Raw genomic sequence first — 57671 nt, 5'->3', positions numbered from 1 at the left:
ATGAGGACCACCACGGTAGCCGCGAGAATAACCACGAACAGCAGCCATGCCATGGCGGACGCGTAGCCCATGCGCAGGTAATAGAACGAATTGCGATACAGGTACAGCGCGTAGAACATGGTGCTGTCCATGGGGCCGCCCTTGCCGCCGGTCATGACGTAGACCTGCGTGAAATACTGGAACGCGCCGATGAGGCCCATTACAAGGTTGAAAAGGATCGTCGGCGTCAACATGGGCAGCGTCACGTTGCGGAACTTCGCCCAACGCCCCGCGCCGTCAATTTCGGCCACCTCGTAAAGCGATTGCGGCGCCTCGGCGAGTCCGGCGAGAAAAATGACCATGGCCCCCCCCACTCCCCACAGGCTCATGAGAATCAGCGAGGGTTTCGACCACTGTTCGTCGGCAATCCAGCCGGGGCCGTCAACGCCGAAAAACTGGCGGAGCATGCCGTTGATCAACCCGCTTTCGGGATTCAACACCCATAGCCACAACACGGCCGACGCGACGATGGGTACGATGGTTGGCAGGAAGAAGACCGTCCGGTACACGGACATCGCCCGGACTTTTTGGTTGAGCAACATCGCAAGGCCGATGCTGAACGCCAAACCGAGCGGGACGGAAAACGCGGTAAAGTAGAGCGTGTTATAAAGCGATTTCCAGAAAAGCGGATCCTTGGTGAACAGCGTTGCGTAATTTTCAAGACCGATGTAGACCGGATCGCGAATCACGTTGTACTGGCAGAGGCTGTAATAGAGGCTCGCGGCCAGCGGATAAAGCGTAAACAGGAGAAATCCCATGATATAGGGCGCCGCGAACAAGAGGCCGTTGCGCAGGTTTCGCTTGTCGGTCTTCGTCATGTGGCATGCCGCTCCATCAGCCGTTCCGCGGCGATCAACTCGGCGTTGACATTGTCCTGGATGGCTCGCAACGCCTCTTCCGGCGTCGAACGGTAAAAGACGACGCGCTCGCGCTGGCGGTCCATTTCGTCGCCCAAAAATTGCGTGGCCGGCGTGACCGGCGACGCCGCCACTTCCCGCAGGGTCACGTTGTCAATGAAGACGCGAAACTTGGGATTGGACGTGAACCGTTCCTGGCGCGCCTCAACCGCATTCGCCGGAATGTTGTGAATCGCAAAACAATAGTCGCTCGCGGGCGACGTGCCGCCGTTTGGGCGCGGCGAGTAGAACCATTCGATGTACTGCCACGCCTCCTCCGGGTGGCGGCAGTTGCGCGGGATGCAGTCGGTCACGCAGGAACCACCGTAACCGCGCGGCGGCTCGCCTTCGGGCATCGGCAGCGGCGCCACGCCCCAATCGAGTTCGGGCGCATACTTGGGAATGAACGTCACCTGCCATTCCCCTTCCGCGATCATCGCAATCTTGCCGGTGTAAAACGGATTGTTCGCGCTCATATACGAACCGAATCCGGACTGGAACGACAGGATCTTCGACGGATCCATCGCATGCGGCGGATGCGTCCCCGCACCCGGTTCAATGGCGAAACTGCGCTGCCAGTAAAACATCCGGATCATGCGCGGATCCTCGGCGCAGCGCACCCGCCGCGTTTGCGGATCGTACCATTGCCCGCCGAAGAACAACCCCCACATCGTGGTCATATCCCACGGCTGCCACGGCAGAAAGCCGATTTGCTCGATGCCGGCCGGGCCTGTGATGGTCAATTTCGCGGCATATTCCTCGAGTTCCTTCAGGGTTTGCGGCGGACGTTCCGGATCGAGGCCGGCCTTGCGAAAGGCATTCTTGTTCCACAGCAGGCAATACGTGTCGGTCGTGGCCGGCATGCCCCACACGTGCCCGTCGAACGTGACCGCCTCGCGGCAATACGGCAGGATATCGTCCATGCGGATACCCTTCGCCTTCGCGATGCGATCCTCGAGCGGCATGAAGCAACCCTGCGCGACAAGTTGGATCAGCATAGTGCTGTCAAGCGCGCACAGATCCGGCGGCGAATTGCCCGCAATGGATGTCAGCAGTTTCTCCATGCACGCGTTATAGCCGATCGAAATCGGACGAACATACACCTTGTTCTGGCTACGGTTGAATTCGTCAATGAGCATGCGGCGCATCTCGTGCTCATGGCCTTGGTGGCGATCCCAGAACACAATCACGACGCGTCCTTCGGCCAGCGCCTCTTTTTCGGCGCGCGAGATCGCCTCGCGCGGCCACAGCGCCGCCACGGCCAGCACCACGCCCATCGCGCCGATTATCCAACCCGCGGCTGCTTTCACGCGACACACTCCCAAATCCCATGCAAACGGATTGACATGAGAGTACCTCGTTCTCGGAGTCGTGAACGCACCGGAATGTAACGCCAATTTCCAAATCGGCTTGATGAAATACGAAATGCCGATTTGGAAATCGGCGCTACAAGGTGGCCATTTTCAATTTTCCCACCGGATTCCGATGTCTGATCCAACATGAAATGGCCCGGAATGGCTATCTTCGTGGAACTTCTCATGCTTTTGCCTCAAGAACTCGGCACTCTCAAGGAATTGAGTATGCACCAAAAAGCAAAACCGTGTCGAGAAGAAGCGGTCCTAAAATCTTGGGCAAGGCGGTTGACAGGTTCGGAGAGGCTCGGCTACTATGCTCGGTGTCATGATATTGGCGGCTGGAATCATCCAGAAGGAGGGAAAATGAGCGTTGTCTTGGTAACGGGATCGGCAGGGTTGATCGGCGCGGAAACGGTACGGCGGTTTGCCCGCGAAGGGTTTACCGTCGTGGGCATTGACAACGACATGCGCGCATATTTCTTCGGGCCGGAAGGATCCACCAAATGGGCCGCCGAGTCCCTGCGGGAAACGATTCCCAGCTATCGCCATCATGATGCGGATATCCGCGACTACGCCGCGCTGGATCGAATCTTTGCCGAATACGGTTCGGATATCGCTCTCGTGGTCCATACGGCCGCGCAACCCAGCCACGACTGGGCCGCGCGGGAACCCTTGACGGATTTCGGCGTCAACGCGGTGGGTACGCTGAACTTGCTGGAATTGACACGCCTGCATTGCCCCGAAGCGCCCTTCATTTTCACCTCGACCAACAAAGTCTATGGCGACACGCCCAATTATTTGCCGCTGATCGAAATGGAAACACGTTGGGAAGTGGAAAAGTCCCATCCCTACGCCGAACACGGCATTGACGAAACCATGTCCATCGATCAGACCAAGCACTCCGTTTTCGGCGCTTCAAAAGTGGCGGCGGATGTCATGGTGCAGGAATACGGTCGTTATTTCGGGATGAAGACGGCCCTGTTCCGCGGCGGATGCCTGACGGGTCCGGGCCATTCGGGCGCGGAACTCCACGGATTCCTTTCGTACCTCATGAAATGCGCGATGACAGGGCGCGAATACCGCATCTTTGGCTACAAGGGCAAGCAAGTGCGCGACAACATCCATTCGGCGGATCTGGTGGACGCATTCTGGCGCTTCTTCAAGAAGCCGCGATCCGGCGAAGTCTACAACATGGGCGGCAGCCGCCACAGCAACTGTTCGATAATGGAGGCCATCGCCATTTGCGAGAGGTTGGCCGGCAAGAAAATGGTGTATACCTACGTCGAGGACAACCGGATCGGCGACCATATCTGGTGGATCAGCGATGTCCGCCGGTTCCAGTCGCACTATCCGGACTGGCAGTACGCCTACGACCTGCAGCGGATCATGGAGGAAATCTACCATGGCTTCGAAGGCCGCATCTGAGCGGAAGCCGGTTCCCAAAAACACGCTGCGCTATTCCATCGTCATTCCGGCCTACAACGAGGAAGAAAACATCCTGCCGACCATCGAAACACTGGCCGGCGAACTGCGATCGGAACAAATTCCCTTCGAACTCGTCATCGTCAACGACAACAGCAAGGACGGGACGCCGCGCGTCGTCGAGGAGGCCTTGCGCGAGTATCCTGAAATCAGGCTGGTCCACAATACCCCGCCCGGCGGATTGGGACGCGCGATCCGGTTCGGCCTCCAGCATTTTACGGGCGATGTCGTGGCGGTCGTCATGGCGGATCTTTCCGACGACCCGAAGGACGTGGTCCGCTGCTATCGCAAAATCGAGGAAGGATACGATTGTGTGTTCGGATCGCGGTTTATCCATGGAAGCCGGGTCTCGCATTATCCCCGCCTCAAACTGTTGTTCAATCGAATCGGCAATCTCGTCATCCGGATTATGTTCCGTACGCGGCACAACGACATGACCAACGCGTTCAAGGTGTACCGGCGCCGCGTCATCGAAGCGATCAGCCCGCTGCACGCCTGCCACTTCAACATCACCATCGAGATGTCGCTGTCGGCGCTGATTCGCGGATTTTCGATTGCCACCATCCCGATTGGCTGGTCCGGGCGCACGTGGGGCCAGTCGAACCTACGCATCCGGCAGATGGGCCGACGCTACTTAGCCACGCTCCTCATGATATGGTTCGAGCGTATTCTCATTCTCGACGACGTGCTGGCGGACATGCCGGACGCCGAACGGCAATAACCGTAAACGTCGCGTTGCTTCGCGGCGGATACCGGAAGGACGTGCAATGAAAATACGTCGCGTGTTTATGTTGGCATTGATTGCCGTGACGGCATGGTGCGCGAATGCGCCGGCCCTCGGCCCGTTCACATTCGTGCAGTTGTGCGATCCGCAGTTGGGCAAGGCGGGCTACGAACACGACAAAACGATGCTCCGGCTGGCGGTCCGGTATATCAATCATCTGAATCCGGCGTTCGTGGTATGCTGCGGCGATTTGATTGACTCGGCGAAATACGCCCAAGCCTATGAGGATTTCAATGAAATCGTCGCGGGACTCCGCATGCCGGCCCATTACGCCATCGGCAACAACGATCAGGCCGACTTGTTTGCGTTGTATATTGGGGCCGACTACCACTCGTTCACACACGAGGGTTACACGTTCATCGTGGTGAACACGATGCTTTGGGTGAATTACGTTCCGGGCACCACCGAAACGATGGATGCGTGGCTCCTGTCCGAACTGCAGGCGGCCTCGCAACAGGGAAGCCCCGTTTTCGTGGCCGGCCACCATCCGCTTCCCCTCAAGTCCGGGGAACCGGGAGACGATTCGCCCCGCATTCCGCGGGAAAAAAGCACGGATGTGCTGGCCCTCTTCGAGCAATACGGCGTGGTGGCGTACCTCGCCGGACACCTGCACATGAACTTTGAGAGCGATTACAACGGCATCCAGTTGGTCACGTCGGGGGCAACCTGCTACACCATCGGCGATCAACCGGGTTTTCGTCTCTGGCGCGTCGAGGGGGAGCGTCCGTTCGCGCACGAGTTTCTGCATGTCGCCGACGTCTACAATGGACGGGACACGGACCGCGACGGCCTGCCGGATGCCGTCGAGGACGCCAATTTCAACGGACTCAGGGACGCGGACGAAACCGATCCGTACAACGCCGACACCGATGGTGATGGGATATCCGACGGCCAGGAACGCGCCTTCGGCCTCGATCCCCTCACGCCGGATTTCGGCGTTAGCATCCCCGCAATGGATTACGCGGGAATGGCCTTATTATGCGCCCTGATAATGGCATGCGCCTTTTCCAAACGGTTGAATGGACTCTCATCGGGTGCTATACTTCTTTCACTAAACAACCGGCGCGACGCGACGCGTGTATGCGTGTTCCGCCGCAGCGGGGATTAGGCGCCGCACAAGTGGAGTATGCTGGTGTGCGGTGAGTCAGTTCACCCTTCGGAAGTAGGTGCTCGGCAATGCTGGAATCGTTGCTCTATCCCAAAACCGTGGCCGTGATTGGCGCTTCACGGACTCCGGGAAAGGTCGGTCACGAAATTGTGGCGAACCTTGTTCGCGCCGGTTTCAAAGGCGAAATAGTCCCCATCAACCCATCGGGCGAAGACGTGCTCGGCCTGAAGTGTTATCCGGATCTCAAGACCTACGGACGCACTATCGATCTGGGTATTGTTTCCGTGCCGACCAAACTGGTGCGCGCGGCGGTCGAAAGTTCGATCAATGCGAATGCCAAAGCCATTACCGTCATCACGGCCGGATTCAAGGAAATCGGCCCGGAAGGCGCGGCCCTCGAACGCGAAATCGCGGCGTTGTGCCGTTCAAACGGCGTGCGCATGCTGGGTCCGAACTGTCTCGGCCTCATCAACACCGAAAACGCGATGAATGCTTCCTTCGCCAAGCAGATGCCCAAGCCGGGCGGCATTTCGGTCGTGTCTCAGTCGGGTGCGCTGTGCACGGCGATTCTTGACTGGGCCGCGGCGGAAGACGTGGGGTTGGCAAAGTTGATCAGCATGGGCAACAAGGCCGATCTAAACGAGACGGACTTTCTCGCGGAACTGGCCCGCGATCCACAAACCAAGGTCATCGCCTGTTATCTGGAAAACATCACGCAGGGCGATGAATTTCTCAAGGCCGCGGAAGCCGCCGCGAACCTCAAGCCGATCGTGGCGCTTAAGGTCGGCACCTCCAACGCCGGCGTCAAGGCGGCCTCGTCGCACACGGGCAGTCTGGCCGGGGCGGACATCGCCTACGGCGCGGCCTTCAAGCGCGCGGGCGTCATGCGCGCCTACAATTTTGAGGCTTTGTTTGATTTGGCCATGGCGTTCGCAATGCAGCCCATGCCAAAGGGCGATCGCGTGGCCATCATCACCAATGCCGGCGGACCAGGCATCATTGCCGCCGACGCCGCCGAGCATTCGGGGCTCAAGGTCGAGGCGCCCTCGCCGGCCATCGCAACGATGCTCAAGGCAAAATTGCCGCCCGCCGCCAGCGTGGGCAATCCGATAGACGTCTTGGGCGATGCGTCGCCGGAACGTTACGCCGAGGCGGTTCGGGCGGTCATGGAGGACGATTCCTTCGATGCCCTTTGCGTCATTCTCACACCACAGGCCATGACCGACGCCGTCGGCACGGCGCACGCCATCGCGGAGGCCGCCGGCGAAAAGAAGCCAATGGTTACTTCGTTCATGGGCGGACACGACGTCATGGAAGCGCGCCGGACGTTGAAACAACTCGGGATTCCGGATTATCCCGCGCCTCATCGCGCCGTCTATGCGCTGCGCGCCCTGTGCGATTATGCCTTGTGGCAAAATCGGCCGCCCCGTATTGTGACGCGCTTTCCCGTGAACCGTAGGCGCGTCGAGCGCGTGATTGCGAGGCACATGAAGACCGGCCGCCCGGAAATCGGCGAGGTCGAGGCCAAGGAAATTCTGCAAGCCTACGATTTCGATGTCCCACCGGGCCGACTTGCCGCGTCGGCGGACGAGGCCGTGGCCGTAGCCGAGCACGTGGGCTATCCCGTGGCTATGAAAATTTCATCGCCGGACATTCTGCACAAGTCCGATATGGGCGGCGTCAAGTTGTCGCTGTCGAACGCCGATCAGGTCCGCGACGCCTACGATCTCATGATGCTGCGCATCGGACGCCGCATGCCGGAGGCACGCCTCGACGGCGTCTACATCGAGCAGATGGCCCCGCGCGGCCGCGAGGTCATCATCGGGATGACCCGCGATCCGGAATTCGGCCCGATGCTGATGTTCGGACTCGGCGGAATCTTTGTCGAAGTAATGAAAGACGTCACATTCTATCTGGCGCCGATTACGGCGGAAGAGGCCATGCAGATGCTCGTGGGCACACGATCGTATGCGTTGCTCAAAGGTGCGCGCGGCGAAGCCGGCGTTGACATCACAGCCATCGCGAACGGATTGCAGCGCATCAGCCAACTGGTCACCGATTTCCCGCAAATCAAGGAACTTGATATCAATCCATTCCTCGTGGGCCCGGCCGGCACGGCCGCCGTCGTAGCCGACGCGCGAATGATTTTGTCCGGAGTACAGAAACGCAATGAGTGACAAGCCCATCAGTTACGACCCCTTATGGACCCAAAAATACGACGACATGATCGCCACGGCCGACGAAGCCGTGCGGCACATCAAACCGGGCAATCGGGTATTCGTGGGAACCGGTTGCGCCCATCCCCAGGCACTCACCACGGCCCTTGTGGCGCGGGCGAGTTCACTGGCGGACGTCCAAATCATCCAGATGCTGACCCTCGGCGACGCGCCCTATGCCGCCAAGAACCTTTCCGAGCATTTCATCGTCAATAGTTTCTTCATCAGCGAAAATGTGCGCAACATCATTCAGGAAGGCGTCGGCGACTACACGCCGATCTTTTTATCCGAAATTCCGCGCCTGTTCAGTTCCGGTCAACTGCCGCTGGACGCGGCATTGATCCATGTGACGCCGCCCGACGAACACGGGCTTTGTAGTCTCGGGGTTTCGGTGGACATTGTCAAGAGCGCCGCGGCCAACGCGAAACTCGTGATCGCGCAGGTCAATCCGCGCATGCCGCGAACGCTGGGCGACAGTTTCATCCACGTAAACGACATAGACTTTCTCGTGCCGGTGGACACCCCCCTGGTCGAGGTCAATTGGGCCAAGCCCGACGAAACGACATCCAAAATAGGCGAGTTCGTCGTGGCGCTCATTGAGGACGGCTCAACGGTCGAACTGGGCATCGGGCGCGTTCCCCACGCCGTGTTGCAGTCTCTCAAGGATAAAAAGCACCTCGGCATCCACACGGAAATGTTTACCGACGCCCTCATTGACATGATTGAGGCGGGCGTCATTGACGGTTCGCTCAAGACGAGCGACAAGGGCAAGGTCGTGGCCAGTTTCTGCATGGGGTCGCAGCGGCTCTACGATTACATAGACAACAACCCAATCTTCGCGTTTTATCCGACCGAATATGTGAACGACCCCTTTGTCATCAGCCGCCAACGCCGAATGGTCGCGGTCAATGTCGCCCTCGAAGTGGATCTGACTGGACAAGTCTGCGCCGATTCGCTCGGCACGAAATTTTATTCCGGCATCGGCGGCCAAGTGGACTTCAACCGCGGCGCCGCCCGATCCGACGGCGGCAAGGCGATCATCGCGCTACCGTCCACGGCGCGAAACGGAGAAGTCTCCCGCATCGTCCCGTTCCTCACGCCCGGCGCGGGCGTCGTAACGACCCGCGGCGATGTCCATTATGTCGTCACCGAATTCGGCGTGGCCTATCTTCACGGGAAAAACGTCCAGGAACGCGCGCTGGCGCTGATCAGCATCGCACATCCCAAGTATCGCGAACACCTTCTCAAGGAAGCCGTGAAAGCGAAATACGTCCGGCCCGAAATGGCCGATGTGGACACTTTCGCCGTCGGACCGCAAGAGGTCAAGACAACCTATCTTTGTTCGGATGGCACTCTAATCAATTTCCGCGCGATTCATCCGACCGACGAGCCCCTGATCCGTGATCTGTTCTACGGTGTTTCCGCCGAAACCCTCTACCGCCGCTTCATGAGCCGCATGAAATGGCTTTCGCGTGAACAGGTTCAGGACTTCGTCTACATCGATCACCGCACCGAAGTCGCGGTGGTGGGTACCCTTTCCGAAGCCTTCGGCGAAGACATCATTTGTATCGGGCGCTACTACCTCGATCCCCACACGAACCGCGCCGAGGTGGCCTTCATCGTGGATGACGCCTGGCAAAACCGCGGCATTGGATCGTTCCTGCTCAAGCATCTGATCACGATTGCCAAGCGAAACGGCATCGCCGGATTCACTGCGGAAGTGTTGCGCGAGAACAAGGCAATGCAAACGGTTTTCCACAAGTCCGGTTGCAAAGTCAAAAGCCAGCTCAAGGACGACATCTACTACTTCGAGCTCGATTTCTCCTAACGTGGGCAGCGCCCCCAACCCAGTTTCTCTTCGTGCTCGTGCTCGTAATCGTAATCACGCTCGAAACCCCGCGGTTTTCGCACTCGCTAAATCGTAGAACTTCAATTGGTTGCGCAAGTTGCCCAAGAATTTCTTGTTGTTTTTTGTAGAAGCCAGACTTTAAGGTACTGATAGATCCCCCCTCGGGGCATTGGAACCCGTTCAGGAAAACGCTTTGTGGCGTCGGATTCCCATTCGGCACAAACAACAACCCGGCCAAATCGGAATCCGGCGCCACACTTTCACTTGCGCACCATCAGTCCAAGATCTATGAATTGTCCACCGCGGGTTTGGCGGCAATGCACGGCGACAAGATTATTGGCCTTGAACAGGGCCGCTTGTTCGGGGGACAAAACAATACGCTCGTACTCGGCGACATGGCCGGGTTTCGCAAGCAGCGGGTTTCCATTGACAAAAATTTCGGCGTCTTCGTCATGATGCAGGTCGAGAACGATCTTTTTACCGCGTGAAGACTTGGGCATTGCAATGTTGGTGCGAAGCCAGATGTCGCTTGTCTTCCAGATTGTCCCGACCCGCGCGCCGGGCGTTTCGGGTGTTCCGAAACCGCTCTTGCCGGTTCTCCATGCCTTGTCGTCGAAACCGGGCTGGTTCCAGTTTGGACCGGGATCGTCGGTCGTGAACCGCCACAAGTGTCCTTTCGGTCCACGTTGAATAATCGTATCGAACGGCAGGCCTTTCGCCGCAAGAACCTTGGCCGGTTTTTCGGGTTTTTGGGCTTCGGGAACGAGTTGGAATACAAGCGCCGGATCAGACGGAAACGCGCCCATCTCGCCGCCGTAGAGCGCCAGGCCGCCGGCATTCGCGGCGTCCGGCTTGATCTCGAAACGCAATGTAACCGTGCGCGACGCCGAGCCGAGCGCCTTTTGAAGCACGGTGAACGCTTCTCCTTCAATGGGAATATCGAGGATTTCACCGTGCGAACCGTGATCGCGATGCGCCGCGTGGGACAAGACCCCTCGCGCATCGGCGTAATCGCTGCCGAGGGTCATGTGCTTGATCGGAACGCCGTTGAGCGACAACGTCAGATCCGTCGGCCACGTCTTGCCGTCGGTCTGCGGGCAATCTTGTGGATGGCGGCGGGCCGGCCAGTCGAGACGTTCGGCGTCTGCCTTCGAGCCGGCTTCCACAACCAACCGGCATCCCTTGACTTCGCCGGCCTTGAGGCCGCGGGGCAGGCGCAGTTGGTATTCAAAGAAACCGGTCTTGTAGCCGCTGATCTTACCGGGACAGTCATCGGCCATGGCGGGCATGTCGTCAAATCCGCATTGCGAGAAGGCGTTGACGGGAAACGTGGCGGCGTATTCGTCCGGTCGGAACCAATCGCCGCCGCCGCGCGCGTCAATGACGCAGTAGTTGGCCGCGCACCGCTGCCCGTTGAGGAGGACTTCCGCGACGACATTGAGGATGCCGTTCGCCCCGGGTAGATCGAATTCGTACACGTTTACCGGCGTTACCGCAAAGGGTTTGGCGTCAACGTCCCATTCGACGGGGCGGATGGCGTTGCTCCAAGGCAGACCGTTGACCGTCGTGCCGTCCACGGACATGCGCACCTTCAATCCCTTGCGTTCGGACCAATGGCTGAGCAGGACGGGAATACGCACGCGGCTGTGCGCCTCGACGCGCTGGTACGGCGGACAATCGAGCACGGGGAATTCGTCGTGCTGGAGTTGCGCGAGCGTGATGCCCGCCGGATAACCGTATTCCTTCGGCGAACGGTCGTAGTTCATGAATCCGTTATGTTCCCATTCGATGTCTTCGAGTTCGGTGTAGACGTAGCCGCCGATCTTGTCGTACTTGCGCAGGAGATTCGTCAGAAACAAGAAAACCCACGAGATGTCGCGGTCGCCGGATCCCGCGCCGACGCCGCCGTATTCGGAATTGATGAGCGGCGCCGTCCCCTGCTTCCATCCCTTGGCGTAGTTGAATTCGGAGCCGGGAAACGTCTTTTCGACCACCTCGGCGATGTGCTTGGCGGCGGCCTCGTACCGGTCAATGTAGAAGTGCCACGAATTGATGTCCGTTTCCGTGTGATCGTACAGGCAAGGCGAGTTGTCTTCCGCGAGCCGCGTCGGATCCAGTTCCTTCGTCAGCCGGTACATGTCGCGGACCCATTGCTGGGTTTCGGACGAATAGCCGCCGTCCCCTATCCCCCATGTTTCGTTGAAATCACACCACGCGAAGATGGACGGGTGATTGAAATCACGATCAATGGCCGCGCGCAGCATATCTTCCCAGCGCTTGCGAGCGAGGGACGTGTTCTTCGCAAAGTTGGGCATGTCGCACATCAGGAGAATGCCCAGGCGGTCGGCCCAGTACAAGGCGCGCGGTTCATCTATCTTGATGTGGATGCGGATGAAGTTGAGTCCGAATTCCTTGGCCTTCGCGTAATCGTTGCGGATGTAGTCGTCGTCGGGATGCGTATAGATGCCCTTTGGATTGAAGGACTGGTGCAGCGCGCCGCGCAGATAGATCGGCTTGTTGTTGAGCAGAATGTATTCGTGCCCGGATCCGCCGTACACGCCGCGCCCGATCTTGCGCATGCCGAAATAGGTTTCCACCGCGTCAACCGCCGTTTCACCGCGGAGAAGCGTGAGCCGCGTCTCGTAAAGGGATGGCGAATCGGGCGACCACAGCGACGGATTCCGCACGGGAAGGATTACCTGGACCTTGTTCAATCCCCGCTGGCACGCGACGGTCTTTTTTGTCCGCAGATGGATCGAACCGAGAACGGCATGCACCGCGACGGTATATGAACCGGCCTGCCGCGCTTCAATCTCGCAATCGAACGCGGCTTGCTCCTTGTCAATGTCGGGCGTAATGTGCGCTTTTCGGATATAGGACAATCCGCGATACTCGATGTATGGGGTTTGCCAGATTCCGCCGGTGCGCGTGTACCAGCCGGTCTGCTTGCCGGTCGGCGTTTCAGGATCGGTGATATCGTGGGCGCGCACGGTGACTTTTGCGGACTCGCCCGGCTTCACGAGATCCGTTATTTCGGCCTCGAACGGGGTATAGCCGCCCTCGTGTTCGGCGACGAGCGCATCGCCGACCCAGACCTTCGCGTGATAATCCACCGCGCCAAACACCAGAAACACGCGGCGATTCACGATGTCCTTCGGTACAGTAATGTCGCACTGATACCATGCCACGCCTTGGTACTCGACATCGCCGATGCCGGATAGTTCGCTTTGCCACGGATACGGCACGACAATCGTCCTGGTAAACGCGTGCGATTGCGGCCAGTTTTCCTTTTCGCCGAGATCGCCCGGATCGAAATCGAACCGCCATGGCCCGTTCAATACCGTACAGGGACGCGACCAGTCCGGGCGGGGCGGCGCATCAAGTTCTTGGGACATCACATCCGATCCCGCCATTTGAAAAAGAAGTATTGCCACCGCCGTTGGGGAAAACATGCCACCTTGGACTCCTTTCGCGTGTTTTGCCATACATCCGGTAAATCGCCAAATCGGGATACCCGGCAATCGCTTCAAATCGGCGCAAGTGTAGCAAAGCGATTGAGAGGGAGTCTACCGGATGTTTCGCGATGCCGCACTGGAACATGATGCGCTAGGTTATCTCTGTCCAAATTGCGGCTTGCAGAAAGCCTTGTTGAGCAACCAGACAACGTTTTTGGGGGGATAGGGTTCTTGTGATATTTCGTCTTCGCAACGAAGAAGAAATTTCCCGCTCAAACTTCTTTTGGACAGTTCTAACACGAGGATGGAGTTTGGAATCGCATGGTCCGAACATCCGTGCCCTGTTTTCCATCTGCGTGTACCTGCGTCATCTGTGGCTTGTGTGGTTTTCCGCAGAGGCCCCAGATACACGCAGATATCGAAAAAAAGGAACGGGATACTAGGAAAATTGTTTGATCTACCGAACATTCACCAGCGCATGGCGGAATGGTCCGAGATATTGGCCTCGCCATGTAATGCGGAACGGGATAACGAAGCGTCCGGGCGTTTCGCTCGCAGGGGCGGTAATCCAGAGTCGGGCGAATGTGTCGGAATGCGGATTGCCCGGCGATACGATGCCATTCGTTCCGGGCGGAACTTGGATCGTGGCGTTGCTGCGCGTCCGCTCGAAAGCCCAGCCATCGGGTAGTACAGGCTCCGCTTGCGCCTGGGCTTCCGAATCAACATGATTGGTGAATTGGACATCAATCGCGAAGGTCGCGCCAGGAACGATATCCTGTTCGTAGGGATAGGCGCGCACCCAATGCTCGTCGGTGGCAAAGTTGGCATTGTCCCACGGCGTAAGATCCTCGATGAGTTTCTCGCGATCCGCAAGCAGGGCATTCATGTAGTCGAGTTGTCGTTCCGTAAATCGGAACGACTTGTTCTGATGCTGGTTCAGGATGAAATCCGGCCGCGCCTCGCGAAGGATTTCCAGGCAGCGCCGCGATCCCCGGCCTTCCCCAAGAAAGACGCGGTTGCCGGCCGTATAATCGTCCAGTCCGGTCGGCGAGCCGGAATCACCGACAAACAGGAATTTGACACCGTGACCCTCGACGAGCAGCGCCCCGTCGTGAAGCGTTTGACCGGGAAAATCGAGCGCGGTTAGCATGAACTCGTGCCAGACCCACGATTCGCCGTGATGCGTCGCGCGCGCGACGGACACCGGGCACGGCGCGATGCACGGAAGACAGTATCGCGTTGGATGCTCGAGAATGGGCGCGGTGCGTTCGCTTGCGATAATAGGGCATTTGAATTCTTTCGCGAGGCGCTGAAGCGAATCCACATGATCGTCGTGATAATGAGTAACCCAACAGCCCTCGACGGCGGAAATCGCGTTTTCCTTTTTCCACTCGTCTAGCTTTGCCAACACCGAGTCGTGTCCACAATCAATAAGCAACGCCGCGCCGGAATCGGAAACGACGGCGTAGCTGGTGAACGCGACACGCCGCACCCACGACGGCAATTCAAGGGTATCGGCGGGCTTCATGCGAAGCGGATCGTCCTCCAGATCTTTGAACAGCGTCGGAAAATAAAAGTTCAGGGCGGATATCGCGGCGTAATTGCGACGAAGCGCATCAAAACGCTTTTCGAGGAGTTCCATCGCAAATTCGGATCGCGCGAACGGCTTTCCATGCGAAGGCACAAACATTTCCGCGGTGCATGCCGCGAGTTTGCGGGCGCTTTCGAGGACCATCCCGCTCGCACCAAGGAATCCGTGGTAGTCCCGCACGCCGCCGAATCCCTTCTGCAATGAATGCAGATCCCAGACCTTGCCGGGCGCACATACGACGTCTCCGCAAAAGCAGACGCCACGTCCCCCGACTTCGACAAGATACGAAACGCTGCCGTCGGTTGCGCCGGGTGTATCGAGCGTACGGATGGCCACGCCCCGCCATTCGATTGTATCCCCCTCCCCCACGCCGCGCGTTACTTTGACCGATCGCGCCGGCACGAGCGGGCCGGGCCGGGCACGGTAGAGATGCCAGCGGTTCGACCAGTCGTTCCAATGCGCCTCCGCCGATTCAAACAACGATTGCTCCGTCTTTGGAACAATGATCTTTGCGCCCCGGACGGCAAAAGGATACATGCCTGCGTTGTGCGTCCGGCGGAACTGGGTGCAGAGAATACGCTCGACATCAGACACGCCGATGGCCGCGAGTCGTTCGGGCGTAACCGTATCGCAACAATCGATCAGCAACGCATGGCCATCGCGAACAATTACGCCGGTATTGACGGCGCCATCCAGCACATGCACGCCCGGCGCAATCATTTCATCGGCAGCCACTGCCATTGCCAGCACCCAGCACGCAAGCATGGCATCAAATGACCACGCATCCCGCGCCAAGCACTTGCCGCGGCGGTGTCGCGAATTCCAACTTGAGTACCGTTACACCCGCGATTTTATCGGGTGAATTCTTCGGTAATCCCCTCAGGATCACGCGATCCTTTTCCTGCGTAAAGGCGACAGGGCGTCCGTCCGCGAGTAGCGACGCAGCGCGTAGTTTGCCCTTGATGCCGCCGAGGGTCAATTCGGTTCCCGGCCATCGGGTACACCAGTAGTAGGCCGTCTTGCCCTTGAGCGTGAATTGTCCCGTTGGCATCCATTCAAAACGCCCGGCCAGCCGCTCCACCTTGCCGTACAGCGCCTCGCCGTTTTTCGCGGTCCATTTCCCGACGGCTGTCAATCGCTCCACCGCCTCTTTCGGCACACTGCCGTCGGGATGCGGACCGATGTTCAACAGCAGGTTGCCGCCTTCGGCCGTGACTTGCCGAAGCATGCCGAGGACGCTCCGCACCGAATGCCAGTCTTCCGGCGGCGCGGGCTGCCAGCCCCACGATCCGTTGAACGTCATGCAGGCTTCCCATGCGCGCCCGGCCTGCTCCGGATTGATATGTTCTTCCGGTGTGCCGAAATCCTCTTCGAGCAGCGATCGGTTGTTGATGATGATGTCCGGCTGAATCCGCCGCACCATCGCGTTCATTTTGGCGCTTTCCCACAGTTCCGGCGACGACAGCGGCCATGCCACGTCGTACCAGAGGATGTCAATCTTGCCGTAGTTTGTGACCAGTTCGCGGACAAGCCCTTGCGTGTAATCGAGGAAGCGGCGGCGCGCCTTCTCGTCCTTCGCGCACCGGGCGCCGTCCGGATGATGCCAGTCCATCAGCGAATAATAGAATCCGATCCGCAAGCCGAATTCGCGGCACGCTTCGACATATTCGGCGACAAGGTCACGGCCCGGCCCGCATTTGGCCGCGTTGTAATCGGTCATTTTCGTATCCCACAGGCAGAAGCCCTCGTGATGCTTTGTGGTCATGACCATGTACTTCATGCCGGCCTGCTTCGCGAGGCGCGCCCATTCGCGCGCCGGCCGCGGTTTCGGCTTCCACGTCGCCGCAAGCCGCTCGTATTCCGCGACGGGAATCCGCTCGCGGTTCATCGCCCATTCATGGCGGCCCAACTGGGCATAAAGCCCCCAGTGGACGAACATGCCGAACCGCGCTTCGTGCCACCACTTCATCCGCCTTGCCCGATCCTTTGCTGCGTCGGTGATCTTCTCCATGCCGTTCAATTCCTTTCGTTTGGGTGGACTTACCGCCAATCACGCAAAAGTACAGAATCCGCCTGCGGCTTCCCTCAGGTCCGATAGGCGCCTATCTCCATGCGCGCGGCAAGCCATCGCTGAAACGATTCCTCGCTCTCACAAGAAGGAGGCCTTCCAAGACGCCCTCAACCGCGCCAATCAAGCGCCAGTGCGCGCATTCGTCGGACGTAGCGTGCACAACGCGGATACCATGCGTGGGACACGGCAATCGAACGCCCATCCGCCAGATCCAATGTTAGGGAGGCGCCCGTAATGGACACGCTTAACGCAACCGCTTGACGCCGTTCAATGGTGAAAATACTCATCTGCAAGTTATCTCATTAGTCGTCATTCTACGCACAACTCATGGGACAGTCAACGGGACGCAACTTGATGACAGGCGCCCGAGGTTGTAGGCTGTAGTCGTTGCAGAGAGGAGGCGCGTGTGCCATGAACAGACTTATTTGCACTGCGATTGCCGCATGGATGATTTTGGGCGTATGGTGCGCCTATGCACAGGAGGGCACGGGAGACATGGCCAAAACGAAATTTACGGCGGGTTTTGCGCGGGTAGATATCACGCCGGCGGCCGGCTGCGAGATCCCGGGCGGTTTTGCCAAGAACATAGCAAAGGGCGTGCACGATCCGCTGTTCGTCGAGGCGGCCGTGTTCACAAACGGCACGACAAGCATGGCCGTTGTCGGCGCGGACATTATCATGGCGCCGGACGATGTCGTCGCCGAGGCGCGTAAACTGGCCGAAAGCCGGACGGGCATCCCCAGCCGGAACATCCTCATCGCGGCCAGCCACACGCATAACGGCGGCCCCGTGGTGGACTGTCTGGGTTCCGAACGCGATCCGGCCTATTGCACCCTGGTCGCTCAACGCATCGCCGAGGCGATTGCCCTGGCGCGGGCGAACGCCGTCGAAGCGCGCGTCGGCGTGGGCGTGGGACACGAGGATACCGTCGGGTTCAACCGGCGCTTCAAGATGAAGGACGGTTCCGAGCGGACGCATCCCGGCAAGATGAACCCCGATATCCTCGAACCCGCCGGGCCTATCGATCCGGACGTGGGCGTCATTTCGGTTGTGGACACCCAAGGCGGACTGCTGGGCTGCATCGTAAACTACACCCTGCACGGAACGGTCATCGGCGGCTCGGAACTCTCGGCCGACTGGATTTGTTACCTGCGCAAGACGATTCGCGGCGCGCTCGGCAACGAGCAGATGGGCGTTGTGTTCCTGAACGGCGCGTGCGGCGACGTCACGCAGGTGGACAATCGCAGCCCGCGGCCGTCCGAGTTCGGTGAAGCATGGGCGAAACGCGTCGGCATGACCGTCGGCGCGGAAGCGTTGAAGGTCATCGCGCGGCTGGATTATGCGGACGATATCCCGCTCGCCGCCGCCACGGAAATCCTGAATCTGCCCATCCGCGACTTGGCCGAATCCGACGAGGAATTGGTGGCGCGCGAAACGCCCGCCACAGGTCTCGGCTCGTCGCACAACGACGTGTACCTGAAGGAGGCGCGGCTCGTTCGCGAAATGAAGGCGAAATCGCCGACGGTCCCGGTCGAAGTGCAGGCGCTGCGGATTGGCCCCGCGGCCCTTGTGACGAATCCGACGGAGTATTTTTGCGCGCTCGGACTCGCCATCAAAAAAGGATCGCCTGTGAAGCCCGTCTTCGTCGTCGAGCTGGCCAACGGCTATGCCGGTTACTCTCCCACCGCCGAAGCCTTCCAAGGCGGCGGTTATGAAATCCGGACCGCCCGGAGCAGCTATCTCGCGCCCGGCACGGGCGAACGGATTGCCGAAACTTCAATAAGGCTCTTGGGAAAATTGTAAAGCCCCGAAGGACCAGGCATCGTTTCAGTCAAAAATCGGCGCCAAGCCGTTGCAATTATTTTGGACTGCAATGCGTTCCCGTAAACACAGCGGCGATCGTCGCCTTGTCCACCGCGCGGTTTGTTTGAACGATGAGACAGGTATGCAACGTGTCCGGTTTGCCCTCCGAAACGGTGTTGATGGTGTTGTCGGGCATCTTCATCTGCGTGACGACAATGGGAACCGACGCGTTGATTGTCCCCGCGGCATCCGGCCATACAACCCGAAAGGCCCCGTCTTTTTCTTCGATGGAAACCTTCTCATTCGTACCCAAATGCCAGCGAAACATAACGATGTTCGCCTGTCCGGCGCCGAGTTCGACCTTGTCCTCGACTTCCATGCGGTCGGCATCCCACGCCACCGACCGGCGCCATGAACGCAGCCCCGCATAGCCGCTCTTCACTTCCAGCGCGACTTCCCCGCCCTGTTTGTCGAGTCGCCGCACATCAAGCGGCACAACGACGCCGCGTTCCTGCCACCCGGACGGCGCATAGGTGTCGCCCGCATCGCGAGGTTTCGGTTCCTCGGTTCCCAGTTGCAGCACGTTGTGTCCCGCGCCGGAGGCAAAATGCGATCCCATCAGCGGATGTGAATAGTATGGAGTACCCGCTTCGATGAGAATACATTTCCCCCTGTAAATAAAGTTCACGTGGCCGCGATCGTAATGGTCATGCTGATCGGCGGGATGGCCTCCGCGCACCCATGCGCCGCTGGCGTCGTCGCTCCAACTGCCGCGCCAATTCACACGGGTTGCGCGCTCGTATGCCGCGAAAAGCGGCGGCGCCGCCTCGTCGCCAACGGGCGGCATCGCATACACGGCCAATCCCGCCAGATCGTTCGACGGACCGCTTGTCTGACGGGCAAGCGCCCAGCGCGCCACCGGACTCCCCGTGCAAACGGCCAGCATCGAAAGCAACGGACGCTGTCCTTCCGTGGCCGATCGGGCCGCGCCTGCATCGAAACAGTTGACCACCATGCCGCCCGGCTGGAAATGTTCCACCAGCCATGTGGGAAAATTTTTCAGGAAACGATGGTCCACCGCGCGGCGGTCGCCCTGGACGGCCATGGCGCGTGCCGTGTGCAGCATGGACGACACCGTAAACGAGGCATAGCCCATCCCTTCCTCGAATTCGCCCGCAGGACCATGTGCATCGAGCGCCTTCATGAAATTCCCAACGCCCAATTCGTACGCATCGTGGTGCGAATCGGTTCCAAGCAACAAACACGCGCGGACAAGACCCTCCGTCGGCAGCATCCATTGGTTGGTAATCGGATCGTCGCTGCGCACGAACCACGGACGCTTCGTCTGCCAATCGTCCACGACGCCGGCGATTTCGCCTTCAAGCAAGGCGCGCAATCGCTCGAGAAGATCCGCTGGCACGGAGTCGCTCGACAGGATGTCAAGCGCGTCGCATAGGGCCCGGACGCCCATGCCCGTCGCCAGCCAGTTGCCGTCCTTGCCGCCGGCCGGCAATCGCGCGCCCGGATGGTACAACGTCCATCCCGGACGCTGAAGCGGCGACCAACCCGCCATTTCTTCCAGTTGCGCAAGCACGCGGTCGCGAAATGCCATTTCGCCGGTGATGAGATACGCCGCCGCCAGCACCGGCAATTCCTTCGCGGCAAGGCTGCACGCGGCAAAATCCGACATGGCCAGTGCGAAATCCTGCTTGATTTCATCTTCAAGCGCGTTGGCGCGGCCATCGAGCCATGTCCGGTTCTTGCCGACCTCCGCCAGTGTCTTGGCCCGGCGAACGATCGGCAGGGCGGCCATCTCGCGCGCGCTTTTCACCAGTTTGGCGCGCGCGGGCGCCAGGGATTCTTCCTGCATCGTCTTTTCCAACTGGACGCGCCACGGTTCAATTTCAACCGCGAAAACGGCCGGACACGCAATCAAAGCAATCATCACAAGACCCATTGCCGTCGGCTGCACGGTAAATCCTCCTTGGCATTGTCTCCACGGATCGTTTCGGGCTTCCTGGATACTTCCTGTACAATACGCCTTTTCGCATGACACAGGAAATCGCTTTTTCCCATGAATCATTCGCATCGTTTTGCCGCCGCGGTCAATTTGGCCGTTGCCACGGCGGGCTGGGCGTTGGCGCCGATTTTCATCCGGGATCTCAGCACGGTCTACGAGCCCCACACGCAGAATTTCCTGCGGTACCTGAGCGCGACCGGACCGTTGCTGTTGATCAGTCTCGTCTGGTTCCGTCCGGGGCTTTATGCGGCGCTGCGCAACCGGCGCGGCATGATCGGCATCGCGGCGCTGAACGTGGCGCAGCAATACACATGGACCGTGGGCTGCGCCGGCTCGACCGCAACCACTGCGCAATTGGTGTCGAAACTGAGCATCGTTTTCGTCGTTATCCTTGGATTCATTCTCTACCACGAGGAACGCGCCGTTATTCGAAGTCCCGGATATATCGGCGGCACGATGTTGAGTTTCGGCGGATTGGCCGCGCTGATTGCAACCGATCCGGCATCGCTGATCCCGGTGATGAACTGGCCCATGGCCATGTTGTTGGCCACGGCCGCCTTCTGGGGAGGCTATACCATCTGGGCGAAGCACCTTGTGGGCAGCCTTCATCCGATTCCCATGTTCACGGTGCTGTCGATCTACACGACCGCCGGTTGCGGATTCCTTGCCCTGACGCTGGGACATCCGTCCGCCTTGGCGGCAGCGGGCATGAAACCGGCCGTCACCGCGGTAATATCGGGCCTGATTCCGATTGCCCTCGCCCACCCCGCGTTTTTCCACGCGCAAAAACACCTCGGTTCCGCTTTCTGCACAAGCGTCGCCCTGCTCAACCCATTGATCACCTACGCCATTGCGATGTGGATCTGGCCCGACGAACATATGGCATTGCATCAATGGGCCGGCGCGGCGGCGCTGTTGGCGGGAACGTTCATGATCGTCCGGGCTGGTCGCCGTTCATGATGCCGGAATGATTCCCCGCGCCGCGAGTTTCGGTTTCAGATAGTCCTTCACGTGGCGGAAAATAATGTCCGCCTTGCGCGCGATGGCTTCCTGATGGAGATGGCAGTTGTCGGTAAATAGATCCGTGCCGCCCACCAATTCCTCGGCAACGGGCACGTAAAACACCCCCAGCCGCCCGCATAATTCGCGAAGCAACTCATTGGCGGCGGCGATGGCGCGTGCATAGTCGTCCATTCGCGGATAAATTTGCAGCTTCGGGTTGAATGGCTGCATGAAACTGTAACGCTCCATGCGCTCCAAATGGATCAGGTCGGGACAGGCGAAACTGCACAGGACTATATCAACACCCGCCTTCTGCATTTCACACGCGAGCATTTCGACATTGTTCATCAGAAAGCGCGGTATTACCGCCCTAAACGACGAACGCGAGGGCGCAATCCAATCCGGAAATCGGGTAGGTCAGATCGTTTCGCACCCTCTCGAACGTCGTCGAACCGCCGATGCACAGGATGCGGTAAATTCCCGGCGGTTTGGGAAGCACGATTTCGTCGTCGCGAAATCCGGCGCTATTCGTCCACAGAGTCCATGGCCCAAACGTGTCATCGCGATAGACGTAGGGGCGCATCTTGCGCCATAACTCCTCGTACAAGGATTCGCGGCAACCAGCAACCACAACAACAGGCCCGCGGTATAAAAGATCGTCTTTCGCATCATGTCATGTAGGGAACCGGATCGACGACGCCCGTTGCCGCGAAGGCATTCAGGCGCTCGACGCACGTTGGACACGTTCCACAAGCGCATTCCCCGCCACGATAACAACTCCACGTATGCGCAAAATCCACGCCCAAATCGAGTCCAAGCCGAATGATTTCCGATTTCCTCATTTCGGCAAAGGGGGCGTGAATCCAAACGCGGTTTCGGCGGTTCAATGCAAGCACGCGATTGAGGCGCCGGACGAAATCGGGCGTGCAATCCCAGTAGCCATACTCGTCCTGCGCCTGAGCGCCGTAGTATACATCGCAAATTCCCCGCGCCTCGGCATAGGCCGCCGCCATCGCCAGAAGCATCATGTTGCGGTTGGGCACATAGGTCGGGGGCTGCTCCAAATCCTCTGCGGCCAGATCGGCAAGGCTCGGCACCGCAGCGCCACCCGCGACGAGCGCCGATCCCTCACGCAGCAACGCGCCCATGAACGAAATATCCAGCACGGTGTGTAGCGCGCCCGCCCGTTCAGCCTGATGCGCCGCGCACGCCAATTCCCGGGCATGCCGCTGGCCGTACCGGAAACTGATCGCATGAAGCGGCGCATGGCCCAAATGGCGTCCCGCATGGCACAACAGCACCGTGGAATCGGCGCCGCCGCTCAGCAGCACAACCGCGGGCCGTCCATGCGTCTTCATGCGTCCACGCCTTCCTGCTGCTTGAGGAACGCGATTGCTTCGACAATGTCCGCGACCGGATCGTCTCCACACTCGCGCTCGATGGTCAGATAACCCGAATAGCCGATGGCCCGCAATGCGGCAAGGTATTCCGGAAAACCGACATCGCCCTTGCCCAGCGCCACTTCCTTGGGCTGGTTGCGGAGTCCGTCCTTGGCGTGCGTGTGCACGATGAATTCACCCAGCACGGCGACATCACCAATGGGATCGAAGCCGGCCATGCACAGATTGGCCGGATCGTAATTCACCTTTGCGCCCGCGCTGTTCACCGACCGCAAGAACGCCGCCAGGCTTTCCCCGGATTCCGGACCCGTCTCCGTCGCAAGGCAGCAATCCCGCGCTGCGGCATATTCGGCCACCTCGCGGACCGCCCCGGCAAGAACGGCATAGGCGCGACCGCTTGGATCTTCAGGCACGACGCCGATGTGTGTTGTCAGGATGGGCGTGCCGAGATCCACGCACAGGTCGAACATCTCTTTCGTGTGCGCGATGCGGGCATCCACCGTCGCCGGATCCGCAAAGCCCCCGATATCGCCGCACAGCGCCGAACGTTCCAAGCCAAGCGCCGCCATGTAATGGACCAGTTCCCGCCTGCCGCTTTGCGACAGGTTGCGCGGATCCAGTTCATTGTTGGCCACCCAAAGTTGAACCCCGTGAGCCCCAATCTCCTTCGCCTTGCGCAACGCCGCCTTCATTTCCATCGGCAACGACGCCGTGATAATTCCAACCTTCATGCGCCAATCCTTTCCCTCTCCATCCCACTTTTTTCATGTCCAATCATCTCGCAGCCGCACCCAAATCGCCCGTTCATTTTGTCAACCGATTTCGACAACAACCGGCTGGCCCCGGTCGAATTGGAAAAACTCGCGCGCGCTGCCGCCATTGACGGCAACTTCCAGAAAACCCGCGCCTCCAATCAGCGCCAACGGCTCTCCAGGCGGCGCATCGGCGTAGGTGCGGCGGAGGTTCCCAAGGCGCATCGCGCCCGCTTGGACGATACAGGCGGCTTCTTTCGGGATATCGTCCCGCGCAATGTTCGTAATCAGATTGCCGAAACGGTCAATGTGAACCACCTCGCCCTCGATGCCCCCCGGCGTCATGATCGGAACGGGAACCGGCAACTCGACCAGGTCTGCGATTCGCGAACCGAATTCGGACAGGGGCACACCGCGCGCAAGGTGGGCCGCAACGGGCGCAAAGACATCGCGCCCGTGAAACGTCGGGCTGATTTCACCGCGCATAAAACGCGGGTTTTCGATGATTCGCGCATCCTGTATGGGATAACGCCTGACGAAAAAAGTGGCGATGCCGTTGTCGGGGCAGACGAGATACTGGCCTCCCGCCTGAATGACAAGGCCGTGGCGCGGCGTGCCGACTCCAGGGTCCACCACGGCGACATGAACGGTGCGATCTGGGAAAAACGGAAGCGCGCCCGCCAGAAACAACGCCCCTTCCATGATGTCGCGAGGCGGAATATCATGTGACAGATCGGTAATCGTTAAATGGGGCTGAATGGCGTATATCACGCCCTTCATGGCGGCCACATAGGGATCGCGCACGCCGAAGTCCGTGGTCAGCGTGACAAGGGGCGCGGCCATGGAATCTCACGGTGCGCACCGGACGCAATTGCGCCCGGCCGCTTTGGCCGCGTACAACGCGCCGTCCGCGGCATGAATAAGTTGTTCGATCGTTTCGCCATGGCGGGGCCACTCCGCCAGTCCTTGGCTGATGCTCACGCGAAACGTCGCCCCGTGAAAATCGAAGGTGCGTTGCTGAATGGTCGTGCGGAGGCCTTCCGCAACCGCTATCGCCTCGTCGAGCGGAGTCTCCGGAAAAAAGATAATCGCCTCGTCGCCCCCGTAAAGACCAGCCCTGTCCTGCTTGCGAATGCTGTGGCGGATCATCGCGCCCATTTCACGCACGACCATGCGCCCCGCCAAGTGCCCGTGCGTGTCGTTGACCTTTTTGAGGCCGTCCAGATCCGTCATGGCGAGCGAGAGCAACCGGCGTGCGCCATCGCGATGGATTTCCGCGTCGAGTTCCCGTTTGAACGCATCCATCTTCAGCAAACCGGTCAATTGATCGTAATGAATCAACTGGCGCAGATCGTCATAGAACCGGGCATCGGCCTCGTCTTGCAGCACGAACTTGAACAGCACATCCCCCATCCGGATTTTGTCGCCATGCCGCAGTCGTGACGTCGCCACCGGCTCGTCATTGACAAAGGTCCCGTTGCTGCTGCCGAGATCCGTGATTTCGAATTCATCGCCCTCTTCCGCCGAAACGCGAATGATCCGGGCATGTTCGCGCGAAACGGAGGGCGCGGCAATGCGTACACGCGCCTGCCGGCCGCGACCAAGGACATACGAGTCTTCGGCCAGTGTGATTTCGTGCCCGATTTCCCATCCCGACAACACCACCAGCGCCGCTTTGCGGAAAGTCCCCGCCCGGCGTATGTCCGCCCCGCCGATCAGCATCGTGTGATCGTCAAGATTCGTCTTTGCGGTATCGTCCATGCGCATGTTGTCTACTCCCGATGGCGCCGGTCGCTGAAAATCGTATGGTAACAAGGATACACGCCGCGCGCAAGGAACGAATACCTCATGCCGGACCGGACTCCGCCTTTGAAGGCTTCATGGGGCTGTCTTCCGGTGAATCCTTGGCGGCACGGGCCGGGCGCCGCTGACGGGGTTCGCGCTGCATGAGCGACAACAGCGCCGCCAGGCGTTCGTTCAATTCTTGTGCGCGTTTCGACAGGCGTTCACTATCCAACATTTCTCCCGCGGGTCGCTCGTCCGTGGATTCGGCGGCGAAAAGGAGATCCGTGAATTGGGCCTGCGAATCCTTACGGCGCGCCGTTTCACTGATAATTTGCATGATCTTCCCAATGTTATCCGCCATTTGTTCGAGCGTTTGCGCGGTTTCCTGAACGGCTTCCGCATGAAGGTCCGGCCCGGAAACGACGGGCGCCGCCGGTTCGGAAGCGACGTCCGCACGGCGCGTTTCGGGATGCAGCCGGGCGAAAACCTCCGCCCGAATCAAATCCACCACAAGCAAGTCGGGCGAGCATTGCTCCTCGGCCGCCAACCGGATCACGTCGTCCGCCAGCGTCCGCGGCAACTGGCCCAGAAGCGTCGAGGGGGGTGTCGGCGGAAGCGGGGCAACTCGGGGTTGATCGCCTGGGACCGGATAGGCCGACGCTCCGGCGCCCGGCACGCTCACCGGGAAAAAGTCCCCGCTGGGCGAGAGCGATACGACTTCATCGCCCGCCATACGCCGTTGCACCGCGGCCATGTAAAGCCGCAAGGCGCGCCGGATCAGTTCCGAAAAGGTATCCGCCGCGCCGGATTTGATCAGACGATGAATGCGCTCCTCATCCCCGTGGGCGACACGAATTTCTATCGAATTTTTCGCCCGCCCCCCTCCTTCCGAAACGCCGGCGCCGCCCGCCCGCTTGGGAATCCGCGGCGCAATGGCGTCGAGCGCGCCCAGCATGAAGCCCGTGGCCGGATTCCGAAACATGACGCGAAACCCACTGTTGCGACCCGCCCATGCCTGATCCAGAAAGACCAAAGCGGCCCGGATCACATCGCTCATGGAGGTATGGGATGTTTTTGCGAGCGCTTCTTCGATGCACCGTTCGTCTTCCGAAAAGATTCGGAAACGCAACCGCTTGGAAGGAATATTTGCCATGCCACACCTCACAGGCGCGTTGGACAGCCCAATATTGCCGATTGCCAAAATTCGTATGTGTATATTGCCATACAAGGAAACAAAGGTCAAGGGCTTCGATCGAATCGTAAACCAAACCAGACGATTGAAAACCACTTGGCAATCCCACATCAAGTACGCTACACTTCTTCCATCACGCATAGCGATCATCTGCCGCCCCCGGAGAGGATCGTTTTCACCATTTCTTTTTCATTCAAGACCACGGAGGACAAAAGGGATGAACATTCGTGAGTCGGCCGCAAAGCCCGCCCTATTGATGGTTTTATTGTGCCTCTGCGTCTTTTCGATGATGGCTGCGGGGAACCCGGCCTTCAAAAAGGCCGACGGATACCGCGGAATCTGGTACTGCAACCAGGAAACAAGGGATGAATACGTCTACAAGTACAGCGGGGGGCTTGGAACGTACTGCGCCGATCATATCCCGCTGGCGGTTTACGCGCCGGAGGTGAACAAGACGTTTTTCGTGTACGGCGGTATCGGCGACGATGGCACGACGCTCCTTGAAATGGCGGGCTGCTATGATCATAAGACAAAGAAAGTCTGTCGTCCCACGATTGTCATGGACAAGGGCACTTCCGACGCGCACGACAATCCCGTGATTGCGCTCGACGGCAAGGGGCATGTCTGGATCTTCGCCAGCGCGCACGGGACTTCCCGGCCCGCGTATGTCTTCAAAGGCACAGCGCCCTATTCCATAGACGATTTCGAGGAAGTCGCAAAGACGAATTACTCCTATCCGCAACCGTGGTGGATTCCGGAAAAAGGTTTTCTGTTTCTGCACACGCTTTACCAGGGCGGGCGCATGCTGTTTTCAAGCACAAGTCCGGACGGGATGCAATGGTCCGAACCGCGCTGTTATGCGCGCATTGAAGAAGGCCATTACCAAGCGACGTGGCCGTGCGGAAACCGGGTAGGCGCCGTGTTCAATTATCATCCGAAGAAACGGGGCCTGAATTTCCGAACAAACGTGTATTACATCGAGACGGCCGACATGGGCGCCACGTGGACCACCGTGAGCGGCGCGCCGGTCGAAACGCCGATGACGGCTGTCGAAAACCCAGCACGGGTATACGACTATGCCGCCGAAAAACTCAACGTCTACATCATGGACCTGAACTACGATGCCGAAGGCCGTCCGGTTATCCTTTATCTTACAAGCAAAGGCTGGGAACCGGGGCCGAAGAACGCGCCGTACACATGGTGGACCGCGCATTGGAACGGCCGCGAATGGGACATCCGGGCCGCGGGAACGAGCGACCACAACTATGACATGGGAAGCCTCTATGTCGAACCGGATGGCGCTTGGCGTGTCATCGGGCCGATGTTGCCCGGCCCGCAGCCTTACGGCACCGGCGGCGAGATAGTGATGAAGACCACGAAGGATCAAGGCGCGACGTGGTCCGCGGATATCCCGCTCACCGCCAACAGTCCGCGCAACCATTCCTATGTCCGCCGCCCGTTGAACGCCCATCCCGGCTTTTATGCGTTCTGGGCCGACGGCGACGCCCGGAAACGATCCGAATCCCGCCTCTATTTTTACGACAAGAAAGCCGGCCGCGTCATGCGCCTGCCGGACAGAATGGATGGTTCCATGGCTCGTCCCGAAGAGGTGTCGCGCCACGGATGTCAATCGGACCGATCCGACTGATCAGGCGAATCTGGCGCATTCATGGAGCCGTTCAAGGAACCGTTTTGCGCACACCCAGCCAATTCCGTTAGGCTATCACCCGTTTCAGACAAGGAGGAATTTCCGGATCATGACATCGCGCGAACGGGTCATTCGCACGCTGGAATTTGATTATCCCGACCGGGCGCCGCGTGATTTGTGGGCGCTGGCGGGCGTGGGCATGTTGCGGAAAGCGGAACTCGACGCGGTCTGCAAACGCTTTCCAAGCGACTTCACCGGCGTTGACGGGCGCTACGGTCCTTCGTCCGTGTCGCGTGGTACGCCGGGCGAAGTCGGCACCTATGTGGACGAATGGGGCTGCGAATGGACCGTAGGCGAGGTGGGCGTCTGCGGCGAGGTCAAGCACCCGCCGCTGGCCGATTGGAGCCGGTTGGAATCCTGGTCGCCGCCTTGGGAACTGATTGACAAGGCCGACCTGAGTCGCGTCGAGGCAAGCCATCGCGCCACGGACAAGTTCACGAAAGTCGGCACACATGTCCGGCCCTTCGAGCGAATGCAATTCCTGCGCGGCACGGAAAATCTGTTCATGGACATCCTGTGCGAGCCGGACGAGTTCAGGCATCTCTGCAAATTGATTCATGAATTCAATCTTCGCGACATCGAGATGTGGTCTAAGACCGCCGTGGACGCGGTCGGTTTCATGGACGATTGGGGCACGCAAAACGCGCTGCTGATTCCACCGGAGAAATGGCGCGCAATCTTCAAACCGATGTACAAGGATTACTGCGATATTCTCAAAGGCGCGGGCAAGTACATCTTTTTCCACAGTGACGGCCACATCGAGGCGATCTATCCCGATCTCATCGAGATTGGAATTCATGCCGTCAACAGCCAGTTGTTCTGCATGGACATTGAGGGGCTGGCGCAACGCTTCAAAGGCCGCGTCACGTTTTGGGGCGAGATTTCGCGGCAGGACATTCTGCCGTTCGGTACGGTCGAGGATGTCCGCGCGGCGGTCCGGCGCGTCCGGCGCGCGCTGGACGACGGCAAGGGCGGCGTCATCGCGCAGTGCGAATGGGGCGTCCGCGATCCGAGAGAAAACATCGAGGCCGTGTTCGAGGCATGGAGCGAGCCGATGGAAAGGAACAACCGATGAACAATCGCGAACGCACGCTGGCCGTGCTGAATTATCAACCCTATGATCGGATGCCGGTGGTCCATTTCGGGTATTGGGGCGACACGCTGAACAAGTGGGCCGCGGAAGGGCATATCACAAAACGCATGGCCAAGGCGTGGGGCGACGGCAATGCCACTGATCTCGCACTCGATAAAAAACTCGGCTTCGATTTCAATTACTACACCTGCTTCCACACCGACACGCACCTCCGGCCGGGTTTCGAGCGCAAGGTGCTCGAAGAATTGCCGGATGGATCGCGCAAGGTGGTTGACGGCGAAGGCGTCGTGATCCTTGAGAAGTCCGGCGCGGTCGGCATTCCGCCCGAAATCGATCATTTGCTGAAAGGCCGCAAGGAATGGGAGGACCATTACAAGCACCGCCTGCAATTCCACGAGGAGCGCGTGACGAAAGCCCGTGTGCGCGTGGGGCGGAAAATGGTTTCCTTCGACGAGGGGGGACTCGATTATCTCAAGCGCGACCGGCGGACTTTTCCGTATGGACTTCACTGCGGCAGTCTCTTCGGCCGCGTCCGCAATATACTGGGCGTGACGGGTGCGACCTATCTTTACGCGGAGGACGAGGCGCTGTTCGATGAAATCGTGAACACCTACGGCGACCTCTGTTTTCAATGCGCCAAGACGGCGCTCGAAAGCGGCGCAAAGTTCGATTTCATCCATTTCTGGGAAGATATCTGTTTCAAGAATGGACCGCTTATTTCACCGTACGTGTTCATGGAAAAAGTGGGGCCACACTATCGCCGCATCACCGATCTCGCACGGAGGCATGGAATCAATATCTGTTCGCTCGATTGCGACGGCATGATTGATGCCCTCATTCCGACGTGGATCGAAAATGGCGTCAACACGATGTTCCCGATTGAAGTGGGCACATGGAACGCCAGCATCGAACCGTGGCGCGCGCAATACGGCAGGGAATTGCGCGGCGTGGGCGGCATGAACAAAAACGTGCTGTCGCGCGATTTTAACGCGGTTGACGCTGAAATCGAGCGCCTGCGACGGCTTGTGGATTTGGGCGGCTTCATTCCGTGTCCCGATCACCGCCTCGCGCCGGATTCCAAATGGGACAATGTCCGCTACTACTGCGACCGCATGCACGAGGTGTTCGGTTGAACACGCTGACGGGTAACAAACGGCATCGCGCGTGAGTGCAAAACACTCCATGTACGGGTGAGGCATGGAACTTCAATTGGTTGCACAAATTGCCCAAGACGTTCTTGTTTTTTTTATAGAAACCGGATTTTAAGGCACTGACTCCTGAATTCCGACGGCCTCGTTTAGGTTCATCCCTCTATTCTTGCGGAAGGTGTAAAGGGTCCCATGCGTCCTTTTGGGCGCTTATGTCCATTTGTCCTTGCCCGATGCGCATGAACGGCATAGTAGGCATAGAGTCAGGCATTCCCGGCAAAATTGAAAGCGCGGGAATGGCTTTGTTAGTGTTTGGTGTTGTTGCGGCACAGGCGCATGACGCGCACATGAAAATGGCAAAGAAGGGAACGAGAGCAATGGCGGCGCGAGTTCAGATATTCGACACGACCCTGCGGGACGGCGAACAGTCGCCCGGAGCAAGCATGAACGTGCAGGAAAAGGTCCAACTGGCCCTGCAACTCGAACGCTTGGGCGTGGATATCATTGAAGCCGGTTTTCCCGTCGCCTCGGATCAGGAATTCGAAGCCGTGTCGAAAGCGGCGGAACTCGTCAAAACCAAAAGTGTGGCGGCATTGTCGCGCGCCGTCTCGGGCGATATCGAGCGCGCCGCCAAGGCCCTTGAAAAGGCGGCAAATCCGGTTTTGCACACGTTCATCGCCACGTCGGACATCCATATCGAACACAAACTGCGCATGACGCGCGATCTCGTACTTGAAAACGCGGACAAGGCCGTTCGGCTGGCCAAGAAACTCGTGGGACGCGTCGAATTTTCCGCGGAAGACGCCACGCGGTCCGATTGGGACTACCTGGTTCAGGCCGCCGGCGTGGCGATTGCGGCCGGCGCCGATGTGATCAATCTGCCCGATACCGTCGGGTTCACGACGCCCGACGAAATCCGTGAAATGTTCCAATACGTCATTGGAAAGACGCCCGGCGCGGACAAGGTCGTTTTTTCATCCCACAATCACAACGACCTGGGCCTTGCCGTCGCCAACGCGCTGGCCGCGGTTCAGGGAGGCGCGCGGCAGATTGAATGCACGATCAACGGCATCGGCGAGCGGGCCGGCAACACTTCGCTCGAGGAAGTGGTCATGGCCATGCGCGTCCGACACGACATGCACCCCTTCGAAACCGGCATCGTAGCCAGCGAACTCTACAACACAAGCCGGTTATTGAGTAATCTGACCGGCCTGTCTATTCCCTATAACAAACCGATCGTCGGCCGCAACGCCTTCGCGCACGAGTCGGGCATCCATCAGCACGGCATGATTGCCAACAAGGCCACCTATGAAATTATGACGCCCGAATCGGTCGGGCGTCCGCGCAGTGAACTGGTGCTTGGCAAACATTCCGGAAGGGCCGGTCTCGCCAAACGCTGCGAGGAACTCGGATACCATCTTTCCGACGAGGAAATCTCGCGCCTTTACCAGGATTTCATCGTCCTCGCGGACCGCAAAAAAGAGGTTTTCGAGGACGATTTGCGCGTGCTCATCGTCGCCATGCAAAACGAGTCGTTCGAGGTGTACCATCTGGGCCAAGTGAGGACCGCCGGGGGCGATCCCGCCATGGCTTTCGTCAAACTGCGCAAGGGCGACACGGTCTTTACGGACACGGCCACGGGCGACGGGCCGGTGGATGCCGCGTTCCAGGCCGTGGACCGCATCACCGGCTACAAGGGCAATCTCAAGGAGTTTTCCATCCGCGCCGCCACAGGCGGAACCGACGCCCTCGGCGAGGCGCATGTAACCGTGGGATTCGGCAAGCGGACCTTTATCGGCACCGGCGCCAGCACCGATATCATCGAAGCCGCCGTCAAGGCCTATCTCAGCGCCGTCAACAAATATGCGGCCCTTCAGGCCGGCTAGGAACCGCGCGAACATGAACGGGACGAGGTCGTTGGGATTGGGTTCTTTTACACGATTATTGGCTGCCGTGCTGTTGTGCGCGGGTGCAGGCGCTTTTGGAAGCGACTGGCCGGCCTATCTGCGCGACAATGCACGCAGCGGCGTGACGGATGAAACGATCGTTTTACCGCTGCAACCGGCATGGACCCATGTGCCCCGTCATGCGCCCAGACCCGCATGGCCGGCCCCCGCCAAACAGGATTTTTGGCATGAAATCCGGGAATTGCGTCCTGTTGTAACCTATGATCGCGCCTTTCAGCCCGTGATAGCGGGCGACGCCCTCTACTTCGGGTCATCGTCCGACGATCACATGTATTGTCTCGATGCCGCAACCGGCGCGGTGCGCTGGCGGTTTCGTACCGAGGGACCGGTGCGTCTGGCGCCCGTTATTGACGGTGGCCGTGTTTACTTTGGATCGGATGATGGCCGAGTATACGCGCTAGACGCATCGTCCGGAAAGCCGATATGGCATTTCCGTCCACCGGAACCCGATTGGCGTATTCCCGGCAACGGCCGCATCGTTTCATGGATGCCCACGCGAAGCGGGTTGGCCGTCGAAAACGGGATCGTCTATGCGTGTTCGGGACTGTTCGGCTCGCAAAGCGTGTATGTAAGCGCTTTGGATGCGGCCACCGGCGAACCCCGCTGGAGCGTGAAAACGCCCGGCATCGCCCCGCAAGGTTATCTCGTGCTTTCGCCCACGCGTCTCTTCATCCCCACCGGACGGACCAATCCCGTCGTCGTTGACCGGAAGACCGGCAAAGTGTTAGGCGAAACGGAGGGCGCCGGGGGCGCGTATGCCGTGCTGGTGGACGGACAGGTCGCGACGGGACCGGGCCGCACCAGTGGAAATGAACTCGAGTTGGCCGATGCCGAGTCCCGGGAAACGATTGCATCGTTTCCGGGGCTTCGCATGGTCGTTGCGGGCGACACCGCCTACCTGCAATCCCTCACTGAACTCTGGGCGCTGGATCGGCCGCGCTACGTCGAACTATCGCACCGTCAAATCCTGGCGCAGAAACGGATCAAGGATACAGAAAAAGCGCTTCGGCAGGCTAAGGACGAAACCGAAATCGCACGGCTCAAGCAGGCCATTTTCGAAGATGGCGCGACGGTCGCCGCACTGTCTCTTGAAATGGGCGCCTGTATCCGCTGGAAGAAGGCCATCGAGGCCCCCTATGCGCTGATTTTGGCGGGCGATGTGTTGTTCACCGGTGGCAACGGTTTTGTGGCTGCCCATGCCATTCAGGACGGCACGGAAAAGTGGCGCACCGATGTGGACGGGTGCGCGTATGGCCTCGCCGTAGCCAATGGAAGACTTTACATAAGCACCGACAAGGGACGGATTTATTGTTTTGGCGCGGACCCGGTTTCTGAAAAAACGTCCGCCGAAGTCTTGCCGTCTTCGCAGGCCTTTCCCGCCGATGAGGCAATGGCGGAGGCCATTCTGAAGCAGACGGGTATCGAAAAAGGATACTGCCTTGTCCTGGATTGCGGATCAGGCCATCTTGTCCGGGAACTGGCCAGGCGGAGCGACCTGCATGTCGTGGGCATCGAGCCGGACCCGTCAAAAGCGGAAGCTGCAAGCGCTATGTTGATGACGGAAGGACTGTATGGGGCGCGCGTAGCCGTTCATACCGTTTCCCCGCCGCTTCCCTATACGAGCATGATGGCGAACTTGGTTGTCTGCGAAACAACGCCGTCGGTTTCCTGCCGTGAAGTGTTGCGTGTTCTGCGGCCCTACGGTGGCACGTTCTGCATCGGCGATTCCGATGCATCGCGCCTTGAGGCATGGCTGACCGGGGCCGGCTTGGACGCATCGTGCATTCGCAAGGAGCATGGCGGTATCTGGGCCGTTCATGTCCGGGGTCCGCTCGAAGACGCCGGCGAATGGACGCAACTGTACGCCAATCCGAACCATACCGCATGCAGCCTCGATCCGTTGCGTGGCCCCATGGCGATACAGTGGTTCGGCGAACCCGGTCCGCGCGACATGATTGACCGGCATCACCGGCCCATGTCGTCGCTTTTTAAGGCGGGGCGTCTTTATATTCCCGGCAACGACCTAGTGATGGCCGTGGATCCCTACAACGGATTTCCGCTCTGGCGGTTGGACGCGCCGAACTCGCGCCGCGTCGGCGCGCTAAAAAACAGCGGCCACATGGTCATCGCCGACGATTGGCTTTATGTGGCCGTTCAGGGTGAATGCTGGAAGGTCAATCCGGCGACCGGCGAGAAAGCGGGTATCTTGAAGGCGCCCGGACAGGAGCAGAGACCGCACGATTGGGGATACCTCGATTGCGTGGGCGATGTGCTGGTGGGAACAGGCCAGAAGCCCGGCGCGTCGTTCAATGCGATGAGCAAGGCCACCGTCAACACCATCGAGGGCGATTTTCGCCCTGTGATTGTCAGCGACTGTCTCTTTTGCGTGGATCGCCAAACAGGCCAGACGCGCTGGCTGTATCGCAACGGCTGTATTCTCAACAACGGCATCATGATTGACGCAGAATCGGCGGAATCCGATCGGTGTATTTACCTGCTGGAAAGCCGCAACGAGAAGGCCATGGGCAACGATCGCGGGCGGATTCGACTCGACGAATTCTTCGCGGAGGGCGTACGGTTGCTGGCCCTGCGGCTGGCCGACGGCTCGGTGGTGTGGGAAAGGCCTGTCGCCTTGCCCTATCAGCACATCGCCTATCTCAACGGTTCGCGTGGCGTGTTATTGGCCACGGGAACCTACAACAAGGGCAACGAGGTCTGGTACGGCCTTTATGCCTTCGACATGAAAACCGGCGGGGACAAGTGGCAGACTCCCTACCGGGCCCTCGACAACCGCAGCACCGACAATTTCGCCGAGATTGACGGCAGCCACGGCGAGCAATGGCAGCACCCCGTCATAATCGGAAACACCGTCTACTCACGGCCCTTTGCGTTCGACCTCCAGACCGGCCAAAAGAAAGACTATATTGCCCGCCGGGGCGGCCATGGCTGCGGCGGATTGACCGCCTCGGCGTATTATCTCTATGGACGGGGAAACAATCCACGCATGTATCCGACGGAAACCGCCGCCACCGAAGGCATCCCCTTGACGAACGAGACGCGACCCGGCTGCTGGCTCAACATCATCCCCGCCGGCGGCCTTGTCATGATCCCCGAATCCAGTTCCGGCTGCACCTGCGGGTATCCCCTTCAGACCTCGCTGGCCCTGATCCCGGCATCCGCCCTAATCGCCGAAGCGAATGGACGCTAATGAAAACTGCGGACAAGGGATCCGATTAGAAGATACCAGCCGTCCGCAAGAACAAAAAGGATGATCTTGAAGGGCAGCGAAACGAAGATCGGCGGCAGCATCATCATTCCCATGGCCATCAGCGTACTGGCCACGACCATATCAATGATCAAGAAGGGGATGTAAATGATGAAGCCTATCTGAAACGCGATGCGCAATTCGCTGAGGATGAACGCGGGAATCAACACATGGGTCGGCACATCGTCGGGCGTGTTGGGCCGTCCGCGCTTGGAAATTTCAAGGAACAGCGCAAGGTCTTTTGCGCCGACCTGGCGAAACATGAAGGTGCGCAGCGGCTTGATGCCGGCGGCCAGCGCCTCGTCCTGCGAAACCATCTCGCCGCGCACATAGGGGCCGATGGATTTGTTGTACACCTCGTTGTACGTCGGGTACATGATGAAATAGGTAAGGAACAGCGCAAGGCCGATGAGCACCTGGTTCGGCGGCGACTGTTGCGTGGCCATGGCCTGCCGGAGAAATCCAAGCACGACGATGATCCGCGTGAACGACGTCGTCATGACAAGGATCGAGGGCGCGAGCGCAATGACGGTAACCAACACGACCACGCCCAGCGTTGTCGGCAACTGCCCCGGCGCCGTTGCGTTGTGTACCCCGCGCAGGAGGTTCATCCCCGTGCCGCTCTCGCCGGTCTGCGCACAGGCCGTATCGGCCGCCAGCGCAATGGCCAAAAGCGCCGCCCATCGCAGGGCGTTTTTCGCCACGGCCCCTCGCGAACGATCAATCCCGCGAGTCACGCATGCGTCCCTCCAGGTATTGCTGGAGCCGCTGAACATCCCTGCGCAACGCATCCAATTCGGCCTCTTCGGAAGGTCCGGGGGATGCCGGTTGTTCCTGTGCGCGCAGACTCGCCTGCAACTCGCCGAGAAACGATTCAGCGCGACGGGTCTCCGGCGAGACCGGTTGAACCGGAGCCGCCGCCGGCGCCGTTGGAAACGCCGCCTCGTCGAATTCCGCGATGAGCGACATGCCATTGGGTGTCACGCCGATAATCAACATTTTACCGCCCGTGCGAACATAGTGCAGGCACATCCGCGGCGACAGATGCACCTTGCCGGCCAACTGCCCCAATTCCACGCCCGCCAACATCGGCGTATTGCGGCCCAAGCGGCGCACGAGCCACAGCGCCGCCACGATCAACGCCAGCACCAAGCAAAGCGATGCGAGCGTGCGCAGGACATTCCGCGTCATGGAGGGTTCTTCGGGCATTCTTGCCGGGCGCGTCTCCGGCGGTTGCCCGGCCGCATCCATTTGCGCCTGCACCTGTCGGATTTTCTCCGCCTCGGCATCGCCCTCCCCCCTCAATTCGGACGGGGCATATTGGGGGAGATCGAGCGCCGGCGCCTCGGTCGTATCGTAATTCTCACCGGGAACCTGTTGAGCCGCCGCCATAAACGCCAACACGAGCAATCCCGCGGCAAGCCGGATACTACGCGTCATACTCCCCCTCCTCTTTTTCTTCCACGGGGGTTGCGCCGATAATTTCGGCGATGCGCACATGAATTCCGTCGGCGATGACCACAATTTCACCCTTGGCCAGCGGTATGCCATTGACGAAGATATCCGTCATTTCGCCAGCCAGTTTATTGAGCGGAACCACCGAACCTTGCTTGAGTTCAAGCACGTCGCGGACGGCGAGGGTGGTTTGCCCCAAGTCAATGGTCAGCACAAGCCGCACCTTTTTCAGGTCTTCGATACCCAAGTGCTCTCCGGAAACATCCGCCGAAGACTGTACTTCGTCAAATTCATGCGCTTGGGGTTCGGGTTGGCGGAAACGGTTCATAGCACGTACACCGTAAACTTGGTGTGAAGCACCTCGATAATCTTGATTTCCGGGTTAGGCTTGGTCTGAAAACGACGCAACAGGGCATCGGCCTCTTCGCGGGCTTGTTCGCGAATGCTTTTCTGAACGGCGGCATCGTCCAGTTCCTCGCGGGTTCGTCCCCGGTGCAAATCGGCCAACATCGCGACGAACCACTGCTTGTTCTTCTCCACCAGCGCCTTGGTTTCCTCGTTTTGGCACACCATCGAAACCGTGTAGATGAGCACCGATGTCGGCGCGTTGGGATCGCTGTTCGCCACGGCGGTCTGTGCCTCGGGAAAATCATACACGACGGATGTCGCCGGTATGGCGTTGGACGGCAATTCCTCCTCGTGGTTTTTTTCTGCCTCCGCGTTCAGCCGGGGCGCCAATAAAAATTTGTATGCGCCCATCCCGGCGCCCGCCGAAACCAGCGCCACCACAACTATGATGACAATCCAAACGACCGTGCCGCCCGACTTCTTGGGCGCCGCTTCCTTTTCATCCGCCATGGGTGTCCACCTCGCTAGTGTATTGAATCATAGCAAAACGCAATCCACGCTTCCCTTATTGTTCCGCCATTGCTTCGCGGCCCATTGTACTATGCTTACCCGCACCGCTTACAAGAATTTCTATCCGCCGGTTGGCTTCCCGGCCTTCTTCCGACGTATTGACGGCCCGGGGCCGGCCTGCCCCGCACGCCACAATTTCAAAGGCATCCATTGGCAGTTTTCCGGCGGCCTGCAAGCGCCGCGCCACGGCGTCGGCGCGCGCAAAACTCATATCCATCAAATCGCGATAGGCGGAACCTTCCCTCAGCGGGCGATCGTCCGTGTGCCCCTTGATCGTGGCCCGGCACGACGGATACATCGCCAGTCCATCGGCCAAGGCTTGCATCACATCGTTTGCCTCTTCACGCAACGTCGCGCTCTCGCCATCGAACAAAAACGAGGTCGGCAACGTGAAAACAACACCGCCCCCGGCATCGAACGTCACGCGCAGCGCGTGCGTCTTTCCCAGGATCTGCACGCGGCGCTGCACTTCCCGCGCCACCCTTCCCCAATCACCGCCGCCGCGATCATCCGCCGGCGTCACGCCCAGCACCCGTTGAAACGATTCGAGCGCCTCGCGCAACTTCTTCTCATTGACTGTGGAATACGCGGCCAACAGGATAAAAAACACCAGCAACAGGCTCATCAAGTCGCCATAGGTCACCATCCATCCCGGCGCGGCGGGGTGAACGGGATTTGTGAAACGCCGCCTATGCACGCGGAAGACTCCGATCGGTGCGTACCCGTTGCCTTACGGACGGGGCAACGAACGATTTCAATTTCTGCTCGACCATCCGGGGGTTGTCGCCCGACTGAATCGAAAGAATCCCCTCGATCATGATCGCCTTGTCCAGCGCCTCGTTGGCCGTCCGCACCCGCAATTTGCCCGCCGCGGGAAGAAAAACCAGATTCGCCAGAAGAACGCCGTACAGCGTGGTAAGAATCGCCACCGCCATGCCGTATCCGATGCGGGACGGATCGTTCATCGAGGACAGCATTTGGACAAGGCCTATCAACGTGCCGATCATCCCGAAGGCCGGCGCATAGGCGCCCATGGCCGTCAAGATGGATTGGGCCAGCGAGTGCCGGTCTTCCATAAACGTTATCTCGACGGCCAGCATATCCTTGATGAGTTCCGGGGGTGTTCCGTCAATCGCCAATTGCATTCCGCGCTCGAAAAAAGGGTCCGCCGACAGTTCTGTCCGGCCTTCCAGCGCCAGCACGCCATTCCGGCGCGCCACGCCCGCATACTCGACCAGTTTTTCAATCAATTCCTCAGGAGGTATGACCCTTTCGACAAACGCCTTCCGAACCGTGGAAAAAACAGCCAGCACATCGCGCAGCGGATAATTCAGCAGCGTGGCCGCCAATGTGCCGCCAACCACCAACAGCAATGCGGGAACGCTCCAGAACACCCCCGGATTGCCGCCCAGCAACACCGTAAAGCACACCAAGCCTATTCCCGAAACCAGTCCGATGATCGTGGCGGCATCCATATTCCGCGTTCCGCGCTCCTTGTCGAGGCGATTCTATCACCGCCATCGCCGCCGCTTCCAACGAAGGGACGCGCCGAAACGACGCCTTGCATTTGTAAACACAAAGCGCCAGGCGCAGCCGGTCAAGGACCGGCACACACCTGGCGCGCATGGAACAGGCCGCCCCATGCTAACGGATAAGATTGACGGCTTCCTGCAGAAGCGTGTCGGCGGCGGTTACCGTTCGCGCATTGGCCTGGTAACCGCGCTGCGTCACAATCATATTGCTGAATTCAGTGCCCAGATCCACGTTGGAGCCCTCAAGGACACCCCCCGACACGGACCCGAGGCCGCCCGTGCCGGGCGCGCCGATTTGCGCTATACCCGAGGCGGGCGTTTCCGCAAACAAGTTGTCGCCGGCGCGCGCCAGTCCACCGAGATTGCCGAAACTCGCAAGCGCCACCTGGCCGATAACCTGTGAAATCCCATTCGAGAACACGCCGTAAATCACGCCATCGCCGGCCACATTGAAACTTTCCAACACGCCGCGGGCATATCCATCCTGGGAGATCATTGTCAGGTCGCTCGCTCCTGAAAGACTCGTCACGCCCGAAAGATTGATGGCGAATTCGAATGGGGTCGTTGGCGTTGCGGAACCCGAAAAGGCGCTGGCCGGCACCGACACCTGATTCTGGGACGGCAGGCTTGCACGGGCGGTAAACACGCCGGATCCGTCAAGGCCCCCCTCCGCATAAAATCCGCCTGTGCTGTCGAACAGGACGCATCCCGTCTGGCCCGCGGGCACATTGGACACATCGGTTCCGTTGAATGTCGCGGCCCAAGTCCAGGCGTTGTACACGGTCCCACTGTCGGTGACCTGTGCGCGCTTGGTAAAAATAATCTGGATCTGGCGCTCGGCGCCGAGCGAGTCGTAAACACGCAAGGTGCGCGACACCTGCGTGCCCACGTCGGCGTCCGCGGCCAGATTGCCCGCCAGCGCGGTATTTTCCGTGGCGCGAACGACGGAGGTATTGCCGATGGGGATCGTGATGTCGCTCAAGGTGGCGGTGGCGGGAATCACCCCCGTCGCGTCGGCCATATAGCCCTGCACGCGCAAACCCGTCGCCGGATCGACAAGGATCCCATTTACATCCCGTGCAAAGGAACCGTCACGGGTGTACAGGAGGGTGCGCCCATTGCTCATGATGAAAAATCCGTTGCCCTGAATGGCCAGATCCGAATCCACGCCCGTGCTAAACAGCGATCCCTGGCCGAAATCAATGTCAATGCTGCCCACGACCACCCCAAGGCCGATCTGCTCCGGATTTGTACCGAGGATATCCCCCGTACGGGCGCCGCCGCCCTGCAGTGTCTGCGAAAACAGATCCTGAAAATTCATCCGGGATGCGCGGTAGCCGTAGGTATTGATATTCGATATGTTGTTGGCCACGACATCCATCCGGCGTTGATGCGCCAGCAGTCCCGTGACACCCGTGTAAATTGCCGTTCCCATGCTCGTAATCTCCTTTTTTTTGTTTTTCCGCGCCCTGCAGGACGCCTTTATTCGACCCGTTGTATCGAAGAAACCGAAATGGCCGCATCGTTCACCATGACGTAAAGGCCCGACCCGCTGGTCATGAGCACCCGCGTGACCTTGCCTTCCTGCGCGTTGCCGTTGACATCCGTCCCCGAAACCGTTCGCCCGATCAGTGAATTGGCCGCGAGAAAATTGGTCTGTTCGACGGCTCCGCTCAATGCCGCGAAGCGATCATTCAGGTTGTTCATTTGTTCCAGCGCCGAAAACTGCGCCAATTGCGACAGCATCTCGGCATTGTCCGTCGGATCCAGGGGATCCTGGTTCTGCATCTGAAACACCAGCAATTGAAGGAACGCCTCTTTGCCGAGTTCCGTTTCCATGCGGCGTGCGGTCGAAACCGTCGAATTGCCGGTCGTTTGGTTGCCGGCGGCCTTGGCGGTCTCAAGCGACTTTTCGATCACCGCGCGGGCCTGTTGCTGGACACCCCCGAATTCCGAGGCCACCTTGCGCGCGGTTTCCATGCGTTGCGCACGCGTCGGCTCCTGCATCCCCAGCCGTATGCCTACCAAAGCATTCATTGTTTTGTCTCCTTTTTTTCATATCAAAATGTTCAACGCGCCATCGTGTGAAAGGCGGCGCACCGCGGATGGCCGTAGTTCAATCGTCGCGCCGGAACGGGCCGCCACCGCGGGAGTCCACGAAACACCGGTGTCCGCCAAGCCCGCAAATTGCGATCCGGCAAAAGAATGGGAAGAGGCATGGCCGGCCATTCCTGAAGCCACGCTGATGTTCTTCACATCAAGATTATTTGCCGCGAACGCATCGCGTAAAGCCTGCAAATGGTTTTCAAGCGCATCGCGAACCGCCGGATTCGCCGAAAAGAACTTTATATGCAGCGCATCGGCGGCCATGCAGACTTCGATGCGCAACTCTCCCAGCGAGGGCGGGACAAGATGCACCGCAATCGTCTTTTCGTTTTTCGCAACCAGATAGCGCACCCCGCGAAGCGCCACTTCCTGCAACATCGCCGGTGAAACGCGTTGCAGCGCAACCGGTTCGAACTGTAGTTCCGTTGCCGGGAGGGCTTTGGAAACGGCCGGGGGCGAAAGCGAAACACGCAAGCCGACTGCATCCACCGAATCCGTATCGGACTCGGTTTGGGCGGAGACCGGAAAGGCCTCGGTATCGGGCAATTCCACGGTTATCTTTGCGGAAGCGCCGGCAACCGTCCGGGCCGTGCTCGACGCGGCGGCCAGGGTGTCCAGCGCGAGCGCGGGCACTGGTGAACCCGGTTCCGTGGGGTCCGCGGACGCCTTGAGAAGCGCCTGTACAAAACGGGAAAGATCCACGGGCTTTCCCGCGTCGCTTGCGGCGGAACCGCCCTGTGCGAACGAACCCGACACCGCCGAAACAGACTCGGCAAGGGGAGCATCCGGCGCAATGATGCGTCCTGAAAAGGCACTGAGGCATGAAGGTTGGGACAAGGATTCCACGGCGCCTGTTTCCCCGTCAATTGCGGCCGGCTCGGGCGGCCATTGCGCCAACAACGCAAAGAGCGCGGCCCAATCACCGGCACACAAGGGCATGGCGCATTCCGTTGGGTTTGAATCGTCCAAAACGGCTCCGGCATTTTCCGGCGGCGTTGGGGAATCCTCGGGAGACGGCATGGTTTCCCGCGCATGCGGGTCCGCTGCGCTGCCCAAAGGATCCGCGGCTTGTAATTCATGCGTTTTGCATTGTTCGGACAGCGCCTGCATGAAACCGTCTGGCGGCGCTTTTTGAATGCGCACTGCCGGCGCTTCAACCTGCGGCGGCAACACGGCGGCCACGGCCGATGGGTTCATAAAAAGAGTCCTCCTGTTTGAAAAACGACAGACCGGAACCGGTCTTGAGAGTACCGAGTTCTTGAGACAAAAAGATGAGAATTTCCACGAAGATTGGCATTCCCGGGCCATTTCATGTCGGATCAAGCAACAAGATCCGGTGTTGAAATTGAAAATGGCCGCTTTGTAGCGCCGATTTCCAAATCGGCATGTCACGTTTCAGCAAGCCGATTTGGAAATCGGCGTTACATTTTGAGACCTTCACGACTCCGAGTACACGGTACTCTCAAGAACCGGAAAGGAAAGCGGGAAAAAGTATCCGGTTCACCAATTGGGTTCCCGGTTCAACCTTCAATCCGTTGACGGAATCCAATCGTCAAATAGACAGGAAACACCCCCGTTTTCCGTTGAATTTTGGCAGCAGATCCCCGGACCCGATTGTTGCGCGGTCACAACTTTTTGTTTTGAAGTCCCAAGAGGATCGCCCCGGCCTGTTCAGGCGGCATGGCGTCAAGAATTTTCGCGCGTTCCTTTTCTTTGACAAATCGCAGAATGGCGATTGCGTCCTCCATCGGCCAATTTTTCATGGTCTCAGCCGCCTTTTCCGCTTTCATTTGCCCTAGGGAAAGCGCCACGTCTTCCATGCGCTTTTTCTGATCGGCATCCACGGTCTTGATGGACGCGGCAATCTGGGTCTGCACGGCCTGGATTTCCGTTCGAAGCGCGTCGAGATCGGCGCGGGCCTTTTGAAGCCGCGCTTCCTCCTCGCGGATGCGCGCTTCGCGCCGGTCCAGTTCCTCTTCGCGTTGTTTGAGCGCGAGCGCGAGCGCGCTGGTTTGATCGCCGTTTTCGCGGGGTGTTTCGGCGGCTGTCTTGGGCGGGGACTTCGGACGCAGAATCTTCTCGAAACCTTCTTTGGACAAATTTCCGCTGTATGCCAGCAAGCCCGCCAACGATCCCGCGAAGGCAATCGTGGCGATCAATAACACCGCCAGCAGTTTCAGGACCTTCATCGTCAGGCCCACTCCTCTTCGTACGCCACCGCCGCCATATCGCGCCGCCGCGCCATCGCCGCGTATTTCGAGGCGGTTTCGTCGGCAGCCTTTTGTTCGGCGCGTCGCGCATGTTCACGCGCCTGCCGATCCTTGCGTTCGATCAATTTTTCGATGATTCGACGACGCTTCATCGCGTCTTCCAATTCCAGGCGGCGTTTTTCGGCCACATCCGCCAGTTGCACGATATGCGCGTCCTTGTCGTCTATCAACCGCGTCAGGTGTCGTTCAAAACGATAGTATAGCCGCACGTCATCCGGATCGAAAACCGCCCGGGCGCGAATGCCCGCCTCGTCAAAAATTTCGAGCCGCCATGCGGAAAGTTGATCCCGTTCCTGGCGGGCCGCTTCCACATCGCGCCGCGCGCGGGCAAGCGACTGCGCGCGCAACTCTTCCTGGCGCTTCCGAATGCGGAGCAATGTGTCCATCTGGCTTGCCGCCATCGCCACTCCTTACGCGTTCAGTGCGCGTTGCATGCGCGATTCGATTTCCTCATAGGGCGATTTCTCGAAAAGGTCCTGCTGCAAAAAGGCCCGGATGCCGGGCATCAGGCGAATCGCCCGATCAATCTCTGGATTGCTGCCCTGCACGTAAGCCCCGATGTTGATGAGATCTTCCGCGTCGCGATAGGTCGCAAGAACCTGCCGAATCTGCACGGCCAGCGCCTGATGCGATGGCGGCGTCACATCAATCATCGTCCGGCTGACGCTCTGCAGGACATCTATGGACGGGTAATGGCCCCGCGAAGCCAGATCACGCGACAGCGCAATGTGGCCGTCGAGAATGCTGCGGGACGCGTCTCCCACCGGATCGTTCAAGTCGTCCGCTTCCACAAGAACCGTGTAAAGACCCGTAATGCTGCCCTCGGCGGATGTGCCCGCACGTTCAAGCAATTTGGGCAACAGGGCATACATGGAGGGCGGATACCCCTTGGTCGTGGGCGGTTCGCCGGATGCAAGCCCTATCTCGCGTTGCGCCATGGCGAATCGTGTCAGCGAATCCATCAGCAACATGACATCCGCGCCCTGATCGCGGAACCATTCCGCGATGGCCGTTGCGCAGTAGGCGCCTTTCAAACGCCGCAAGGCGGGTTCGTCGGACGTGGCGACGACCACCACGGATCGCGCCAAGCCCTCAGGGCCTAAATCCACGTCAATAAAATCCCGCACTTCACGTCCGCGCTCGCCTATCAAGGCAATCACGCTGATGTCGGCATTGGTATTGCGCGCGATCATCCCCAAGAGTTTGCTCTTTCCGATCCCGCTGCCCGACAGAATTCCGACACGCTGGCCCTTGCCGCAGGTAATGCAACCGTCAATCGCGCGAACGCCCGTCGCTATGGATTCGAGGATGCGCCTGCGTTCGAGCGGCTTGGGGGGGGCCGTCATCAGCGGAACACGAACCGATTCGGACAAGGGCGGACCGTCATCGATCGGCATGCCCATGCCGTCAATCACGCGGCCCAACAACCCAAGCCCCGCCGGAATCGTTTCCGGGGCAAATGTGGGTATAAGCAGACTGCCGGGACCAATCCCCTGGATCGGACCCAATGGCATCAGCACGACTCGGTCGCCGCGAAATCCGACCACCTCGACCGGCAACAACGCCGCATCGGCCCGCGATTGCACATAACAGCGATCCCCGATGCACATCGGCGGCGCCGTGGCCTCGATGGTCAAACCCACTACATCCACGATACGCCCCAAGATTCCGACCGGATCGGCTTCCCGGACCCGGCGGCCATAGATGCCCAGATCAATGGTCTTCACGCGCGTCTTCCACGCCGGCCGTTCGGGCCAGATCGCGCAACGCCTCGGCAATACGCGCAAACTGGCTTTCCATGCTCGCATCTACCCGAACCGACTCCGTGTCCACGATGCAACCGCCGGGGCTTACTTCGTTGTCGGCCCGAATCGTCAATTGCCGCAGCCCTTCGAACGATTCCAGCAGATTGACCTTCTCCGCACGCATCACCTCGAGATCCGCCGGATTCACGCTTACCGTCACGGTGGCCGCATCCACCAGATGTTCAAGCGCCCGTCGGATACTCCGGCGAACAACCTCTTGATGATCGGCCAACTCCGCCTGAAGGATTCGACCGGCAATGAGCAGGGCCAATTCGACAACCTGGGGTTCAAGCGATTCGAGAAAGGCTTCCCGCATCCGCACCAGTTCGACCGCCGCCGATTGCAGCGCCTCCGCCGAACGCCCAACCCGTTCCAAATACTCGGCCTTGCCCGCTTCCACGCCGCGGCGATGGCCGGCCGCATAGGCTTCCGCGGCCAGTTCTTCCGCTTCGGCGCGTGCCTGCCGAAGGATCGCCTCCGGCGTCAACGGCCCTTCCGGCCCCAGCGGATTCCGCACAATCTCTTCCAGCGGTGTGCGTTCATAAAAAGCAAGCGAACGGGGCCCCGGCCCACGCGCCTTGATCACTTTCGCCATGCCGTCTCCCAATGCGGCCCTGCCGCACAACCGCTACACCACCAATTGATCTTCCGATCCGCCGCCGCGTCCCTGAACGACCAGTTCGCCCGCGTCCTCAAGACGACGCACCACGGACACGATCTTTTGCTGCGCCTCTTCGACTTGCTTCAGGCGAACCGGCCCCATGAATTCGATTTCCTCGAGAATCATTTCGCGGGCGCGTTCGGACATGTTCCGGAACACTTTTTCCTTGACCTCTTCGCTGGCCGATTTCAAGGCCATGGCCAGATCCTTCGTTTCTATCTCCCGCAAGGCCTTCTGGATGCCGCCGTCTTCCACGTAGACCAAATCGTCGAACGTGAACATCAGGCGGGCAATCTCATCCGCCAGTTCGGGATCCCGTTCTTCCAAATCGGCCATGATCGTTTTTTCGGCGTTGCGATCGATCCGGTTCAGAATCTCGGCCACTTCCTTCACTCCGCCCGCAAACGTAAAGCCCTGGCTGAAAACAGAAGCCATCTTGCGCTCAAGCACGCGTTCGACCTCACGCACGATTTCCGGCGGCGTGCGATCCATCGCCGCAATGCGCACCACAACATCCGCCCGGATTTCCTGGGGAAGGGACGAAAGGATGACGGAGGATATCTGGGGATTCAAATGGGCCAGAATCAACGCTATCGTCTGCGGATGTTCATCCTGGATGAAACTGCAAATTTGCGCGGGATCGGCCCGCTTCAAAAACTCGAACGGCACCTCCTGGAGACTGCTTTGCAACCGCGTGAGAATCTCCAGCGCCCGTTCGTTGCCAAAGGCGTTTTCCAACAGATTGCGCGCGAAATCAATGCCGCCCTGCGAAACGAAACGCTTGGCCATGGCCATTCGGTAGAATTCTTCCATGACCTGCATCCGGACATCCGGCTCGACGGGGCCGAGACTCGAAAGATCAAGCGTCAACTGCTCGACTTCGTCCTCGTTCAACGACGACAACACCTTGCCGGCCGCCTTAGGGCCCAGACAGGCCAGCAGAATGGCCGCCTTTTCCCGGCCCGACGGTCCGGACGTTTCCGTTTTTGTCCGCTGCTTTAGCGTAAGCCTAATCCTCTTGCGCCAGCCATGATCGTATAACGGCGGCCACCGAATCCGGTTCCGTTTCCGACAACCGCGACACTTCGGACGCGATTTCCTCGCGCCGGCGATCTTCCGCGCTCGGTCCTATGTCGAGCCGAATCGGTTCCTCGATCGGAACCTCGGACGCCGCCTCTTCAACCGGCGTCACAATCGCCCGGCGAAGAAAACGTCGCACCAGCAGGAAACCCGCTATCACCAGCAACACCTTGCCGGCATCCGTACCGTATTGTAACATGCGGTCCATGTTTTTTGCCGACTCGATGGCCTGAAACGCGCCGGTCGCATCGGTCAGCCGGGCCACGTTGAACGGCTGATCGTTTACCGTAATTTCAGTCGGCGTCTCGCCTTCTCCCACCGCCGCCCGAATGTAATCCTCATAGATCTTTTTGCGTTCGGGCGACAAACCGATGTATTCCGTCGTCTCAACGCCCGACGCGTCCGTACTCTTCTTTACATCGCCTTCTATCAATGCACTGACAATATACTGTTTGACCTTGCCCGGTTCGCGCACTGTTTTCGTCTCGGTCGTGCTGGGCTGGAAATTCTGTATTTGCTCCGTGGTTTCCTCCTTGTTTTCGTTTCCGCCCGGCGTCGCGGACCCTTCGGGCAAATTGGCGATGGCTCCCGGCGCGCCCTGCGCCAAAGATTCCCGGTTCGACGTGGTGGTGCTCGTCGTATACGTGCTGATGGGCGTGCCTTCCTCGGCGAGCGTTACCGTCTCGGTCTGCTGGTCGAAATCAACCACCGCGCTCACCTTGACAAGGGCTTGGACGCCGAGGCGCTCGAAATCGCGCAACACCCGTTCCTCGCGTTGTTTTTCCAGTTCGGCGATGTATTCCAGTTTCGAGTTTGCAATGGATGCAAACTGGCTCGTTGGTGGCAAATGCAGGGGGGTACCGTCGGTTGTGACCAGTGTAATATTGTCAAGACCCAGATTGGCTCCCCCGAAACTGCTGATGGTATGCAAAATCGCCTTGATTTCCGCGCGGTTCGGTTTACGCCGGACGTCGAGTGTCACGGCCGCCTTGGATGGACGCTGCTGCGTCGTGAACAGTTCGTCTTTGGCCTCGCGAATAAATACAAATGATTTATTGACAAAATCGAACTCGTCCAACTGGCGTTGAAGTTCGCCCTGAACCGCACGCATGTATTTCACATCCTGCATCCACCGGTTGGACATGATGTCCTGCTCTTTGAACAGTTCAAAGCCGGGCACCCGTCCTTGGACGGCGGGAAGGCCCTTGCCGCTCAACGCCATTCTTGCCCGGGAACGGTCGTTTTGCGGCACCAGAATCGTCTGATCGTTGTCCGCCAGACGGTACGAAATGCGCTCCGCGGACAGGGCATCCGCAATCTTGGGCAATTCGTCGGGATTGATGCCGTCATAAAGCCGCACATACACCGCGCGTCCCGAAGTCGCAACCATGATCCCAATCAGGGCAATGGTCGCCAGCAAGGCTAGAACAATATTGATGCGGGCGCTGGCATTCAGCCGTTGCCACATCTGCACGAGGCCGCTTATGAGCTGGCGCAGAAAATCCACGGGCTACACCTCTTCTCTTCGCCGCCCACATCGTGGACGGCCTTCCACAGGGCGATGGTATTATCGCCGCATTCCCTCGTCGCGCAGCCCCACCCTGCTTGCCCGCTCGTGGCGTCGCAAACAAGGACCCCGAAGACAAACGGCCCGCTCCGCCCGTCTCGGGAAAAACCGGCCCCTAAACGTCATACACGCTCGAACACGCCATACGCATTCAGGGGCTTCAACTGTCACCTCCGCGCTGGTCCGAACCGGCCTTCCGGCTGCGGTCCGGTCTTGCCGCGGCGCGCTACACTTGCATCCGCATCACTTCTTCATAGGCCGCAAGCATCTTGTTGCGCACCGCCATCAACGTCTGAAACGAGATGTCCGCGCGTTCGACGGCCACCATCGTCTCAGTTACATCCTTGATCTCGCCGGACACCAGCCGGCGAATGGTCGTGTCCGCCTCAGTCTGCAAACGCTGCACCTCGGTAATCGCATCCATCAAGACGTTCTTGAAGGAACCGTCCGGACGGCCCGGCGCAGGCGTTCGGGGCGGAAGCGGCTGAAGCGCGTCCACCCGCCCCGGCTGAAGCGTGACTCCCTGCACCATTGGATCAGCCATGTTGGTTCATTGCCAAGATCATACTTGGATGATCTCCAGCGCCTTCTGTGTCATTCGTTTATCCGACAAAATTACACTGATATTTGCATCGTACGCCCGTTGCGCGGAAACCAGATCCGCCATCTCGACCGCAATGCTCACGTTCGGATACGCCACGTATCCATCCGTGTTCGCATCCGGATGGCCCGGATCATACACCATTCGCAGGGGCGACGGATCCGCCGCCACCCTCGTCACCCGAACGCCCAATTCCGATGCCTTGGCGCCGGGCGCCCATTCTCCGCCGCGAAATACCGCCAACTGGCGGCGGAACGCGCCGCCTTTCGCGGTCCGGGTGGACTCGGCATTGGCGATGTTGTTCGCTATGACATTCATCCGCGCACGCTGGGCTTTCAACCCGCTCACGGCTATTTCCTTGGCCGAAATTTCCCGTATCATCGCCGGCCCTTTTCACTGTGCTGCATCATAGTCCAGTCAGCGTAACGTTGTCAACAGATTTTTTGCCATCTCAAATTGTTTGACCACCAGACTACCATATATTGTATATCGTCCGGTATTCATATCAAGATTTGCCATTTCTTCTTCCAAGTCAACTTTATTGTAGTCATTCTTGGAGAAAAATGCAAGACGTTCGAAATCCGGGCGAAATGCGCTTCTTTCGATGTGCCGGGGCTGGGTTTTGCGGAGTGAAACGCGCCCCTCGCCATCGAGCATGTTGCGCAAGGTTGTCTGAAAGTCCAGTTGGGTGGGATTGAAACCCGGGGTGTCCACATTGCTGATGTTGTTGGCAATGATCCGGTGGTTTTCGCGGGCCACCTTCATGCCTGTTACCAACAATCGCAGCGTGTCCACGCCCTCGAATGCCATGCCTGTCTTTCCCTCCTTTCCTCGTCATCCGACACCATGTTGCTTACAAGGATAGCAACGCCTGTGCCATGATCGGGGAAATTTCGCAATTAATTGATTTCAAAAGACTTGAGATTTTTCCACAATTGGCGAAAGCGTTCTTGGAGGGTCATGTCTGCATGGAAAAGGAGTTTTCTTCCTACTGACGGCCGATTCATGTAACCGTGCCCATCACATCGGCCATGCCCCTGAGTTTCGGCAAACTGCGAGATGTCCTGCCGAAGGATTGGCTACGATCGCCGTCTCTCCAAAGCCAGTTCAATGACACGATAGGCGCCGTTGAAAACGCCTTGATGCTTGAGTTTTACGATATTTTCGCAATAGAGGGTTAATAAATCGTCCTCGGAAATCATGAGATCGAGCGTCTGGAGCACCATGGCCGCCGACGTGCATTCCGAAGTGCCGTAACCGAGTTCGGACGCATGGATGGCGCCCCATGCCTCGTGTCCGCCCACTCGGGGCAGGAAGAGCGTCGGCACGGGATAAAAGGCCAGCTCGCTCGGCTTCGTCAAGAGGATGTCCGCCGAACGCATCAGCATGTTCGTTGTATAGACGGCGGCAAAGGTGTCGTCGTTCAAAAACGTGTGCAACCCCTTGACATCCCCGTTGACGGCGTCCTGCGCGAACCGGGTCGTCTCGGCCCAGTCAAAATGCCGCGTCGCCGTTTCCTCGAATCGCGGAATCTCGCGCCTCAACAAGTCGTACACCTTCCGGTGATCGCCGAAGTTGAGATACAACGCCACGTCGCCCGCCTCGATGAGCGGCCACAACGCGCGAACAATGGAAACAAACAAGGGCTGCTGCGCCCCTGCGCCGCCCACGGAAATCAGCAGTCTGCGGGGCCTTTTTCGCGTGATGCGATCCATGCGCGCGGCACAGTCCGCCTCGGCGTTGGCAACCAGTTCATGGTCAACGTAGTTGCCCGCCATGGCCAGTTCGGAACTTGCCAGCCCCTTCGGGATCTCCCCCTTGTTGCCCAGTTCCTTGAGCGTGCGGAAGATCATATAGGCGCTGGACGACTGAACGGTGTGCAAGGCGCCCGGGGCAAGATGAAATCCGAGCGGGCAGTTGTCGGGCACGACGTTGATTACGTTGGACATGCCCGCGAACACGGCGGCCTGCGCCGGCCACGGATGCGTGCCGACAAAGGGCATGTCCGGCGGGATGTCCTTGTAGACATCGGCGAACAAACGCGCAATTTGCATGAGCGGGTAATTCTTTTCGACGCGCTTGTAGGCCTTGCCCAAAAGGGGGTCCCAGATGTAATCGTTGAACAGTTTCGATTTCTGCGACATCCGCGAGGCCAGGGAATACCAGTAGTCTATATCGCGGATCATTCGCGCGCCGGGCGTCTTGAATCCAAGCAAGTCAAACCAGTACGGGACAAGCCCCATGCTGTTCGCCGCGCTGGCGATGGCCATGGCGATGCGGTAGTGGCCGTACCCCATACGGATGGTTCCGATGGCCACGCCGCGATTGGCGTCGAGTTTTTCAAGCGCCGCGCCGGACACCACATTCTTGACACCAATGAAGGGACCAATCACGCGGTTGTCCTCGACGAACAAGGGGTAGAAAGCGTCTTCGTCGTACCGATACTTGCGCGCATATCGCTTGAGCATCCGGGCAGCCTTGCGCTGGCGCGCCATGGGCACCGGATTGCCGAACAGATTCACCGGCTCCGCCTTTGCGGGAAGCGGTTCCACCCGGATTTCCTCGTCCATCCCGTCCGTCCTCCTTCAGCGCATAAAACCGGCCACACGGTTCAGGTTTTCGATCTTCGCGCCGAAGTCCGCATCCAACACCGGCCCCATTAGGGCCATCAATTTCTGAAAATGCGGCGTGGCCATGTGGGCATCCTTCGCGGCCTCATCGGCATAGACCTCGAAGAAGAGATATTCGCCGGGATGGGGCGTTGCGTGGCAAATATAGGCCAACGCGCCGGGTTCATGGGCCTGCACCGCCGCCGCCATCGCCTTCAGTCCCTCTTCCGCTTCCCGCTCCTTGCCGGGCAACGCTCTCAGACGCGCCGTAAACGTAATCATGCGAATCCCTCCCGTTTCTTGCCCATCACGATAACGGAAGCGGGACCGGGTGTCAAACCGGATTGCGAAACAATCCTCATTCACCGCATAATGACACCGACCGGAAAAGCGGAAAAAAGGGTTTGGTCATGGCTACTGCATCATCGGCATTCATTACAGGCGCATCGGCGGGTATCGGCGAGGCGTGCGCCTTGCGCCTCGACAAGGAAGGCTGGCGCGTCTTTGCCGGCGTTCGGCGCATGCAGGACGGCGACGCCTTGCGCGCCAAAGCATCGGAACGGCTCATGCCGGTTCTCGTGGATGTAACCCATGCCGGACAGATTGCCGATGCCGTCGCGGCCATCTCCGCCGTCGTCGGCGACTCCGGTCTCCAGGCGCTCGTCAACAACGCCGGCATCGGGGTAGGGGGGCCGCTTGAATTCCTGCCCCTCGACGAGTTCCGCATGCAATTCGAGGTCAACGTCTTCGGCGTCATGTCGGTAACGCAAGCCTGCATGCCGTTGATCCGAAAAGGCAAGGGACGCATCGTGATGATCGGATCGGTATCCGGCCGTCTGCCCACGCCATTTGCCGGACCCTACGCGGCCTCCAAATTCGCCATCGAGGCCCTGAGCGATGCATTGCGCGGCGAACTGCGGCCGTGGGGACTACACGTTATTCTGATAGAACCCGGCGGTGTACGCACGCCCATCTGGGAAAAATCGCGCCAAATGTCCGCGCGTCTCAAGGAGCAAATGCCACAAGAGGCGTTCGATTTCTACGGCCCGGTCATCGCGAAGATTGACCAAGTTATCAATATGTCCGAGCGCATGGGCGTTCCGCCGGACCGCGTCGCGCGCGTCGTGTCGAAAGCGCTGGCGGCCCGGCGGCCCAAAACTCGTTATTTGGTCGCGCGCTTTGCCCGGACGCAAGCCTTCATCGGCGATTACGTTCCCGACCGCCTGCGCGACTGGATTCTCGAACGGCTGTTGGTTTTGTGAAAGTCCGGTCAGATTCCGGAGATATCCATGGCTGTAATCATCCAGCCATTTTTGCCCTTGGTGGCCGTAAACGTGGCTTGGCCAAGTCCGAAATTGCCCTTCACCGACACCGGTGTCACCGTGGCCATGTTGCCTGAAATCGTCGTCTTGGCCTCCTTCACGCCGATCTCCACTCCATCCAGATAGCCCATCGCGTTGGCGTTGACCAGGAAATCCTTGAATGCCACCTTGTCGCCGATTTGCGACGCATAAAAATCATCCGCGAAATAGGTCATCAATTTGTCAATATCTTTTCCGTTTGCCGCAGCGGCGCATTCCTGAATCTTGCCTTGCAACACTTCCATGTCCGACGGACCTTTCGGCGTGCTCGCACAACCGCCCACTACCGCAAGAACCACCACCAAACACCCCATCAGACTCGTCCATTGTTTCATCGCACCCAAATCTCCATTTTTCACACTTTCGCCCATTGGAATCGGCCCTTTGGCCCAAGGCGCACACGCGCCTCTTCAAATGGTACGACCATTGACGAGACAAGCCGGTTTCACCCGGAATCAGCCTGATCTTCATTTAGCAAAGCATTGTGGAGATTGTAGAGAGCAGGACGCAATGGCCATCCTGTTTATCCTGTCGGATTTTTCTTCGACAGGATAAAGGGATTGACAGGATGGGTTCAGAATACGGGCCAATTGCCACCCTCAAGTGCTCTCTTCGGGCACCTGAAGTTCCTTGCGAAATGCGGCCAGCCGTCCCTTGAGTTGCGTCACGATATCGGCGTAGGCCGGATCGGTGTAAACACTGTGTATTTCGCGCGGATCTTTTTCAAGGTCGAACAATTCCCATTCATCCATGTGTCCGGGCAGGAAGTAGTGAATCAGTTTGTAGCGCGACGTCCGCACGCCGTAATGGGGGCAAGCGTTGTGCGGCCTTGGAAATTCGTAATACTGGTAGTACATGGCGTCGCGCCAATCCTTGGGTGTGCACCCCTTCATGATTGGGAAAAATGAACGCCCCTGCATGTCACCGGGCACGCGCACGTTTGCCAGATCGAGAAAGGTGGGCGCAAAATCCACGTTCAACACCATGTCGCGATTGATGCTTCCAGGTTTTATCACGCCCGGCAACCGCGCCAGAAACGGCATCCGCAAGGATTCCTCATACATGAATCGCTTGTCGTACCAGCCGTGATCACCCAGGAAAAAGCCCTGATCGGACGTGTAGACGACCAGCGTATTTTCCGCAAGTCCTTCCTGATCCAGCGTATCGAGCAACCGGCCCACATTGTCGTCCACCGACGCCACAACCCGCAGGTAATCCTTGATATACCGTTCGTATTTCCAATGGTCGAGCGCCTCGCCGCTCAATTCCGGCGGTGGATCCATTTTGAGATCCTCGGGGGTAAGATCGCGATTCACGCGCATGGTCGCTTCGGCGGCCGCGCGCGAACGATTGGCGTAGTCATCCTTGAAAGTATCCGGTTCGCGGATGTCTTCGTCTTCATACATCCGAGCATGTTTGGCGTCGGGAAGCCAGTTTCGATGCGGCGCTTTGTGGTGACACATCAGGCAAAACGGCGCTTCCCGATCACGCTTCCGGACGAAATCGATCGCCAAGTCCGTTATCAGGTCGGTCACATAGCCTTGTTTCTTGTGCTTCCGTCCCATTTCAATCATGATGGGATCATGATAGTTGCCCTGCCCCGGCAAAATATTCCAATAATCAAAGCCTGTCGGATCGGTCACCAAATGCCATTTACCGATCATGGCCGTTTTGTATCCCTCGTTTCGTAGGAGTTTCGGGAAGGTCGGTTGGCTGCCGTCGAACTTGTCTGAATTCGTCTTGAATCCGTTGACATGGCTGTACTTTCCGGTAAGGATACAGGCACGGCTCGGACCGCAGATGGAATTCGTGCAAAAACAATTTTCAAATCGCACGCCCTCGTCCGCGATGCGATCAATATTCGGCGTGCGGTTGATGCGGCTTCCATAACAACCGATCGCATGCGCCGCGTGGTCGTCCGACATGATAAACACGATATTCGGTTTTTTCTTTCGCGTCTTCGCTTCCGCAACGGGATTCCATCCCCCGAGAATCGAACCTAATCCAAGCGCACCCATATATCCCAATGCTTTTCGTCGCGAACATCCCCGAGCCATTGCGATTGTCTCCTCTCTCTTCTCTTTGCGCCTTCCATTATATCCCGAATCAAGACGGTCCGAAATACTTTTTTTTGCAAAGCCGCCACGCGGCAAGGCGGCGTTTTGTCATGGGATGAAACCCCTTGTAAAAAATGATGAAATCCGGCGCCGATTTCCGGATACTTTCCGAAAGCGTGTACGGAAAGTCGCTTGAGCGTGCTTCGCGGGACAGACTATCGAGTCTGCCATTCCCGAAGCCGGAAATTGGCGACGTCCGACAGACCAGACCCTCTGTCCCACAACCTTTTCGCACACGCTCCGAGACGAAGAAACCAACGGACAGGAGCGATTGATGAAGAGAAGCAACGCGTTTTTGTTTCTGGCATGTTGCGTGGTCCTGCAGGGCACGATTCCCGCCGCGAAGGCCGCGGACGCCTCGCGGGGCTATGCTTTCACGGACAAGGTGGTCCTCGCCTATTATTACATCTGGTTCAATGAAGACAACTGGCTGAAACCGTTGGCGGAGGGCGGCAACAGGGAACGAATCGGCAACCTGCATCCCATTGTCGGCGCGTACAATTCATGGGATTCGGACATCATCGAAAAGCACATGCGACAAATGAACCGCGCCCTGATAGACGCACTCGCGGTGTCATGGTGGTACGACGAAAAACCGCAAGGCCCAAACGCTATTCTGGACACGATTTACGACAAGGCCCAAGCGCATAATTTGAAAATAACCGTGGATTACGAGCACGGGCGGTTTCCCATGGAGCAGGTGTATCGCGATTTGCGGTATTTTCTCGACCGGTACAGTGCCCATCCCGCCATGCTCAAGGTGGAAGGGGCGCCCGTCGTCATGATCTGGACGGCTTGGGGCCATACGCCCGAAGAATGGCGGGACCTCTTCGAGCGCCTCGAAAAAGAAGGCTTCGATGCTTTTCCCATCATGTCCGGCAGTTACCAGAACGGCAAGGGCGCGGCGTATCTGGGACCGTTTCGATCGCTGGAGGAATACACGCTGGTGGATATTGAAGACTGTCAATTGGCGGACTTCATGAAGACCATGCGGGGGCACATTGACAAATACAACAAAACCAAAGGCTTCAAGAGCGGCAAGCCCGCGCAGCATCACGCCACGATTTCCCCGGGATACGATGAACGGACCAACCTGTCGCGCAAATCCGCCAAGGGCGGATTCAAGGGGGCCGGATGGAAAGACCGCACAAAATTCGGCGTCCATTATCCCGACGAACCGGAAGGCGCCTACTATCGGGGCGCCTTCGAGGCGGCCCTGAGTTCCAAACCGGACTGGCTGCATATCTCCACTTTCAACGAACTGGCTGAATTCAGTCATATCGAAGCGACGTTCGAGCATGGCTACACCTACATTGACCTTACGGCCGAATTTGTCCGGCGATTCAAGGGATTGAAATAACGACATTGCTGTCCAAAAGAATTGCAAAAAACCACAAAACCGCAAGGAGCCACGTTTTACCTCTTTATTCCGTTCATCGGTTCGATATCTGCGACTATCTGCGTCATCTGCGGAAAATCACATGATCCACAGATGACGCAGATATACGCAGATGGAAAACAGGGCACGGATATTCGGGCCAGGCGATTCCGAACTCAAATCCGCATGTCAGAGCGGCCCAAAATACGATTGATCGGGAACACTTCTTC

49 protein-coding genes (1 of these 49 cut by a window edge) are annotated in these 57671 nt (G+C 58.9%); 14 read left to right on the top strand and 35 right to left on the bottom strand.

The window, feature by feature from the left end; all coding sequences use genetic code 11:
- Together P5540_06110 and P5540_06105 are read right to left on the bottom strand one after the other, a co-directional pair.
- A protein-coding gene (locus tag P5540_06110) for a sugar ABC transporter permease (GenBank protein ID HRT64385.1) crosses the window boundary here: on the bottom strand, nucleotides 1-857 show its 5' portion. 37 nt of this gene lie to the left of the window's left edge; 857 of the gene's 894 nt are visible here — the first part of the coding sequence; its start codon is at nucleotides 855-857; its stop codon lies beyond the left edge, outside the window.
- Nucleotides 854-2245: an ABC transporter substrate-binding protein gene (locus P5540_06105; GenBank protein ID HRT64384.1), complete on the bottom strand. Its 1392-nt coding sequence runs from the start codon at nucleotides 2243-2245 to the stop codon at nucleotides 854-856. The genes P5540_06110 and P5540_06105 overlap by 4 nt, the downstream gene beginning before the upstream one ends.
- A 408-nt stretch (nucleotides 2246-2653) precedes the next feature.
- On the opposite strand from P5540_06105, the gene P5540_06100 reads away from it, so the two are divergent.
- The 5 genes from P5540_06100 to P5540_06080 all read left to right on the top strand — a co-directional run bounded on the left by P5540_06100 (nucleotide 2654) and on the right by P5540_06080 (nucleotide 9708).
- Nucleotides 2654-3715 carry an NAD-dependent epimerase/dehydratase family protein gene (locus P5540_06100; protein ID HRT64383.1) on the top strand — a complete coding sequence of 354 codons (1062 nt, stop codon included), beginning with the start codon at nucleotides 2654-2656 and terminating at the stop codon, nucleotides 3713-3715.
- The gene (locus tag P5540_06095; protein HRT64382.1) at nucleotides 3693-4493 is read left to right on the top strand and encodes a glycosyltransferase family 2 protein; all 801 of its coding nucleotides are present in this window, start codon (nucleotides 3693-3695) and stop codon (nucleotides 4491-4493) included. The genes P5540_06100 and P5540_06095 overlap by 23 nt, the downstream gene beginning before the upstream one ends.
- 46 nt (nucleotides 4494-4539) lie before the next feature.
- A complete protein-coding gene (locus P5540_06090) occupies nucleotides 4540-5664 on the top strand; it encodes a metallophosphoesterase (GenBank protein HRT64381.1) in 1125 nt (374 codons plus the stop codon).
- A 68-nt stretch (nucleotides 5665-5732) separates the two neighbouring features.
- A complete protein-coding gene (locus P5540_06085; protein ID HRT64380.1) occupies nucleotides 5733-7841 on the top strand; it encodes an acetate--CoA ligase family protein in 2109 nt (702 codons plus the stop codon).
- On the top strand, nucleotides 7834-9708 hold the full coding sequence (locus P5540_06080; GenBank protein HRT64379.1) for a GNAT family N-acetyltransferase: 1875 nt from the start codon (nucleotides 7834-7836) through the stop codon (nucleotides 9706-9708). Before P5540_06085 ends, P5540_06080 begins: the two co-directional genes overlap by 8 nt.
- Before the next feature lie 281 nt (nucleotides 9709-9989).
- Here P5540_06080 and P5540_06075 read toward each other — a convergent pair whose 3' ends face one another.
- The 3 genes from P5540_06075 to P5540_06065 form a co-directional block, all read right to left on the bottom strand.
- Nucleotides 9990-13124: a glycoside hydrolase family 2 TIM barrel-domain containing protein gene (locus tag P5540_06075; GenBank protein HRT64378.1), complete on the bottom strand. Its 3135-nt coding sequence runs from the start codon at nucleotides 13122-13124 to the stop codon at nucleotides 9990-9992.
- Between the two features lie 517 nt (nucleotides 13125-13641).
- Complete coding sequence (locus P5540_06070) at nucleotides 13642-15516, bottom strand: MBL fold metallo-hydrolase (protein HRT64377.1); 1875 nt, start codon at nucleotides 15514-15516, stop codon at nucleotides 13642-13644.
- Between the two features lie 28 nt (nucleotides 15517-15544).
- Nucleotides 15545-16786, bottom strand: coding sequence for an alpha-L-fucosidase (locus tag P5540_06065; GenBank protein ID HRT64376.1), 1242 nt, complete (start codon nucleotides 16784-16786; stop codon nucleotides 15545-15547).
- Between the two features lie 471 nt (nucleotides 16787-17257).
- Here P5540_06065 and P5540_06060 point away from each other — a divergent pair, with 471 nt between their 5' ends.
- Nucleotides 17258-18649, top strand: coding sequence for a hypothetical protein (locus tag P5540_06060; GenBank protein ID HRT64375.1), 1392 nt, complete (start codon nucleotides 17258-17260; stop codon nucleotides 18647-18649).
- A gap of 55 nt (nucleotides 18650-18704) precedes the next feature.
- Here the strand turns inward: P5540_06060 and P5540_06055 are convergent, their stop codons facing one another.
- Nucleotides 18705-20621, bottom strand: a complete 1917-nt coding sequence (locus P5540_06055) for a heparinase II/III family protein (GenBank protein ID HRT64374.1) — start codon at nucleotides 20619-20621, stop codon at nucleotides 18705-18707.
- Nucleotides 20622-20723: 102 nt separating this feature from the next.
- Here P5540_06055 and P5540_06050 point away from each other — a divergent pair, with 102 nt between their 5' ends.
- Nucleotides 20724-21629: a DMT family transporter gene (locus tag P5540_06050; protein HRT64373.1), complete on the top strand. Its 906-nt coding sequence runs from the start codon at nucleotides 20724-20726 to the stop codon at nucleotides 21627-21629.
- Here P5540_06050 and P5540_06045 read toward each other — a convergent pair.
- The 7 genes from P5540_06045 to P5540_06015 form a co-directional block, all read right to left on the bottom strand.
- Nucleotides 21624-22019, bottom strand: a complete 396-nt coding sequence (locus P5540_06045) for a hypothetical protein (GenBank protein HRT64372.1) — start codon at nucleotides 22017-22019, stop codon at nucleotides 21624-21626. The two genes, P5540_06050 and P5540_06045, sit on opposite strands and share 6 nt — an antisense overlap.
- A gap of 22 nt (nucleotides 22020-22041) precedes the next feature.
- The gene (locus tag P5540_06040) at nucleotides 22042-22254 is read right to left on the bottom strand and encodes a hypothetical protein (GenBank protein ID HRT64371.1); all 213 of its coding nucleotides are present in this window, start codon (nucleotides 22252-22254) and stop codon (nucleotides 22042-22044) included.
- 85 nt (nucleotides 22255-22339) lie between these two features.
- Complete coding sequence (queC, locus tag P5540_06035; GenBank protein ID HRT64370.1) at nucleotides 22340-23029, bottom strand: 7-cyano-7-deazaguanine synthase QueC; 690 nt, start codon at nucleotides 23027-23029, stop codon at nucleotides 22340-22342.
- A complete protein-coding gene (locus P5540_06030; GenBank protein ID HRT64369.1) occupies nucleotides 23026-23802 on the bottom strand; it encodes a sugar phosphate isomerase/epimerase family protein in 777 nt (258 codons plus the stop codon). Before P5540_06030 ends, queC begins: the two co-directional genes overlap by 4 nt.
- Nucleotides 23803-23883: 81 nt before the next feature.
- Nucleotides 23884-24666, bottom strand: a complete 783-nt coding sequence (locus P5540_06025; protein HRT64368.1) for an SAM-dependent chlorinase/fluorinase — start codon at nucleotides 24664-24666, stop codon at nucleotides 23884-23886.
- A 6-nt stretch (nucleotides 24667-24672) separates the two neighbouring features.
- Nucleotides 24673-25590, bottom strand: a complete 918-nt coding sequence (locus P5540_06020; protein HRT64367.1) for a GGDEF domain-containing protein — start codon at nucleotides 25588-25590, stop codon at nucleotides 24673-24675.
- Nucleotides 25591-25669: 79 nt separating this feature from the next.
- Nucleotides 25670-26761, bottom strand: coding sequence for a hypothetical protein (locus P5540_06015; GenBank protein ID HRT64366.1), 1092 nt, complete (start codon nucleotides 26759-26761; stop codon nucleotides 25670-25672).
- Between the two features lie 256 nt (nucleotides 26762-27017).
- On the opposite strand from P5540_06015, the gene P5540_06010 reads away from it, so the two are divergent.
- The 5 genes from P5540_06010 to P5540_05990 all read left to right on the top strand — a co-directional run bounded on the left by P5540_06010 (nucleotide 27018) and on the right by P5540_05990 (nucleotide 35924).
- The gene (locus P5540_06010) at nucleotides 27018-28448 is read left to right on the top strand and encodes a BNR-4 repeat-containing protein (GenBank protein HRT64365.1); all 1431 of its coding nucleotides are present in this window, start codon (nucleotides 27018-27020) and stop codon (nucleotides 28446-28448) included.
- Nucleotides 28449-28557: 109 nt separating this feature from the next.
- A complete protein-coding gene (locus P5540_06005; protein ID HRT64364.1) occupies nucleotides 28558-29583 on the top strand; it encodes a uroporphyrinogen decarboxylase family protein in 1026 nt (341 codons plus the stop codon).
- Complete coding sequence (locus tag P5540_06000) at nucleotides 29580-30734, top strand: uroporphyrinogen decarboxylase family protein (GenBank protein ID HRT64363.1); 1155 nt, start codon at nucleotides 29580-29582, stop codon at nucleotides 30732-30734. Before P5540_06005 ends, P5540_06000 begins: the two co-directional genes overlap by 4 nt.
- Nucleotides 30735-31126: 392 nt before the next feature.
- Nucleotides 31127-32635: a 2-isopropylmalate synthase gene (locus P5540_05995; protein HRT64362.1), complete on the top strand. Its 1509-nt coding sequence runs from the start codon at nucleotides 31127-31129 to the stop codon at nucleotides 32633-32635.
- Nucleotides 32636-32648: 13 nt separating this feature from the next.
- The gene (locus tag P5540_05990; protein ID HRT64361.1) at nucleotides 32649-35924 is read left to right on the top strand and encodes a PQQ-binding-like beta-propeller repeat protein; all 3276 of its coding nucleotides are present in this window, start codon (nucleotides 32649-32651) and stop codon (nucleotides 35922-35924) included.
- Here P5540_05990 and fliP read toward each other — a convergent pair.
- The 20 genes from fliP to P5540_05890 form a co-directional block, all read right to left on the bottom strand.
- Complete coding sequence (fliP, locus tag P5540_05985) at nucleotides 35921-36718, bottom strand: flagellar type III secretion system pore protein FliP (GenBank protein ID HRT64360.1); 798 nt, start codon at nucleotides 36716-36718, stop codon at nucleotides 35921-35923. The two genes, P5540_05990 and fliP, sit on opposite strands and share 4 nt — an antisense overlap.
- A complete protein-coding gene (locus P5540_05980) occupies nucleotides 36702-37421 on the bottom strand; it encodes a flagellar biosynthetic protein FliO (protein ID HRT64359.1) in 720 nt (239 codons plus the stop codon). The genes fliP and P5540_05980 overlap by 17 nt, the downstream gene beginning before the upstream one ends.
- Nucleotides 37411-37764 (bottom strand): FliM/FliN family flagellar motor switch protein, encoded by a 354-nt coding sequence (locus P5540_05975; GenBank protein ID HRT64358.1) that lies wholly within the window; start codon nucleotides 37762-37764, stop codon nucleotides 37411-37413. Before P5540_05975 ends, P5540_05980 begins: the two co-directional genes overlap by 11 nt.
- Nucleotides 37761-38294 (bottom strand): hypothetical protein, encoded by a 534-nt coding sequence (locus tag P5540_05970; GenBank protein HRT64357.1) that lies wholly within the window; start codon nucleotides 38292-38294, stop codon nucleotides 37761-37763. The genes P5540_05975 and P5540_05970 overlap by 4 nt, the downstream gene beginning before the upstream one ends.
- Before the next feature lie 55 nt (nucleotides 38295-38349).
- Nucleotides 38350-39051, bottom strand: coding sequence for a flagellar motor protein MotB (locus P5540_05965; GenBank protein ID HRT64356.1), 702 nt, complete (start codon nucleotides 39049-39051; stop codon nucleotides 38350-38352).
- Nucleotides 39044-39829: a MotA/TolQ/ExbB proton channel family protein gene (locus tag P5540_05960; GenBank protein ID HRT64355.1), complete on the bottom strand. Its 786-nt coding sequence runs from the start codon at nucleotides 39827-39829 to the stop codon at nucleotides 39044-39046. Before P5540_05960 ends, P5540_05965 begins: the two co-directional genes overlap by 8 nt.
- Nucleotides 39830-39998: 169 nt before the next feature.
- Nucleotides 39999-41321 (bottom strand): flagellar hook protein FlgE, encoded by a 1323-nt coding sequence (locus P5540_05955; GenBank protein HRT64354.1) that lies wholly within the window; start codon nucleotides 41319-41321, stop codon nucleotides 39999-40001.
- 47 nt (nucleotides 41322-41368) lie between these two features.
- The gene (locus P5540_05950; protein ID HRT64353.1) at nucleotides 41369-41923 is read right to left on the bottom strand and encodes a flagellar hook capping FlgD N-terminal domain-containing protein; all 555 of its coding nucleotides are present in this window, start codon (nucleotides 41921-41923) and stop codon (nucleotides 41369-41371) included.
- 18 nt (nucleotides 41924-41941) lie between these two features.
- Nucleotides 41942-43189, bottom strand: coding sequence for a flagellar hook-length control protein FliK (locus P5540_05945; GenBank protein HRT64352.1), 1248 nt, complete (start codon nucleotides 43187-43189; stop codon nucleotides 41942-41944).
- 428 nt (nucleotides 43190-43617) lie between these two features.
- A complete protein-coding gene (locus P5540_05940) occupies nucleotides 43618-44181 on the bottom strand; it encodes a hypothetical protein (protein HRT64351.1) in 564 nt (187 codons plus the stop codon).
- A 2-nt stretch (nucleotides 44182-44183) separates the two neighbouring features.
- Nucleotides 44184-44663, bottom strand: a complete 480-nt coding sequence (gene fliJ, locus P5540_05935; GenBank protein HRT64350.1) for a flagellar export protein FliJ — start codon at nucleotides 44661-44663, stop codon at nucleotides 44184-44186.
- 9 nt (nucleotides 44664-44672) lie between these two features.
- Nucleotides 44673-45989, bottom strand: a complete 1317-nt coding sequence (locus P5540_05930) for a FliI/YscN family ATPase (protein ID HRT64349.1) — start codon at nucleotides 45987-45989, stop codon at nucleotides 44673-44675.
- Nucleotides 45976-46662, bottom strand: a complete 687-nt coding sequence (locus P5540_05925) for a FliH/SctL family protein (GenBank protein ID HRT64348.1) — start codon at nucleotides 46660-46662, stop codon at nucleotides 45976-45978. The genes P5540_05930 and P5540_05925 overlap by 14 nt, the downstream gene beginning before the upstream one ends.
- A gap of 33 nt (nucleotides 46663-46695) precedes the next feature.
- Nucleotides 46696-47742: a flagellar motor switch protein FliG gene (gene fliG / locus P5540_05920; protein ID HRT64347.1), complete on the bottom strand. Its 1047-nt coding sequence runs from the start codon at nucleotides 47740-47742 to the stop codon at nucleotides 46696-46698.
- On the bottom strand, nucleotides 47738-49315 hold the full coding sequence (gene fliF, locus P5540_05915) for a flagellar basal-body MS-ring/collar protein FliF (GenBank protein ID HRT64346.1): 1578 nt from the start codon (nucleotides 49313-49315) through the stop codon (nucleotides 47738-47740). The genes fliG and fliF overlap by 5 nt, the downstream gene beginning before the upstream one ends.
- Before the next feature lie 286 nt (nucleotides 49316-49601).
- Entirely contained in the window at nucleotides 49602-49919 is a 318-nt protein-coding gene (fliE, locus tag P5540_05910) for a flagellar hook-basal body complex protein FliE (GenBank protein HRT64345.1), read from the bottom strand.
- Nucleotides 49920-49937: 18 nt separating this feature from the next.
- On the bottom strand, nucleotides 49938-50324 hold the full coding sequence (flgC, locus tag P5540_05905) for a flagellar basal body rod protein FlgC (GenBank protein ID HRT64344.1): 387 nt from the start codon (nucleotides 50322-50324) through the stop codon (nucleotides 49938-49940).
- 69 nt (nucleotides 50325-50393) lie between these two features.
- The gene (gene flgB, locus P5540_05900; protein ID HRT64343.1) at nucleotides 50394-50786 is read right to left on the bottom strand and encodes a flagellar basal body rod protein FlgB; all 393 of its coding nucleotides are present in this window, start codon (nucleotides 50784-50786) and stop codon (nucleotides 50394-50396) included.
- Nucleotides 50787-51055: 269 nt separating this feature from the next.
- A complete protein-coding gene (locus P5540_05895; protein HRT64342.1) occupies nucleotides 51056-52546 on the bottom strand; it encodes a hypothetical protein in 1491 nt (496 codons plus the stop codon).
- Nucleotides 52547-52561: 15 nt separating this feature from the next.
- Nucleotides 52562-52867 (bottom strand): putative quinol monooxygenase, encoded by a 306-nt coding sequence (locus P5540_05890; GenBank protein ID HRT64341.1) that lies wholly within the window; start codon nucleotides 52865-52867, stop codon nucleotides 52562-52564.
- A 128-nt stretch (nucleotides 52868-52995) separates the two neighbouring features.
- Between P5540_05890 and P5540_05885 the strand changes: the two genes are divergently transcribed.
- Nucleotides 52996-53847: an SDR family oxidoreductase gene (locus P5540_05885; protein ID HRT64340.1), complete on the top strand. Its 852-nt coding sequence runs from the start codon at nucleotides 52996-52998 to the stop codon at nucleotides 53845-53847.
- Nucleotides 53848-53855: 8 nt separating this feature from the next.
- Here P5540_05885 and P5540_05880 read toward each other — a convergent pair whose 3' ends face one another.
- Nucleotides 53856-54281: a hypothetical protein gene (locus P5540_05880; GenBank protein HRT64339.1), complete on the bottom strand. Its 426-nt coding sequence runs from the start codon at nucleotides 54279-54281 to the stop codon at nucleotides 53856-53858.
- A 264-nt stretch (nucleotides 54282-54545) separates the two neighbouring features.
- Nucleotides 54546-56003, bottom strand: coding sequence for a sulfatase (locus P5540_05875; GenBank protein HRT64338.1), 1458 nt, complete (start codon nucleotides 56001-56003; stop codon nucleotides 54546-54548).
- A gap of 334 nt (nucleotides 56004-56337) precedes the next feature.
- On the opposite strand from P5540_05875, the gene P5540_05870 reads away from it, so the two are divergent.
- Nucleotides 56338-57423 (top strand): hypothetical protein, encoded by a 1086-nt coding sequence (locus tag P5540_05870; protein HRT64337.1) that lies wholly within the window; start codon nucleotides 56338-56340, stop codon nucleotides 57421-57423.
- Nucleotides 57424-57671: the final 248 nt, after the last annotated feature.

It is taken from the genome of Candidatus Hydrogenedentota bacterium (assembly GCA_035450225.1).
Classification (GTDB): Bacteria; Hydrogenedentota; Hydrogenedentia; order Hydrogenedentales; family SLHB01; genus DSVR01.
Note: the sequence above shows the minus strand (reverse complement) of the source record. Positions and strands in the feature narration are given on the sequence as shown.

Excerpts from the sequence above, each read along its gene's own strand:
- P5540_06040 (HRT64371.1), bottom strand. The coding sequence starts at position 22,254 with ATGCGCCCCTACGTCTATCGCGATGACACGTTTGGGCCATGGACTCTG.
- P5540_06075 (HRT64378.1), bottom strand. The coding sequence starts at position 13,124 with ATGTCCCAAGAACTTGATGCGCCGCCCCGCCCGGACTGGTCGCGTCCC.
- P5540_06065 (HRT64376.1), bottom strand. The coding sequence starts at position 16,786 with ATGGAGAAGATCACCGACGCAGCAAAGGATCGGGCAAGGCGGATGAAG.
- P5540_06090 (HRT64381.1), top strand. The coding sequence starts at position 4,540 with ATGAAAATACGTCGCGTGTTTATGTTGGCATTGATTGCCGTGACGGCA.
- P5540_06010 (HRT64365.1), top strand. The coding sequence starts at position 27,018 with ATGAACATTCGTGAGTCGGCCGCAAAGCCCGCCCTATTGATGGTTTTA.
- P5540_05995 (HRT64362.1), top strand. The coding sequence starts at position 31,127 with ATGGCGGCGCGAGTTCAGATATTCGACACGACCCTGCGGGACGGCGAA.
- P5540_06005 (HRT64364.1), top strand. The coding sequence starts at position 28,558 with ATGACATCGCGCGAACGGGTCATTCGCACGCTGGAATTTGATTATCCC.
- P5540_06030 (HRT64369.1), bottom strand. The coding sequence starts at position 23,802 with ATGAAGGTTGGAATTATCACGGCGTCGTTGCCGATGGAAATGAAGGCG.
- P5540_05970 (HRT64357.1), bottom strand. The coding sequence starts at position 38,294 with ATGGCGGATGAAAAGGAAGCGGCGCCCAAGAAGTCGGGCGGCACGGTC.
- P5540_06000 (HRT64363.1), top strand. The coding sequence starts at position 29,580 with ATGAACAATCGCGAACGCACGCTGGCCGTGCTGAATTATCAACCCTAT.
- P5540_06020 (HRT64367.1), bottom strand. The coding sequence starts at position 25,590 with ATGCGCATGGACGATACCGCAAAGACGAATCTTGACGATCACACGATG.
- P5540_05980 (HRT64359.1), bottom strand. The coding sequence starts at position 37,421 with ATGACGCGTAGTATCCGGCTTGCCGCGGGATTGCTCGTGTTGGCGTTT.
- P5540_05870 (HRT64337.1), top strand. The coding sequence starts at position 56,338 with ATGAAGAGAAGCAACGCGTTTTTGTTTCTGGCATGTTGCGTGGTCCTG.
- P5540_06045 (HRT64372.1), bottom strand. The coding sequence starts at position 22,019 with ATGAACAATGTCGAAATGCTCGCGTGTGAAATGCAGAAGGCGGGTGTT.
- P5540_05950 (HRT64353.1), bottom strand. The coding sequence starts at position 41,923 with ATGAATGCTTTGGTAGGCATACGGCTGGGGATGCAGGAGCCGACGCGT.
- P5540_05990 (HRT64361.1), top strand. The coding sequence starts at position 32,649 with ATGAACGGGACGAGGTCGTTGGGATTGGGTTCTTTTACACGATTATTG.
- P5540_05945 (HRT64352.1), bottom strand. The coding sequence starts at position 43,189 with ATGAACCCATCGGCCGTGGCCGCCGTGTTGCCGCCGCAGGTTGAAGCG.
- P5540_06095 (HRT64382.1), top strand. The coding sequence starts at position 3,693 with ATGGCTTCGAAGGCCGCATCTGAGCGGAAGCCGGTTCCCAAAAACACG.
- P5540_05895 (HRT64342.1), bottom strand. The coding sequence starts at position 52,546 with ATGGACGAGGAAATCCGGGTGGAACCGCTTCCCGCAAAGGCGGAGCCG.
- queC (HRT64370.1), bottom strand. The coding sequence starts at position 23,029 with ATGAAGACGCATGGACGGCCCGCGGTTGTGCTGCTGAGCGGCGGCGCC.
- P5540_06100 (HRT64383.1), top strand. The coding sequence starts at position 2,654 with ATGAGCGTTGTCTTGGTAACGGGATCGGCAGGGTTGATCGGCGCGGAA.
- P5540_05975 (HRT64358.1), bottom strand. The coding sequence starts at position 37,764 with ATGAACCGTTTCCGCCAACCCGAACCCCAAGCGCATGAATTTGACGAA.
- P5540_06015 (HRT64366.1), bottom strand. The coding sequence starts at position 26,761 with ATGGCAAATATTCCTTCCAAGCGGTTGCGTTTCCGAATCTTTTCGGAA.
- P5540_06025 (HRT64368.1), bottom strand. The coding sequence starts at position 24,666 with ATGGCCGCGCCCCTTGTCACGCTGACCACGGACTTCGGCGTGCGCGAT.
- P5540_05955 (HRT64354.1), bottom strand. The coding sequence starts at position 41,321 with ATGGGAACGGCAATTTACACGGGTGTCACGGGACTGCTGGCGCATCAA.
- P5540_05880 (HRT64339.1), bottom strand. The coding sequence starts at position 54,281 with ATGAAACAATGGACGAGTCTGATGGGGTGTTTGGTGGTGGTTCTTGCG.
- P5540_06085 (HRT64380.1), top strand. The coding sequence starts at position 5,733 with ATGCTGGAATCGTTGCTCTATCCCAAAACCGTGGCCGTGATTGGCGCT.
- P5540_05960 (HRT64355.1), bottom strand. The coding sequence starts at position 39,829 with ATGGATGCCGCCACGATCATCGGACTGGTTTCGGGAATAGGCTTGGTG.
- P5540_06050 (HRT64373.1), top strand. The coding sequence starts at position 20,724 with ATGAATCATTCGCATCGTTTTGCCGCCGCGGTCAATTTGGCCGTTGCC.
- P5540_05890 (HRT64341.1), bottom strand. The coding sequence starts at position 52,867 with ATGATTACGTTTACGGCGCGTCTGAGAGCGTTGCCCGGCAAGGAGCGG.
- fliE (HRT64345.1), bottom strand. The coding sequence starts at position 49,919 with ATGGCTGATCCAATGGTGCAGGGAGTCACGCTTCAGCCGGGGCGGGTG.
- P5540_05885 (HRT64340.1), top strand. The coding sequence starts at position 52,996 with ATGGCTACTGCATCATCGGCATTCATTACAGGCGCATCGGCGGGTATC.
- P5540_06060 (HRT64375.1), top strand. The coding sequence starts at position 17,258 with ATGAACAGACTTATTTGCACTGCGATTGCCGCATGGATGATTTTGGGC.
- P5540_06070 (HRT64377.1), bottom strand. The coding sequence starts at position 15,516 with ATGGCAGTGGCTGCCGATGAAATGATTGCGCCGGGCGTGCATGTGCTG.
- P5540_05925 (HRT64348.1), bottom strand. The coding sequence starts at position 46,662 with ATGGCGAAAGTGATCAAGGCGCGTGGGCCGGGGCCCCGTTCGCTTGCT.
- P5540_06080 (HRT64379.1), top strand. The coding sequence starts at position 7,834 with ATGAGTGACAAGCCCATCAGTTACGACCCCTTATGGACCCAAAAATAC.
- fliJ (HRT64350.1), bottom strand. The coding sequence starts at position 44,663 with ATGGCGGCAAGCCAGATGGACACATTGCTCCGCATTCGGAAGCGCCAG.
- P5540_05875 (HRT64338.1), bottom strand. The coding sequence starts at position 56,003 with ATGGCTCGGGGATGTTCGCGACGAAAAGCATTGGGATATATGGGTGCG.
- P5540_05940 (HRT64351.1), bottom strand. The coding sequence starts at position 44,181 with ATGAAGGTCCTGAAACTGCTGGCGGTGTTATTGATCGCCACGATTGCC.
- flgB (HRT64343.1), bottom strand. The coding sequence starts at position 50,786 with ATGGCATTCGAGGGCGTGGACACGCTGCGATTGTTGGTAACAGGCATG.